40 protein-coding genes are annotated in these 41,057 nt (G+C 68.9%); 30 read left to right on the plus strand and 10 right to left on the minus strand.

Going from position 1 to position 41,057, the window contains the following annotated elements:
• Positions 1-109: Maf family protein (locus Q673_RS0118305; protein ID WP_031217959.1), on the minus strand; the 109-nt coding region annotated here is incomplete at its 3' end.
• Between the two features lie 102 nt (positions 110-211).
• On the opposite strand from Q673_RS0118305, the gene Q673_RS25570 reads away from it, so the two are divergent.
• The 16 genes from Q673_RS25570 (at position 212) to Q673_RS25645 (ending at position 14,324) form a co-directional block, all read left to right on the plus strand.
• Positions 212-739, plus strand: coding sequence for a YceD family protein (locus tag Q673_RS25570; protein WP_023005525.1), 528 nt, complete (start codon positions 212-214; stop codon positions 737-739).
• A gap of 33 nt (positions 740-772) precedes the next feature.
• Positions 773-943 carry a 50S ribosomal protein L32 gene (rpmF, locus tag Q673_RS25575; RefSeq protein WP_023005526.1) on the plus strand — a complete coding sequence of 57 codons (171 nt, stop codon included), beginning with the start codon at positions 773-775 and terminating at the stop codon, positions 941-943.
• Between the two features lie 43 nt (positions 944-986).
• Entirely contained in the window at positions 987-2,048 is a 1,062-nt protein-coding gene (gene plsX, locus Q673_RS25580; RefSeq protein WP_023005527.1) for a phosphate acyltransferase PlsX, read from the plus strand.
• A 17-nt stretch (positions 2,049-2,065) separates the two neighbouring features.
• Positions 2,066-3,025, plus strand: a complete 960-nt coding sequence (gene fabD, locus Q673_RS25585) for an ACP S-malonyltransferase (RefSeq protein WP_023005528.1) — start codon at positions 2,066-2,068, stop codon at positions 3,023-3,025.
• A 30-nt stretch (positions 3,026-3,055) separates the two neighbouring features.
• Positions 3,056-3,799, plus strand: coding sequence for a 3-oxoacyl-ACP reductase FabG (fabG, locus tag Q673_RS25590; protein WP_023005529.1), 744 nt, complete (start codon positions 3,056-3,058; stop codon positions 3,797-3,799).
• Positions 3,800-3,932: 133 nt separating this feature from the next.
• Positions 3,933-4,166 carry an acyl carrier protein gene (gene acpP / locus Q673_RS25595; RefSeq protein WP_008956801.1) on the plus strand — a complete coding sequence of 78 codons (234 nt, stop codon included), beginning with the start codon at positions 3,933-3,935 and terminating at the stop codon, positions 4,164-4,166.
• Between the two features lie 208 nt (positions 4,167-4,374).
• Positions 4,375-5,613 (plus strand): beta-ketoacyl-ACP synthase II, encoded by a 1,239-nt coding sequence (fabF, locus tag Q673_RS25600; protein ID WP_031217962.1) that lies wholly within the window; start codon positions 4,375-4,377, stop codon positions 5,611-5,613.
• 6 nt (positions 5,614-5,619) lie between these two features.
• Complete coding sequence (gene pabC / locus Q673_RS25605; protein WP_023005531.1) at positions 5,620-6,441, plus strand: aminodeoxychorismate lyase; 822 nt, start codon at positions 5,620-5,622, stop codon at positions 6,439-6,441.
• Positions 6,442-6,466: 25 nt separating this feature from the next.
• A complete protein-coding gene (gene mltG, locus Q673_RS25610) occupies positions 6,467-7,471 on the plus strand; it encodes an endolytic transglycosylase MltG (RefSeq protein ID WP_023005532.1) in 1,005 nt (334 codons plus the stop codon).
• A 308-nt stretch (positions 7,472-7,779) separates the two neighbouring features.
• Positions 7,780-8,391 carry a dTMP kinase gene (tmk, locus tag Q673_RS25615; RefSeq protein WP_023005533.1) on the plus strand — a complete coding sequence of 204 codons (612 nt, stop codon included), beginning with the start codon at positions 7,780-7,782 and terminating at the stop codon, positions 8,389-8,391.
• Positions 8,379-9,389, plus strand: coding sequence for a DNA polymerase III subunit delta' (locus Q673_RS25620; protein ID WP_023005534.1), 1,011 nt, complete (start codon positions 8,379-8,381; stop codon positions 9,387-9,389). The genes tmk and Q673_RS25620 overlap by 13 nt, the downstream gene beginning before the upstream one ends.
• A gap of 32 nt (positions 9,390-9,421) precedes the next feature.
• Positions 9,422-9,757, plus strand: coding sequence for a PilZ domain-containing protein (locus Q673_RS25625; RefSeq protein ID WP_023005535.1), 336 nt, complete (start codon positions 9,422-9,424; stop codon positions 9,755-9,757).
• A gap of 46 nt (positions 9,758-9,803) precedes the next feature.
• A complete protein-coding gene (locus Q673_RS25630; protein WP_023005536.1) occupies positions 9,804-10,652 on the plus strand; it encodes a TatD family hydrolase in 849 nt (282 codons plus the stop codon).
• 89 nt (positions 10,653-10,741) lie between these two features.
• Positions 10,742-11,302: a DUF1285 domain-containing protein gene (locus tag Q673_RS25635; protein ID WP_023005537.1), complete on the plus strand. Its 561-nt coding sequence runs from the start codon at positions 10,742-10,744 to the stop codon at positions 11,300-11,302.
• Positions 11,293-13,503: an ATP-dependent helicase gene (locus Q673_RS25640; protein ID WP_023005538.1), complete on the plus strand. Its 2,211-nt coding sequence runs from the start codon at positions 11,293-11,295 to the stop codon at positions 13,501-13,503. Before Q673_RS25635 ends, Q673_RS25640 begins: the two co-directional genes overlap by 10 nt.
• Entirely contained in the window at positions 13,500-14,324 is an 825-nt protein-coding gene (locus tag Q673_RS25645; protein ID WP_023005539.1) for a sulfurtransferase, read from the plus strand. Before Q673_RS25640 ends, Q673_RS25645 begins: the two co-directional genes overlap by 4 nt.
• A 109-nt stretch (positions 14,325-14,433) precedes the next feature.
• Here Q673_RS25645 and Q673_RS25650 read toward each other — a convergent pair whose 3' ends face one another.
• Positions 14,434-16,074, minus strand: coding sequence for an electron transfer flavoprotein-ubiquinone oxidoreductase (locus Q673_RS25650; RefSeq protein WP_023005540.1), 1,641 nt, complete (start codon positions 16,072-16,074; stop codon positions 14,434-14,436).
• A gap of 374 nt (positions 16,075-16,448) precedes the next feature.
• Between Q673_RS25650 and Q673_RS25655 the strand changes: the two genes are divergently transcribed.
• From Q673_RS25655 to nrdF, 7 genes are all read left to right on the plus strand, one after another.
• Positions 16,449-17,201: an electron transfer flavoprotein subunit beta/FixA family protein gene (locus tag Q673_RS25655; RefSeq protein ID WP_023005541.1), complete on the plus strand. Its 753-nt coding sequence runs from the start codon at positions 16,449-16,451 to the stop codon at positions 17,199-17,201.
• Positions 17,198-18,139, plus strand: coding sequence for an electron transfer flavoprotein subunit alpha/FixB family protein (locus Q673_RS25660; RefSeq protein ID WP_023005542.1), 942 nt, complete (start codon positions 17,198-17,200; stop codon positions 18,137-18,139). The genes Q673_RS25655 and Q673_RS25660 overlap by 4 nt, the downstream gene beginning before the upstream one ends.
• A 240-nt stretch (positions 18,140-18,379) precedes the next feature.
• Positions 18,380-18,991 (plus strand): superoxide dismutase, encoded by a 612-nt coding sequence (locus Q673_RS25665; RefSeq protein WP_031217966.1) that lies wholly within the window; start codon positions 18,380-18,382, stop codon positions 18,989-18,991.
• Between the two features lie 311 nt (positions 18,992-19,302).
• The gene (gene nrdH, locus Q673_RS25670; protein WP_023005544.1) at positions 19,303-19,530 is read left to right on the plus strand and encodes a glutaredoxin-like protein NrdH; all 228 of its coding nucleotides are present in this window, start codon (positions 19,303-19,305) and stop codon (positions 19,528-19,530) included.
• Complete coding sequence (gene nrdI / locus Q673_RS25675) at positions 19,527-19,958, plus strand: class Ib ribonucleoside-diphosphate reductase assembly flavoprotein NrdI (RefSeq protein WP_043524678.1); 432 nt, start codon at positions 19,527-19,529, stop codon at positions 19,956-19,958. The genes nrdH and nrdI overlap by 4 nt, the downstream gene beginning before the upstream one ends.
• Entirely contained in the window at positions 19,940-22,105 is a 2,166-nt protein-coding gene (gene nrdE, locus Q673_RS25680) for a class 1b ribonucleoside-diphosphate reductase subunit alpha (protein ID WP_081712004.1), read from the plus strand. The genes nrdI and nrdE overlap by 19 nt, the downstream gene beginning before the upstream one ends.
• A 14-nt stretch (positions 22,106-22,119) precedes the next feature.
• Positions 22,120-23,094 carry a class 1b ribonucleoside-diphosphate reductase subunit beta gene (nrdF, locus tag Q673_RS25685; RefSeq protein WP_023005547.1) on the plus strand — a complete coding sequence of 325 codons (975 nt, stop codon included), beginning with the start codon at positions 22,120-22,122 and terminating at the stop codon, positions 23,092-23,094.
• Between the two features lie 97 nt (positions 23,095-23,191).
• On the opposite strand, the gene Q673_RS25690 is transcribed toward nrdF, so the two are convergent.
• The 7 genes from Q673_RS25690 to fhuF form a co-directional block, all read right to left on the minus strand.
• On the minus strand, positions 23,192-23,584 hold the full coding sequence (locus Q673_RS25690) for a hypothetical protein (protein ID WP_023005548.1): 393 nt from the start codon (positions 23,582-23,584) through the stop codon (positions 23,192-23,194).
• A 139-nt stretch (positions 23,585-23,723) separates the two neighbouring features.
• The gene (fhuB, locus tag Q673_RS25695; RefSeq protein WP_023005549.1) at positions 23,724-25,721 is read right to left on the minus strand and encodes a Fe(3+)-hydroxamate ABC transporter permease FhuB; all 1,998 of its coding nucleotides are present in this window, start codon (positions 25,719-25,721) and stop codon (positions 23,724-23,726) included.
• Positions 25,711-26,607 (minus strand): iron-siderophore ABC transporter substrate-binding protein, encoded by an 897-nt coding sequence (locus Q673_RS25700; protein ID WP_442778052.1) that lies wholly within the window; start codon positions 26,605-26,607, stop codon positions 25,711-25,713. The genes fhuB and Q673_RS25700 overlap by 11 nt, the downstream gene beginning before the upstream one ends.
• Before the next feature lie 42 nt (positions 26,608-26,649).
• Positions 26,650-27,417, minus strand: coding sequence for an ATP-binding cassette domain-containing protein (locus Q673_RS25705; RefSeq protein ID WP_023005551.1), 768 nt, complete (start codon positions 27,415-27,417; stop codon positions 26,650-26,652).
• Between the two features lie 159 nt (positions 27,418-27,576).
• The gene (locus tag Q673_RS25710) at positions 27,577-29,673 is read right to left on the minus strand and encodes a TonB-dependent siderophore receptor (protein WP_023005552.1); all 2,097 of its coding nucleotides are present in this window, start codon (positions 29,671-29,673) and stop codon (positions 27,577-27,579) included.
• A 108-nt stretch (positions 29,674-29,781) separates the two neighbouring features.
• The gene (locus tag Q673_RS25715) at positions 29,782-30,720 is read right to left on the minus strand and encodes a helix-turn-helix transcriptional regulator (protein ID WP_031217977.1); all 939 of its coding nucleotides are present in this window, start codon (positions 30,718-30,720) and stop codon (positions 29,782-29,784) included.
• On the minus strand, positions 30,717-31,466 hold the full coding sequence (fhuF, locus tag Q673_RS0118310; protein ID WP_031217981.1) for a siderophore-iron reductase FhuF: 750 nt from the start codon (positions 31,464-31,466) through the stop codon (positions 30,717-30,719). The genes Q673_RS25715 and fhuF overlap by 4 nt, the downstream gene beginning before the upstream one ends.
• 258 nt (positions 31,467-31,724) lie before the next feature.
• Between fhuF and Q673_RS25720 the strand changes: the two genes are divergently transcribed.
• The gene (locus Q673_RS25720; RefSeq protein ID WP_023005555.1) at positions 31,725-33,668 is read left to right on the plus strand and encodes a TonB-dependent siderophore receptor; all 1,944 of its coding nucleotides are present in this window, start codon (positions 31,725-31,727) and stop codon (positions 33,666-33,668) included.
• Positions 33,669-33,734: 66 nt separating this feature from the next.
• Here the strand turns inward: Q673_RS25720 and Q673_RS25725 are convergent, their stop codons facing one another.
• Positions 33,735-35,777 (minus strand): TonB-dependent receptor, encoded by a 2,043-nt coding sequence (locus tag Q673_RS25725; protein WP_023005556.1) that lies wholly within the window; start codon positions 35,775-35,777, stop codon positions 33,735-33,737.
• 269 nt (positions 35,778-36,046) lie between these two features.
• On the opposite strand from Q673_RS25725, the gene Q673_RS25730 reads away from it, so the two are divergent.
• Genes Q673_RS25730 through Q673_RS25755 form a run of 6 tightly spaced genes read left to right on the plus strand, consistent with a single transcriptional unit; the run spans position 36,047 to position 40,977 of the window.
• Positions 36,047-36,826: a DUF3450 domain-containing protein gene (locus tag Q673_RS25730; RefSeq protein ID WP_023005557.1), complete on the plus strand. Its 780-nt coding sequence runs from the start codon at positions 36,047-36,049 to the stop codon at positions 36,824-36,826.
• 11 nt (positions 36,827-36,837) lie between these two features.
• Positions 36,838-38,211 (plus strand): MotA/TolQ/ExbB proton channel family protein, encoded by a 1,374-nt coding sequence (locus Q673_RS25735; RefSeq protein ID WP_043524689.1) that lies wholly within the window; start codon positions 36,838-36,840, stop codon positions 38,209-38,211.
• Positions 38,192-38,728 carry a MotA/TolQ/ExbB proton channel family protein gene (locus Q673_RS25740; RefSeq protein ID WP_023005559.1) on the plus strand — a complete coding sequence of 179 codons (537 nt, stop codon included), beginning with the start codon at positions 38,192-38,194 and terminating at the stop codon, positions 38,726-38,728. The genes Q673_RS25735 and Q673_RS25740 overlap by 20 nt, the downstream gene beginning before the upstream one ends.
• Positions 38,721-39,131: an ExbD/TolR family protein gene (locus Q673_RS25745; protein WP_031217986.1), complete on the plus strand. Its 411-nt coding sequence runs from the start codon at positions 38,721-38,723 to the stop codon at positions 39,129-39,131. The genes Q673_RS25740 and Q673_RS25745 overlap by 8 nt, the downstream gene beginning before the upstream one ends.
• A complete protein-coding gene (locus Q673_RS25750; protein WP_023005561.1) occupies positions 39,128-39,907 on the plus strand; it encodes an energy transducer TonB in 780 nt (259 codons plus the stop codon). The genes Q673_RS25745 and Q673_RS25750 overlap by 4 nt, the downstream gene beginning before the upstream one ends.
• A 17-nt stretch (positions 39,908-39,924) precedes the next feature.
• Positions 39,925-40,977, plus strand: coding sequence for a hypothetical protein (locus Q673_RS25755; protein ID WP_023005562.1), 1,053 nt, complete (start codon positions 39,925-39,927; stop codon positions 40,975-40,977).
• The last annotated feature ends 80 nt before the right edge of the window (positions 40,978-41,057 follow it).

Below are 41,057 nucleotides of genomic sequence, written 5' to 3' on the forward strand. Positions count from 1 at the left end.
GGTGCGGGGTCTCGTCGATGTCCGGGCTCTGCCAGGCGTAGGGCAGGCCGAGGTGGTCGAGCAGCTGGCGGCGCCAGCGCGATCCGGAGGCAAGCACGAGGTGCGGCACGGGGCGATCTCCAGGGGCGTGGGGAAGGCGTCAGCCTAGCATGTCGCTACCCCTTGCGCCGGCTTTGACAGGGGCGGGGGGAGTGCCTATCATTGCGCGCCTATGTTGATCACGCGACTCCCGGGCCATGTCGAGCCCTACAAGCTCGCCGCCCGCGACGAGCACCTGGAAGGGCTGATGGCCCTGGACGCCTTCGCGCGTCTCACCGAGGCGGTGGGGCCGCAGCAGGGCGATGCCGCGGTGTGGCTGGACTTCACCATCGATGCCCAGGGGCGCCGGGTGATCCAGGGTCGTCTGCGGGCCGAGCTGCAGCTGCCGTGTCGGCGCTGCCTCACGGCCATGGCGCAGCGCGTCGAGAGCGAGTTCCTGCTCGGCATGGTCACCAGCGACGCCCTGGCGGCGGAGCTGCCCAGCACCCACGAGCCGGTGCTGGTGGAAAACGAACAGCTGAACCTGCTGACGGTGGTGGAGGATGAACTGATCCTCAGCCTGCCGCAGGTGGTTTACCACGATGAGGCCGACTGCGCGGTCTCACGCGACCAGCTGACCAGCGGGGAGGAGGCCACGGCATCCGCGGCTCCCGCCCCCAGCCCCTTCGATGTGCTCAAGCACCTCAAGGGCAAATCCTGACTTCATCATCGATTCACTCTGGAGTGACATCCCATGGCAGTTCAACAGAACCGCAAGACCCGTTCCAAGCGCGGCATGCGTCGCAGCCACGACGCCCTGAGTGCCCCGGCCCTCTCCCAGGACAAGGAAACCGGCACCACTCACCTGCGTCACCACGTCTCTCCGGACGGCTTCTATCGCGGCCGCAAGGTCGTCGACGCCTGAGTCGACGACGCGACCTGCGGTGACCCCCGGTCCCTGACCCCTCGTGCGGATCGCCATCGATGCCATGGGAGGGGATCTCGGCCCCCGCGCCACGGTGCGGGGCGCCGCCGGGGCGGCCCTCCAGGACCCCCGTCTCGCGCTGCGGCTGTTCGGCCCCCGGGCCCGCCTCGAGCGTGAGATCGCCAGCCTGCCGCGGCGTCTCGCCGCGGCGGGTTCGCGTATGGAGGTCGTGGATGCCCCCGGCGAGATCGCTCCCGGGCTTCGACCCTCGGAGGCGCTGCGTCACGGCGGCGACAGCAGCATGGCGCGCATGCTCGATTGCCTGGCCGCCGGCGAGGCGTGCGCGGGTATCAGCGCCGGCAACACCGGGGCGCTGATGGCCCTGGGGCGTCGCGCCCTGGGCACCGTGGCGGGGATTCCCCGCCCGGCGATCAGCACCGCCATCCCCACCCGGGACCAGGGGCGCTGCTACCTGCTCGACCTGGGCGCCAACGTCGAGGCCAGCGCCGAGCGCCTGGTGGACTTCGCCCGCATGGGCGAGGTCATGGCGCGTCGGGTTGATGGCCTCGCCCGGCCCCGGGTGGCGCTGCTCAATGTCGGCGTCGAGGGCACCAAGGGCACCGCCAGCGTGCGCCAGGCGGATGCCCGGCTGCGCCAGGTGGCTGGCCTCGACTACCGCGGCTACGTCGAGGGCGACGGCATCTTCGCCGGGGCTGCGGACGTCGTGGTGTGCGACGGCTTCGTGGGCAACGCCGTGCTCAAGGCCAGCGAGGGGCTGGCGCGGATGCTGGTGGCGCGGGTCCAGCAGACCTTCGAGGCCCACTGGGGCAGTCGCCTGGTGGGACTGGCGGCGCGGCCGGCGCTGCGCCGCCTGCGTGCCGAGCTCGACCCGGTACGCTACAACGGCGCCAGCCTGCTGGGGCTCGCCGGCATCGTGGTGAAGAGCCACGGTGGCGCCGACGCCGAGGGCTTCCGCTACGCCGTGCTCAGGGCCGTGCAGGAGGTGGAGCACGACCTCCCCCGGTCGCTGGCCCGGGAGCTTGGCGGCAAGGACGCAACGATTTCCCGTCGTGCCGGCATGGCCGGCGACGATGACAGCCAATAAAAGCTAAGGTGACCAAGATGACTCAACCGCTCGCCCTCGTGTTTCCCGGACAGGGTTCCCAGCAGGTCGGCATGCTGCGGGAGCTGGCTGAGCGCTATAGCGTGGTGGGCACCACCTTCGAGGAGGCCTCCGAGGCCCTCGGCTACGACCTCTGGCAGGTGGTCCAGGAGGGACCCGCCGAGGCGCTCAACGCCACCGCCTGCACCCAGCCGGCGCTGCTCACCGCCAGCGTCGCCATCTGGCGCATCTGGCAGGAGCTCGAGGGGCCGCGCCCCGCGGCCATGGCCGGCCACAGCCTCGGCGAGTACAGCGCCATGGTGTGCGCCGGGGTGATGCCCTTCGCCGAGGGGGTCAAGCTGGTCAAGCTGCGCGGCGAAGCGATGCAGGCCGCGGTGCCGGCAGGGCAGGGCGCCATGGCGGCGATCCTCGGCCTCGACGATGCCACCGTGGAGCAGGCCTGCGCCGAGGCGGCCCAGGGGGACGTGGTCTCGGCGGTCAACTACAATGCCCCGGGCCAGGTGGTGATCGCCGGCAGCAAGGCCGCCGTGGAGCGCGCCATCGCCGGCTGCCAGGCGGCGGGGGCCAAGCGGGCCATGCCGCTGCCGGTGTCGGTGCCCTCCCACTGCGCGCTGATGGCGCCGGCCGCCGAGCGCCTGGCCGAGGCGATGGACGGGGTGGCGCTCAAGGCGCCGCGCTATACCGTCATCCAGAACGTGGATGCCCAGGCCCACGCCGATGTCGAGACGCTGCGCACGCGCCTGATCGAGCAGCTCTACCGGCCGGTGCGCTGGACCGAGTGCGTCGAGGCGATGAGCGCGCGGGGTGCCGCGGTGTTCATCGAGTGCGGGCCCGGCAAGGTGCTCACCGGGCTGGGCAAGCGCATCGCCCGCGGCAGCAAGGGGCTGGCGGTCAACGACCCCGACAGCCTGGATGCGGCCCTGGAGCTGGCCCGCGGTGTGGCCGCCCAGCAGGGCTGATCTTCTTTCACAGGATGAAGGCGTAAGCATATGACAACCGAATCCAGAGTCGCCCTGGTCACCGGGGCCAGCCGCGGCATCGGCCGCGCCATCGCCCATGAGCTGGGTCGCCAGGGCCGCATCGTGGTCGGCACCGCCACCAGCGACGCCGGTGCCGAGCGCATCGATGCCGACCTCAAGGTCCAGGGCATCCAAGGCGCCGGCCGTCGCCTCGACGTTACCGACCAGGCGAGCGTCGATGCCCTGATCAAGGCGATCGGCGAGGAGTTCGGTGCCCCGACCATCCTGGTCAACAACGCCGGGATCACCCGCGACAACCTGCTGATGCGCATGAAGGAGGAGGAGTGGGACGACGTCGTCGACACCAACCTCAAGTCCGTCTATCGCGTCAGCAAGGCCTGCCTGCGCGGCATGACCCGCGCGCGCTTCGGTCGCATCGTCAACATCAGCTCGGTGGTGGCGACCATGGGCAACCTCGGCCAGACCAATTATGCTGCCGCCAAGGCGGGCATGGAGGGCTTCACCCGCGCGCTGGCGCGTGAGGTGGCCTCCCGGGCCATCACCGTCAACGCCGTGGCGCCGGGCTTCATCGCCACCGACATGACCGAGGCGCTGCCCGAGGAGCAGCACAAGGCGCTGCTCGGTCAGATCCCGCTCTCGCGTCTGGGCCAGCCCGAGGAGATCGCCGCGGCGGTGGGCTTCCTCACCGGGGAGAGCGCCAGCTACATCACCGGCGAGACCCTGCACGTCAACGGCGGCATGAACATGCGTTGAGAGGCGCCGGGGACGGCGGTTGCGCCGGCCCCGGGGCCTCTATACACTACCCCGCAGCTTCCGGCTTGCGGATCTGGAACCCCAAACGGCTGGTCATCTGGACGGCCAATATGAACGACTGGAGTACGTCATAATGAGCACCATCGAAGAGCGCGTTAAGAAGGTTGTGGCCGAGCGCCTGAACGTCAAGGAAGAGGACATCCAGAACAGCTCCTCCTTCACCGAGGACCTGGGCGCCGACTCCCTGGATACCGTCGAGCTGGTCATGGCGCTCGAGGAGGAGTTCGACACCGAGATTCCGGACGAGGAAGCCGAGAAGATCACCACCGTTCAGGAAGCCATCGACTACGTCAACGCCCACCAGTAAGCCTGGTGGCGGTCGATACCGCTTGCTGATGCTCGGGGCCGTTTTGCCGGAACGGTCCACCGAAAAGCCGCCCGCCGGGCGGCTTTTTCGCACCCGGACGCCACGCGCCGTTAGCCGGGGCGGAATGTCGCGGGCAGAGTCGGTATAATGCGCCGAAACAGGCGGCCCGGCGGGGCCGCGATCATCCTGGACGCCTGGAGGAACGCTGATGACACGTAGACGGGTAGTGGTGACGGGCCTTGGCCTGGTCACGCCGGTGGGGAATGCCGTGGAGGAGAGCTGGCGCAACATCGTGGCCGGCAAGAGCGGCATCGCGCCCATCGAGCACTTCGATGTCAGCGGCTTCAACACGCGCTTCGGCGGGTCGGTGAAGGACTTCGATATCAGTCCCTTCCTGAACCCCAAGGAGGCCCGCAAGATGGACCTCTTCATCCAGTACGGGATGGCGGCCGGGGCCCAGGCGATCCAGGATGCCGGCATCGAGTGCACCGAGGAGAACGCCTCGCGCATCGGCGTGGCCATCGGTTCTGGCATCGGCGGCCTGCCGATGATCGAGCACAACCACAGCGCCCTGCTCAAGAGCGGGCCGCGGCGGATCTCGCCCTTCTTCGTGCCCGGTTCGATCATCAACATGATCTCCGGCAACCTGGCGATCCAGCACGGCTTCCGCGGCCCCAACATCGCCATCACCACCGCCTGCACCACCGGCACCCACAACATCGGCTACAGCGCCCGCACCATCGCCTACGGCGATGCCGATGTCATGGTGTGCGGCGGCGCCGAGATGGCCACCACGCCGTTAGGCCTCGGTGGCTTCTCGGCGGCCCGGGCGCTCTCCACCCGCAACGAGGACCCGGAGGCGGCCAGCCGTCCCTGGGATCGCGATCGCGACGGCTTCGTGCTCTCCGATGGGGCCGGCGTGCTGGTGCTGGAGGAGTACGAGCATGCCAAGGCACGCGGGGCGACTATCTACGCCGAGCTGGCCGGCTTCGGCATGAGCGACGACGCCTACCACATGACCGCCCCGCCCGAAGACGGCAGCGGCGCGGCGCTCTCCATGGCCAACGCCGTGCGCGACGCCCGCCTCGACCCGGCGGCGATCGACTACATCAACGCCCACGGCACCTCCACCCCGGCCGGCGACCTGGCCGAGAGCCGCGCGGTGCAGCAGGTCATGGGCGAGGCGGCGAAGTCGGTGGCGGTGAGCTCCACCAAGTCGATGATCGGCCACCTGCTGGGTGCCGCCGGCGCCGTCGAGGCGGTGTTCTCGGTGCTGGCCATCCGCGACCAGGTGGCGCCGCCCACCATCAACCTCGACAACCCCCAGGAGGGCTGCGAGCTGGACTATGTGCCGCACACCGCCCGCGAGATGAAGATCGACGTGGCGCTGTCGAACTCCTTCGGCTTCGGCGGCACCAACGGCACCCTGGTCTTCTCCCGGGTCTGAGGTCCCATGGCCGCCCCGTGCCCGACCGAGCCCGCGGGCTGGCCCCTCGATGACCGCGGCGTCGCCTATGGCGACGGCCTCTTCGAGACCCTGCTGGTCAGGGCGGGGCGGCCGCTGCTGTGGGACGAGCACCTGGCGAGGCTGGCCCGGGGCTGCCATGCCCTGGGCATCCCCATACCGCCCGAGCACGACCTGGCGGCGCCCCTCGCCGAGGCGGGGCCGGGGCTCGAGGTGCTCAAGCTTACCCTGACCCGCGGCAGTGGCGGGCGCGGCTATCGTCCGCCGGCGGCTCCCGAGCCCCGGCTGCGCTGGCAGCTGGCCGCCTTCGCCCCGGATAGCGGGCGCTGGCGGGACGGTGTGCGGGTGCGGCTCTGCCGATTTCGCCTCGGTATCCAGCCGGCGCTGGCGGGGATCAAGCACCTGAATCGCCTGGAGAACGTGCTGGCCCGGGGCGAGTGGCAGGACGACGCCATCGCCGAGGGGCTGCTCGAGGATGCCGAGGGGCGGCTGGTGGAGGCCACCGCCATGAACCTCTTCTGGTGCCGCGACGGCCGCCTGGAGACCCCGAGCCTCGGCCGCTGCGGGGTGGCCGGTACCCTGCGCGAGGCGCTGATGGGGCGCCTGCCGCTGCATGAGGTCGACGCCGGCGTCGAGGCGCTGGTCGAGGCCGAGGCGGTGTGGCTGGGCAACTCCGTGCAGGGGGTGTGGCCGGTGGTGCACCTCGAGGATGCCGAGGGCAGGGGGCTCGCCGCCTGGCCGGTGGGAGCGGCACACCGCGCCTTCCAGGCCGAGGCCCACGACCTGCTGGGCTACCCGCGCCTTCCATGAGTGACCAATGTTGACGAGGATGACGATGCGGCGAGTACTGATCTTCCTGCTGGTGCTGGCCCTGGTGGCTGCGGCGGCGCTGTTCGGTGGTTACCGCTACTGGCAGTCACGCCTGGCGGCCCCGATCGCGCTCGAGGAGGCGCGGCTCTACGAGGTGCCCCAGGGCGCCGGCTACCACCGGGTGGTGGGGGAGCTGGCGCGCGAGGGGGTGATCGAGGAGGCCTGGGCCTTCCGTGCCCTGGCGCGCCTGGAGCCGAGTAGCCTGCCCCGGTTGCGCCCCGGCGAGTATCGCCTGGAGCCCGGCATAAGCGGGCGGGAGCTGCTCGAGCTGCTGGGCAGCGACCGGGTGGTCACCTATCCGCTGACGGTGCCGGAGGGCTGGACCTTCGCCCAGATGCGCGAGCTGTTGGCCGATGCGCCCAAGCTCGCGCAGCAGACCGCCGAGCTTTCCGACGAGGAACTCATGGCGCGGCTGGGGCGCGAGGGCCAGCACCCCGAGGGCTGGTTCTTCCCCGATACCTACCTCTACCACAAGGGCGTCAGCGACCTGGAGATCCTCGAGCAGGCGCTCGCCCGCATGGAGGCGACCCTCGAGGCGGTATGGGCCGAGCGCGCCGACGACCTGCCCCTGGAGAGCCCCTACGAGGCGCTGATCATGGCCTCCTTGATCGAGCGCGAGACCGGCGCCCCCGAGGAGCGCCCCGAGATCGCCGGGGTGTTCAAGCGTCGCCTGGAGCGCGGCATGCGCCTGCAGACCGACCCCACGGTGATCTACGGCATGGGGGAGCGCTACGCGGGCAATATCACCCGCGCCGACCTGCGCGAGGCGACCCCCTACAACACCTACGTGATCGACGGCCTGCCGCCCACGCCGATCGCCCTGCCGGGGCGTGCCTCCCTGGAGGCGGCGGTCAACCCCGAGCCCGGCGACACCCTCTACTTCGTCGCCAAGGGCGACGGCACGCACCACTTCTCGCGCACCCTGCGCGAGCACAACAATGCGGTGAATCGGTATATCCGCAATCGCTGACGGGAGCCGGCATGAGCAATAGAGATTCGGATGTGCCAGCGAGTGACGTCGGGGACACTCCGGAGGGGAGGTCCTACGCCAGGGGTGAGGAGCATTGCTCCGAACGGGCTGGCCATGGATGGCCAGCACCGGCCCTGCAAGCGGAGCGGGACACGAGAGCGCAGCAGGGCGTCGGTAGCGTACAGGGAGGTATTCACAGCGCCTCCTCGACGGTCCGGCGCTCCGGGGAGGGTCGCCGAGAGAGTCGCGAGCGGAATATTGTTCCTGATCAACGAGGCCGTTTCATTACCCTGGAAGGGGGCGAGGGGGTGGGCAAGTCCACCAACCTGGCCCGGGTCGTCGGCTGGCTCGAGGCGCGTGGTCTCGAGGTGGTGCAGACCCGCGAACCCGGCGGCACGCCCCGCGCCGAGGCGATCCGGCGCCTGCTGCTCGACCCCGAGGAGCGCGAGCCCCTCGACGACGACGCCGAGCTGCTGCTGGTGTTCGCCGCCCGCGCCCAGCACCTGGCGCGGGTGATCCGCCCGGCGCTGGCGCGGGGGGCCTGGGTGGTGTGCGACCGCTTCACCGATGCCACCTTCGCCTACCAGGGCGGCGGGCGCGGCCTCGACCCGGCGCGTATCGCCGAACTCGAGGCCTTCGTCCAGCGCGGCCTGACCCCGGACCTGACCCTGCTACTCGACATGCCCATGGCCGAGGCCCAGCGTCGCCTGGAGGGGCGCCTGGCGGGCCGCGGTGAGCGGCGTGACCGCTTCGAGCAGGAGCGCGGCGACTTCTTCGAGGCGGTGCGCCAGGCCTACCTGGCGCGTGCCGCCGAGGCACCGGAGCGCATCGCCCTGATCGATGCGGCCCGCTCACCGGAGGCCGTCGGCCGTCAGATCGAGGCGGTGCTGGCGACGAGGATGGCGGCATGGCAGCGCTGAGCACGACGCCGATCGCCGAGCGCGAGCCGCTGCCCTGGCTGCGCCCGCGCTTCGCCGAGCTGGTCCGCCTGGCCGATGCCGGGCGGCTGCCCCATGCGCTGCTGATCTCAGGGCCGCGCGGGGTGGGCAAGCACTCCCTGGTGGATGCCCTGGCCGCCCGCACCCTGTGTGCCGCGCCCGGCACCGCCGCCTGTGGGGAGTGCCACGCCTGCCGCATGCTGGCCGCCGGCTATCACCCCGACCTGATGCGCGTCGAGCTCGAGGAGGGCAAGCGGCAGATCCGTATCGATGCCATCCGCGAGGTCAACCAGGTGGTCGCCCAGACCGCCCAGCAGGGGGGCTACCGGGTGATCGTGATCGCCCTGGCCGAGGCGCTCAACGTGGCCGCCGCCAATGCCCTGCTCAAGAGCCTGGAGGAGCCCGGCGCGCGCACCCTCTTCGTGCTGCTCTCCGATATCCCCTCGCGACTGCTGCCGACCATCCGCTCGCGCTGCCAGCACTGGAGCCTGGGGCCGCCGGCGGCAGACGACTGCCTGCCCTGGCTCGCCGAACGCTTCGGCGACGAGGCAGAGGCGCGTTTCTGGCTGCAGGTCGCCGGGGGACTGCCGCTTGCGGCGCTGCGCCTGGCCGACCCCGAGTCGCGCGCCCTGCGCCAGCAGCTGGTGGAGACCTTCGAGGCGCTGGTGCGCGGTGGCGAGCCGGTGGCAGAGGCGGCCCGTCTCGACCGCCAGTCCATCGACGCCATCCTGTGGTACGGTATCGCCTGGCTCGAGGACCTGATCCGCCTGGGCCTCTCCGGCGAGAGCGACGGGCTGCGCAACCCCGACCTGCTGCCGCTCTACCGGCAGGCGGTCAAGAACGCCCGGGTGCGCGACTGGTTCCGCCTGCTGGACTATGCCCGCGAGGAGCGCCGGCTGCTGGCCGCCGGCGGCAACCCCAACCCGCAGCTGGTGCTGGAAGCCTGGCTGGTACGCTGGTCGGCCCTGCTGCGTTCCTGAGGCGCCGCGCAAGAGACCCCGAGGAGAGACCCATGGCAGCCCAGAAGGCCCTGTCGCTGAATATCCAGGATGTCCAGACCCTGCTCTCGGCCTACATGCCGATGCTGGAGCGTGGCGGCATCTTCGTGCCCACCCGGGAGCGCTACGAGCTCGGCCAGGAGATCTACCTGCTGCTGACCCTGCCCGGCGAGAACGAGCGGGTGCCGGTCACCGGCCAGGTGGTGTGGGTCTCCCCCGAGGGCGTCACCGGGCGGCGCATGCCCGGCGTCGGCATCCACTTCAGCGCCGCCGACCAGGGTGTCCGTGACCGCATCGAGAACCTGCTGGCCGGCCACCTCGACAAGGGCGCCCAGACCTACACACTGTGAGGCGCCTCGCGCCTGGAGCCATTCACCTGTCATCCGGATATACCGCATGTTTGTCGATTCCCACTGCCACCTCGACCGCCTCGACCCCAAGACCCACGATGGCGACCTGGCCGCCACCCTGGCGGCCGCCCGTGCCCGCGGGGTGAAGCAGTTCCTGGCCATCGGCGTCACCCTGGAGGACGTGCCCGGCGTCGCCGCCATCGCCCGCGAGCATGACGACGTGGTGATCTCCGCCGGCGTCCACCCGCTGCACCGGGTGGAGGAGGAGCCCGACGTGGAGGCGATCATGGCGGTCGCCGACCGCCATGGCGCGGTGGCCATCGGCGAGTGCGGGCTGGACTACCATTACCTCAGGAAGGCGCCGGACACGGTGCCGTCCCGGGAGGTCCAGCGCGAGCGCTTCCGTCGCCAGCTGATCGCCGCCACCGAGCTCGAGCTGCCGGTGATCATCCATACCCGGGAGGCGCGCGACGAGACCCTCGAGATGATCCGCGAGCACACCGACCCGGCCATCGGCGGCGTGCTCCACTGCTTTACCGAGGACCTCGAGATGGCCCGCGAGGCGGTGCGCCACGGCTTCTATATCTCGCTCTCCGGGATCGTCACCTTCCACAGCGCCAGGGCGCTGCGCGAGGTGGCCCGGCAGGTCCCGCTGGACCGCCTGCTGATCGAGACCGACAGCCCCTACCTCGCGCCGGTGCCCCATCGCGGCCAGCCCAACGAGCCGGCCTTCGTGGTGGAGGTGGCCGAGTGCCTCGCCGCCGAGCGCGGCATCAGCGTCGAGGAGGTGGCGATGCAGACCAGCGCCAACTTCTATCGGCTGTTCCGCGCCGCCGTGCCGGAGGTCTCCGAGGAGATGCGCGGCATCCTGCGCGGCGCCGGCCTGGTGACCTGACGCCGCTGTCGCTGCGTGGGGAGCCGACATGCGTCGGCGCCTGCCGAACGCGCCTGTCGAGACCGCCTGTGGAGAGAGAGGAGGAGGCGATGGACCTGGAACCGCTGGTCGCCCGTATCGATCCGGAGGGGGAGATCCCGCCCGTGGCCGAGTGGCACCCCCAGCACTCTGCGGAGATGGACCTGGTGATCGCCGCCGATGGCCGCTGGCTCCACGAGGGCACCCCCATCGCGCGCCCGCGCCTGGTGCGCCTGCTCTCCACCATCCTGCGCCGCGAGGCCGACGGGCGCTACGCTCTGGTGACCCCCGCCGAGCGCCAGTTCATCCGCGTCGAGGACCGCCCCTTCCTGGTGGTCGACGCCGAGCCCGACGGCGAGGGTCGCTGGTGGCTGACCACCAACGTTGGCGATCGCCTGCCCCTGGACGCCGACCACCCCTTTACCCTGAGTGCCACCCCCGGCGGCGAGACGGTGCCCGAGGTGCCGGTGCGCTTCGGCCTTGCCGCGCGCCTCGGGCGCAACGTCTTCTACCGCCTCGCCGAGCATGCTGAGCCCATGACCCTGGCGGACGGTCGACCGGCGCTGGGGCTCGCGAGTGGCGGCCTCCGGCATCCGCTGGGCGTGCTGGAGGACGACGCGGCGTGCGACTGACCGCCGAACAGCGCGCCGTGGTGGGGCATGCCGGCGGGCATGCCCGGGTCGCCGCCGTGGCCGGCTCCGGCAAGACCACCACCATGGTCGCCCGAGTGCTGACCCTGCTGGAACGCGGGGTCCCCCCGCAGCGCATCCTGGTATTGATGTTCAACCGCTCGGCCCGCGAGGACTTCCAGGCGCGCCTGGCGGCCATGGCCCCGCCCGGGCAGGCGCTGCCCGACGTGCGTACCTTCCACTCGCTGGGCCACCGCCTCTCGGCCAGTCTGACCCGCTGGGGAGCGCTGGCGCCGCGCCGCCTGCTCACCGCCGACTGGCAGCTGGAGCGGCTGATGCGCCAGGCCACCCAGCTGGCCCTGGGCGACCAGGACGGCGAGGCCCGGGAATCGGCGCTGGAGGGTGAGCGCCTCGAGGCGCTCGCCCACTTCTGCGCCCTGGTGAAGGCCGAGATGGAGCCCGCCGCCGCGCTGCATGAGCGGCTCGACTACGGCGAGGAGACCCGCCACTTCCCCGCCGCCTTCGACCACGCCGAGGCGCTGCTCGAGGCGCACGGCCTGATGGGTTACGCCGACCTGCTTTACCGTCCGCTGCGGGCGCTGGAAGCGGATGACGCCCTGCGCGCCCGGGTCCAGGGCTTCCTCGATCATGTGATCATCGACGAGTATCAGGACATCAACGTCGCCCAGCAGCGGCTGCTGGCGCTGCTGGCCGGCGAGCGCGCCGAGGTGATGGCGGTGGGTGACGCCAACCAGTGCATCTACGAATGGCGCGGTGCCCACCCCGACACCATGCTGCAGCGCTTCACCGCCACCTTCGGCGCCGCCGTGGATTATCCGCTCTCCACCACCTTCCGCCACGGCCACGCCCTGGCCCTGGCCGCCAACCATGCCATCGAGGCCAATCGTCGCCGTCCCGACCAGCTCTGCCTGGCCGCCGATGGCAATCCGGCGACGCGCCTGGCGGCGGGGCAGGGCGGTCGTGGCCTGCTGGAGGCCCTGGCCGGCTGGCAGGAGGCGGGGCGCACCCTGCAGGAGGCCTGCGTGCTGGTGCGCAGCTGGGCGCTCTCGGTGCCGTTGCAGCTGGCGCTGCTGCGCGAGGGGATTCCCTTCCGCCTGGCCCGGGAAGACCGCTTCGTGTTCCGCCTGCCGCTGGTCCAGGCGCTGGCCGGCTACCTGCGCCTGGCCCGGGAGCCGGGGCTGCTGCGCGACCCGGGCCATCTCGCCCTGCTGCTGGCCCAGCCGACCCCCTTCGTCGCCCGCGAGCGGCTGAACGCCCTGGCCGAGCGGCTGGCCGACGGCCAGCGCTGGCCCGAGCCCCACGACCCGCTGCTGGCGGGGCTCAAGCCCCACCAGCGGCGCACGCTCAAGAAGCGCTGGGCGCTGCTCTGCCAGCTGCCGCGGCTCGCCGACTGGCCGCCGGCGGCGCTGCTCGACCACGTGGTCGAGGAGGTCGACGCCGAGAAGGTGCTCAAGCGTGCCGCTTCGCGGCGGGACAAGGGCGAGGAGGACGTGCGCCTGCTCGACGTGCTGCGCGAGCAGGCGAGCGAGCTGGGCAACGATCCCGAGGCCTTCATCGAGCTGCTCAGCCGTCCGGTGGAGAACCACGACGACGGCGTGCTGATCACCACCGTGCACGGCGCCAAGGGGCTGGAGTGGCCGCTGGTGGCGTTGGCCGGGGTCAACGAGCAGGACTTTCCCCACTACACCCGCGATAACCCGCTCTCCCCGCCACGCCTGGAGGAGGAGCGTCGGCTCTTCTACGTGGCCATCACCCGTGCCCGGGAGCGCCTGGTGCTGCTCCACGACGGCGGTGAGCATCGCCCCAGCCGGTTCCTCGCCGAATGTGCCTGGGAGCAGTGCGACCGCCTGGCGCGCCGCCTGGAGCCGCAGGGCGAACCGCTCGGCGCGGGCGACGCCGCGCCCCTGGCGGTATCGCGCCCGGCCCTGGTGCGGCGCTACCTGGCTGCCCTGGGGCGCGAGCTTCCCCTGGCCGAGGCCGGCGTGGCCGAGGCGGTGGCGGCCTATCGCACTTTCGACGTCGGCCAGCGGCTGCGCCATGCTGTCTTCGGCGAGGGCGAGATCGACCTGGTGGAAGGGGACCCCGACAACCCGGTGATCGAGGTGCGCTTTCGTCACGCCGGCCGACGGCGTCTGATCGCGCGCCGGGCGCCCATCGAACTGCTGCAAGGAGATCCTGCATGACCCCACCGTTGATCGCCGCCTGGGAGCTGGAGGAGGCGTTGCAGGGCCCTCGGCCGCCGCGGCTGCTGGACTGCAGGGCCCGGCTGGGCGACCCCGATGCCGGCCATGGGCTGTGGTGGAAGGCGCACCTGCCGGCCAGCCATCACCTCGATCTGGATCGTGACCTGGCGGGGCCGCCGGGGGAGGGGGGGCGCCACCCGCTGCCGGCACCGGAAGCGTTCACCGCCACGCTCCAGCGCCTCGGGCTGTCGCCGGCGGTGCCCATCGTGGTCTATGACGACATGGGGGGCCAGCTCGCCGCGGCGCGCGCCTGGTGGATGCTGGCCTGCTGGGCGGGGCATCCCGACGTGCGGCTGCTCGACGGCGGCGTCCAGGCGTGGCTGGCCCGGGGCGGCGAGCTGCGCGAGGGGGATGCCGTGGCGCCACGCGCCTCCGACTGGACTCCCGACTACCGTGACACCGCCTGGATATCCGCCCAGGAGGTCGCCTCGGGGCGCGCCCTCAAGGTGGATGCCCGCGCCCGCGAGCGCTTCCGTGGCGAGGCCGAGCCCATCGACCCGGTGGCGGGGCATATCCCCGGTGCCGTCTGCCGCCCCAGCGCCGACAACCTCGCCGCCGATGGCCACTTCAAGCCTGCCGCCCGGCTGGCCGGGGAGCTGCCTGAGGCCGCTGAGGCGGTGGCCTATTGCGGCTCGGGCGTCACCGCCTGCCACACCATCCTCGCCTATGCGGTGGCCGGGCGGCCGCTGCCGAGGCTCTACCCCGGCTCCTGGAGCGAGTGGATCCGCGACCCGGCCCGCCCGGTGGCGACCGGCGAGTAGGCCGGGCTTCGCCAGGAGCAGTCAACCTCAAGCGATAAGCTGCAAGAAAAACCGCCTCCGGTTCGTGTGCCGGAGGCGGTCTTGTTCAGGCTGTTACCCAGCTTCCCGCTTACATGTTCGGGTAGTTGGGCCCGCCGCCGCCCTCCGGCGCCACCCAGGTGATGTTCTGGGCCGGGTCCTTGATGTCGCAGGTCTTGCAGTGCACGCAGTTCTGGAAGTTGATCTGGAAGCGCGGCTTACCGTCGTCATCCTCGACCACTTCGTAGACCCCCGCCGGGCAGTAGCGTTGGGCCGGCTCGGCGTACTCGGGCAGGTTGTCGCGGATCGGCAGCTCAGGATCGGCCAGCTTGAGGTGGCAGGGCTGGTCCTCCTCGTGGTTGGTGTTGGAGAGAAACACCGAGGAGGGCTTGTCGAAGGAGAGCTTGCCGTCGGGCTTGGGGTAGTCGATCTTCTCGAATTCGCTGGCCGGCTTCAGGGCCGCGTGGTCCGGGGTGGTGTCATGGAGGGTGGGCAGCTTGCCTCCCAGCAGCTGGTCGACGAAGTTGTAGGCGCCGCCGACCAGGGTGCCGTACTTGTGGATCGCCGGACCGAAGCTGGCGCTCTTCTTGAGTTCGGCGAAGGCCCAGCTCGCCTCCCACTTCTCGGTGAAGGCGGTCAGTTCCTGGCCGCCCTCGTCACCCTTGGCCACCGCCTCGAATACCGCCTCGGCGGCCACCAGGCCGGACTTCATGGCGGTGTGCAGCCCCTTGATCTTGGCGAAGTTGAGGGTGCCGGCGTCGCAGCCGATCAAGAGGCCGCCGGGGAAGGTCATCTTCGGCAGGCAGTTGAGCCCGCCCTTGGCGATGGCCCGGGCGCCGTAGGCGACGCGCTTGCCGCCTTCCAGGTGCTTCGCCAGCACCGGGTGGTGCTTCATGCGCTGGAACTCGTCGAAGGGGGAGAGCCAGGGATTCTGGTAGGAGAGGTCTATGATCAGGCCCACCACCACCTGCTGGTTGTCGCCGTGGTAGAGGAACCAGCCGCCGTGGGTGTGCTTGTCCAGCGGCCAGCCGGAGCCGTGCAGGATCAGGCCCGGCTCATGCTGCTCGGCGGGGACGTCCCACAGCTCCTTGAGGCCGATGCCGTAGTGCTGCGGGTCCTTGCCGGCCGCCAGGTCGTATTCCTCGATCAGGCGTTTGCCGATATGCCCCCGGGCGCCCTCGGCGAACAGGGTGTACCTGGCGCGCAGCTCCATGCCCGGCATGTGGCCATCCTTGGGCTGGCCGTCGGCGCCCACGCCCATGTCGCCGATCAGGATGCCCTTGACCACGCCCTCCTCGACGATCGCCTCCTGGGCGGCGAAGCCGGGGAAGATCTCCACCCCCAGCCCCTCGGCCTGCTCGGCCAGCCAGCGGCACAGGTTGCCGGCGCTGATCACGTAGCGGGTCAGGTCGCCGCCGGTGTTGTGCATGCTCTTGGGCACCAGGGCGTTGGGTAGCTTCTGGCCCTTCTCGGCGTCCTTGAGCAGGTAGACCTCGTCGCGGCTGGCCGGGGTGGTCAGCGGGGCACCACGCTCCTCCCAGTCGGGGAACAGCTCGGCCAGGGCACGGGGCTCGAAGATGGCGCCGGAGAGGATATGGGCGCCCACCTCGGAGCCCTTCTCCACCACGCACACCGAGAGCTCCTGCTCGGCCTCGCCCGCCTGCTGCATCAGGCGGCACGCGGCGGCCAGGCCCGAGGGCCCGGCGCCGACGATGACCACATCGAATTCCATGGACTCGCGCTCGACTTGTTCTGTCACCTGCTCTCTCCTCGCTGATCGGGGCGACGCGGGCGGTTACCACCAACGTCGAACCAATTTAAAACGGTCGTTTGCTTCTAGCCGGGTCCCATGATAGGCATAATACGCTAAACGGGTCACCTCCTCGATGGTGCAATGGGTTCGTGCATCGGCGAGATTGTTGCGATGCATCGAGCTGTGGCACATTGAGACTGTTTTGTCATGTGGCGCCTATCAAACGCTTGCATGAAACTGATAAGAGAATGCCGCGTGGATCTAAGCGGCCCGTCTCAGGACGGCGGACGGATCATCGTCACGCCAACGGGAAAAGTGATGGTTCAACTCCCGAGGAACCAAGCGAGGACACCATGAAAGTACTCGTCGCGGTCAAACGCGTCATCGACTACAACGTCAAGATCCGGGTCAAGCCGGATCATTCCGACGTCGACCTCACCAACGTCAAGATGGCCATGAACCCCTTCTGCGAGATCGCCGTGGAAGAGGCGGTGCGCCTGAAGGAGCGCGGGGTCGCCACCGAGATCGTCGCCGTCACCGTGGGCCCCAAGGCCGCCCAGGAGCAGCTGCGCACCGCGCTGGCGCTGGGTGCCGACCGCGCCATCCACGTCGAGACCGACGAGCGCGTCGAGTCGCTGGGCGCCGCCAAGGCGCTGGCCAAGCTGGTGGAGGAGGAGCAGCCGGGCCTGGTGATCCTCGGCAAGCAGGCTATCGACACCGACAACAACCAGACCGGCCAGATGCTTGCCGCCCTGACCGGCCTGCCCCAGGGCACCTTCGCCTCCGAGGTGACGGTCGAGGGGGAGAAGGTGCAGGTGACCCGCGAGGTCGATGGCGGCCTGCAGACCGTCGAGCTCACGCTGCCGGCCATCGTCACCACCGACCTGCGCCTTAACGAGCCGCGCTACGCCAAGCTGCCCGACATCATGAAGGCCAAGAAGAAGCCGCTGGACGTCAAGAGCCCGGCGGATCTCGGCGTCGAGGTAGCGAGCAGGATCAAGCTGCTCAAGGTCGAGCCGCCGGCCGAGCGCCAGGGCGGCGTCAAGGTGGGCTCCGTGGACGAGCTGGTCGACAAACTCAAGAACGAGGCGAAGGTGATTTCATGAGCATCCTGGTTCTGGCCGAACATCACGACGGCGCCCTGGCCGGCGCCACCGCCCATGTGGTCGCGGCAGCGAAGGCCATCGGCGGCGACATCGACGTGCTGGTGGCAGGCGAGAATGTGGCCGCCATCGCCGAGGCCGCGGCCAAGCTCGACGGCGTCAGCAAGGTGCGCGTGGCCGACAACGCCGCCTATGCCCACCTGCTGGCCGAGCCCACCGCGGCGTTGATCAGTGAGCTCGCCGCCGACTACAGCCACGTGCTGGCCTGTGCCTCCACCACCGGCAAGAACGTGCTGCCGCGCGTGGCCGCGCTCAAGGACGTGGCACAGCTCTCCGAGATCATCGCCGTGGAGAGCGCCGACACCTTCAAGCGCCCGATCTATGCCGGCAACGCCATCGCCACCGTGCAGAGCGAGGATGCGCTGAAGGTGATCACCGTGCGCGCCACCGCCTTCGATGCGGTGGCTGAAGTTGAAACAGGAAGTGGCGGTTCCGCCGCCATCGAGGCCGTCGACATCGTCGCCGACAACGACCAGTCCACCTTCGTCAAGGAGGAGCTGGCCGAGTCCGACCGTCCCGAGCTGGGTGCGGCCAAGGTGGTGGTCTCCGGCGGCCGTGGCATGGGCAGCGGCGACAACTTCAAACTCCTCGAGGGCATCGCCGACAAGCTCGGCGCCGCCATCGGCGCCTCACGCGCCGCGGTGGATGCAGGCTTCGTGCCCAACGACATGCAGGTGGGTCAGACCGGCAAGATCGTCGCCCCCGAGCTCTATATTGCCGTGGGTATCTCGGGTGCCATCCAGCACCTGGCGGGCATGAAGGACTCCAAGGTGATCGTGGCCATCAACAAGGACGAGGAGGCGCCGATCTTCCAGGTGGCCGACTATGGCCTGGTCGCCGATCTCTTCGAGGCCCTGCCGGAGCTCGAGCAGAAGCTGTAAGGACGACCTTTTCCAGGCGTCGCAACGCAGGCCGGCCCTCCCGGGGCCGGCCTTCTGCTGTCTGGCCCGCGCTGGACGGCGTCCGATCGCCTGGAGTAGGGTGGCCTTACCCCCGCGAGAGCGCCCGGCAGGAAAAATCTTCGCCGAGGCGGTTGAAAACCTCGGGCCTTGGCCGCATCTCGCGTCAGTGCAGGACACGAATTGCATTTCATGCAAAGCCACCACAAGGAGATGATCAACATGGCACACACCCTCCCTGACCTCCCGTATGCCTACGACGCGCTCGAGCCGCATATCGATGCGCTGACCATGGAGATCCACCACTCGCGTCACCACCAGACCTACGTCAACAACCTGAACGCCGCCCTCGAGGGCACCGGCCTGGAAGACGTGCCGGTCGACGAGCTGCTGGCCGATCTGGACAAGGTGCCGGCGGAGAAGCGTCAGGCGGTGATCAACAACGGTGGCGGCCACTCGAACCACTCCATGTTCTGGCAGATGATGTCACCCAACGGTGGCGGTCAGCCCAAAGGCAAGGTGGCCGAGGCCATCGACAGCGAGCTGGGTGGCTTCGAGGCCTTCAAGGACGCCTTCACCAAGGCCGCCCTGGGGCGCTTCGGGAGCGGCTGGGCCTGGCTCTGCGTCACCCCGCAGAAGACCCTGGTGGTGGAGAACAGCCTGAACCAGGACAGCCCGATCTCCAACGGCAACACCCCGGTGCTGGGTCTGGACGTGTGGGAGCACGCCTACTACCTCAAGTTCCAGAATAAGCGCCCGGACTACATCGCCGAGTTCTTCAACGTGATCAACTGGGACGAGGTCGAGCGTCGCTACCAGGCGGCCACCGCCTGATCGACCGACCGACGTCCCGGTCTGACAAACAGCGCCGCGGCCCCTGGGGCCGCGGCGCTGTTCTATGGGCACCCTGCCAGGCAGCAGCATATCCTTGCCTCCTTGCCTCCTTGCCTCCTTGCCTCCTTGCCTCCTTGCCTCCTTGCCCCTTGCCCCTTGCCCCTTTCTCCTGCCGCTTGGCCGCAGTAACTTGTGCCTGGTCCCTTCCTATACCACAGCATATGGTATTTCAAGGGTGAGAGTTTCTATATATAGTGTATCCTTGCCTCCGTAATCACCATATATAGTTCCTTTCCTCAGGGAGTGTCACCATGGAGATCAAGGTCTATACCCGTCCAGCCTGCCCGCAGTGCACGGCTACCTGCCGCACCCTAGAGCGCCAGGGGATCGATTACCGCCTGATCGACCTGGAGCAGAATCCGGAGGCTCGCGATCGCGTCATGGCGCTGGGGCACCGCCAGCTGCCAGTCGTGGTAGCCGGCGATGAGCACTGGTCCGGTTTTCGTCCGGACCGCCTCGGCGCCCTGACGCCGGCATGAGCGAGGCGCCGTTGGAGAGTGTGCCGCCGGAGCTGATCTATTTTTCGACACGCTCCGGCAACACCCACCGCTTCGTGGATCGTCTCGGCCTGCCGGCTCGACGTATCCCTATCGAGCGTGAGGCACCGATGACCCAGGCCACACGGCCCTTCGTACTGGTGACGCCCACCTACGGCGGTGGCGAGGTGAAGGGGGCGGTGCCCGCGCCGGTGATCCGCTTCCTCAACGACGCCGACAACCGGGCGCTGCTGGTGGGGGTGATCGCCGCCGGCAACACCAACTTCGGTGCCGCCTACGGACTGGCAGGGCGCATCATCGCCAAGAAGTGCGGTGTTCCCCTGCTCTATCGATTCGAGTTGCTGGGCACGGACGATGACGTGACCCGGGTTCGCAAGGGAGTGAGAGAGTTTTGGACACGACAATCCTGACCCAGCCGCCTCGTCAGGCGGAGAGTGACGCGGGGCGCAAGCTGGATTACCACGCCTTGAACGCCATGCTCAACCTGTATGACGACGAGGGACGGCTGCAGCTGGCGCGCGACCGCGAAGCGGTACGCGAGTACTTTCTTCAACACGTCAATCAGAACACGGTCTTCTTCCACTCGCTGAAGGAGAAGCTCGACTACCTGGTGGAGAACCAGTACTACGAGCCTCAGGTGTTGGCGCAGTACGATGCCGGCTTTATCAAGGCGCTTTTCGAGCAGGCCTACGCCTGGAAGTTTCGCTTCCCGAGTTTCCTCGGCGCCTTCAAGTACTACACAAGTTATACGCTGAAGACCTTCGATGGCCGCCGCTACCTTGAGCGCTTCGAGGATCGGGTCTGCATGGTGGCCCTGGCCCTGGCTCGCGGTGACGAGACGCTGGCCCGGTCGCTGGTGGACGAAATCATTGCCGGTCGCTTCCAGCCGGCTACCCCGACCTTCCTCAATGCCGGCAAGCGTCAACGTGGCGAGTTGGTATCCTGCTTCCTGCTGCGCATCGAGGACAACATGGAGTCCATCGGCCGGGCCATCAATTCGGCCCTTCAGCTCTCCAAGCGTGGGGGAGGGGTGGCGCTGCTGTTGAGCAATATCCGTGAGGAAGGCGCACCGATCAAGCAGATCGAGAACCAGTCGTCGGGCGTCATCCCGATCATGAAGCTGCTCGAGGATGCCTTCTCCTACGCCAACCAGCTCGGTGCACGCCAGGGGGCCGGGGCGGTCTATCTCAATGCCCACCATCCCGATATCCTGCGTTTTCTCGACACCAAGCGCGAGAATGCCGACGAGAAGATCCGCATCAAGACGCTGTCGTTGGGGGTGACGATCCCCGATATCACCTTCGAGCTGGCCAAGCGCAATGAGCCCATGTACCTCTTCTCGCCCTATGATGTGGAGCGGGTCTACGGCATGCCCTTCGGTGACATTGCCGTGACCGAGAAGTACCGCGAGATGGTCGACGATTCCCGTATTCGCAAGACCAAGATCAATGCCCGGGCCTTCTTCCAGACCCTGGCCGAGGTGCAGTTCGAATCCGGCTACCCCTATGTGATGTTCGAGGATAACGTCAACCGCGCCAACCCCATCGCCGGGCGCATCAATATGAGCAACCTCTGCTCGGAGATCCTGCAGGTCAATACGCCCAGCGAGTTCAACGATGACCTGGGCTACCGTCGGGTGGGGGAGGATATCTCCTGCAATCTGGGGTCGTTGAATATTGCCCGGGTGATGGATTCAGGCGATATCGGCAGCAGTGTCGAGGTTGCGGTGCGCGGTCTCACCGCGGTGGCCGAGATGACCGAGATCGCCTCGGTGCCCTCGATCGCCAACGGCAACGCCCTTTCCCGGGCGATTGGCCTGGGGCAGATGAACCTGCACGGCTTCCTGGCCCGGGAGCACATCCACTACGGCTCCGAGGAGGCGCTGGACTTCACCTCCGCCTACTTCGCCGCTGTGGCCTACCACGCCATCGCCGCCTCCAACCGCCTGGCCCGTGAGCGTGGCGAGGCCTTCGCCGGCTTCGAGAGCTCCGCCTATGCCAGCGGCGCCTTCTTCGACAAATACACCGAGCGTGACTGGTGGCCGCGCACCGAACGCGCCCGGGCGCTGTTCGAGCGTCGCGGCATCGTGCTGCCCACCCGCGATGACTGGGCGGCCCTCAAGGCGGCGGTGATGGCGCACGGGCTCTACAACCGCTACCTGCAGGCGGTGCCCCCCACCGGGTCGATCTCCTACATCAACCATGCCACCTCCAGCATCCATCCGGTGGCCTCGCCCATCGAGATCCGCAAGGAGGGCAAGCTGGGGCGGGTCTACTACCCGGCCCCCTACCTGGACGACGACAACCTGGCGTTCTACCGCGACGCCTACGAGATCGGGCCCGAGGCGATCATCGACACCTACGCCGCGGCCTCGGAGCACGTCGACCAGGGGCTGTCGCTGACGCTCTTCTTCCCCGACACCGCCACCACCCGGGACATCAACCGCGCCCAGATCACCGCCTGGCGCAAGGGCATCAAGACCCTCTACTACGTACGCCTGCGCCAGAGTGCCCTGGCGGGCACCGAGGTCGAGGGCTGCGTCTCATGCACTCTCTAAGGAAGGAGGCCGACATGACCACGGCGACATCGCGACTGACCCGCGTCCACGCCATCAACTGGAACCGGCTCGAGGACGACAAGGACCTTGAGGTGTGGAACCGTCTGACCAGCAACTTCTGGCTGCCCGAGAAGGTGCCGCTCTCCAACGACATCCCGTCGTGGAACACCCTGAGCGAGCCGGAGCGGCGGCTCACCATCCGGGTGTTCACTGGACTGACCCTGCTCGACACCATCCAGAGCAGCGTCGGCGCCCCGACGCTGATGCCCGATGCGCTCACCCCCCACGAGGAGGCGGTCTACGCCAACATCGCTTTCATGGAGGCGGTGCATGCGCGCTCCTACAGCTCGATCTTCTCGACGCTGTGCACCACCCGGGAGGTGGACGACGCCTTCCGCTGGAGCGAGGAGAACCCCGCGCTGCAGCGCAAGGCCGAACTGGTGCTTGAGCGCTACTGGGCCGAGGACCCGCTGATGCGCAAGGTGGCCAGTGTCTTCCTGGAGTCGTTCCTGTTCTACTCGGGCTTCTACCTGCCGATGTACTGGTCGAGCCACGCCAAGCTGACCAATACCGCGGACCTGATTCGCCTCATCATTCGCGACGAGGCGGTGCACGGCTATTACATCGGTTACAAGTTCCAGCAGGCCATGGCCGAGGCGACGCCTGAGCGACAGGAGGCGGTCAAGGCCTATGCCTACGACCTGCTGCTGGCGCTCTACGACAACGAGGTGGCCTATACCGAGCTGCTTTACGACGAGGTCGGGCTCACCGAGGACGTCAAGAAGTTCCTCCACTACAACGCCAACAAGGCGCTGATGAACCTGGGCTTCGATGGGCTCTTTCCCCAGGAGGTGTGCGACGTCGACCCGACCATTCTCGCCGCGCTCTCGCCGGGGGCCGACGAGAACCACGACTTCTTCTCCGGCTCCGGCTCCTCCTACGTGATCGGGCGTACCGTGGCCACCGAGGACGAGGACTGGGCCTTCTGACGCGCCAGGCCCACCACCCCCGAGCGGGGGAGGCGGGCCTGGCTGTCGATTAACGTGGCGGTGAAAGGGCTGCAGCCTGCCCACGAAGAAGGTGGCCTCAGTCGGCCCCCAGCCAGCGACGCATCCGCCGCGCCGGGCCCTGAGAAGGCGGGGTCTGGCGTCCCTCCAGCCGGGTGATGGCATCCCGCAGCGGCACCAGGATCGCCTGCAGGTGGTGCCGACACAGGTGCTTGCCGAGGGCCCCCGGGCACTGTGCCATCAGCAGCCCGGCGTGATAGACCGCCGTGCCCAGCCCCTCGGCAACGCCAGACACTCGCTGGGCCTCCCGTCGGCAGCGCTCCAGCTCGCTGGTCAGCAGCGCGAGGGTGCGCGCATCCAGCCAGCATGGGGTGTGTTCCCCCTGTGTCTGCGCCGTCACCCTCTCCAGAAGCTCCCGGAAGGAGACCTCGAGGAAGATGCAGTGGTAACGAAGCTGGGGGGAGGGCGTCATGGGGCATCCTTTAATTGAAATCGATTCCTATTCTTGTGTCTCGGCGTCGGCGTGTCAACGCCAGTGGCGAGGCCCGGGGACGCCAAGGTGCCGCTGGATGAGGCATCACCGGACGCGCTGCCGCATCGCCGTGGCGGGGCTAGAACCGTCGCAGTCCCCACAGGAAGTAGGCGCCGCCCAATAGCGAGGCCACCAGGCCGGCGGGAATCTCCTCGGGGAACAGCCACTGGCGGCCCAGCCAGTCGGCCACCACCATCAGCAGGGCGCCGCATAGCGCCGCGCCGAGGAGGTGGAAGCGGGCCCGGGAGAAGCCCAGCAGCCGCGCCAGGTGCGGGGCCAGCAGGCCGACGAAGGAGAGCGGCCCGACCACCAGGGTGGCGCCGGCGGTGAGCAGGGCCACCAGCAGCAGCATGAGCAGGCGTGCCCGGGCCAGCGGCAGCCCCAGGGCACTGGCGCTGGCAGCGCCCAGCGGCAGGATATCCAGCCAGCGAGAGAGGGGCGCCGCGGCCAGGGCCAGCAGCAGGGTGGCCCCGCCGACGGTCAGGGCGCTGGTCAGGTCGACGTAGTAGGTCGAGCCGGAGAGCCAGGCGATCACCTGCTGCCCCCGGGGATCGCCGCCGGCCAGCACCACGGCCCTGACCGCGTCGAACAGGGCGGTGATGGCCACCCCGGTCAGCAGCAGGCGCTCGGGCGGGAAGCCGCTGCGGCGGTTGAGCCCCACCAGCACCGCGAGGCTGGCCAGCGCCCCCAGGGTGCCGGCGCCCACCAGGGTCAGGTTGTCGGGGGCGGGCAGCAGGAAGATGGCGGCCATCAGGGCGATGGCGCTGCCGCCGCTGATGCCCAGCAGCTCGGGGCTGGCCATGGGGTTGCCGGTGAGCCGCTGGATCAGGGTGCCGGCGATGGCCAGCATCACCCCACAGCCGGCCGCGGCCAGCAGCCGGGGGAGTCGCCATTGCAGCAGCGCCACGTCATGCAGGGAGGCCCAGTGCCAGCCGCTTGCCGTCTGGCCGGTCAGCAGCGCGACCAGGCCAAGCCCGACCAGGCCCAGTGCCAGCCAGGCGGCCAGGTGCCCGGGCGCCGGATGACGGCAGGCGGTGGCGCGGGCCTCCCGTGGCGGGGCCTCGCCGGAGAGACGTAGCCGTGGGAGCAGCCACAGCAGCAGGGGGGCGCCCAGGGCCGCGGTGGTCGCCCCGGTGGGGATCAGGGTGGGCAGGGTGCCGGAGAAGCGCTGCAGCAGCAGGTCGGTGGCGGCCAGCAGCAGGGCGCCCAGCAGCGTCGACCACAGCAGCCGTGACCCCAGGCGGCGGGCGCCGGCCAGGCGCACGATGTTGGGGGCCGCCAGGCCGATGAAGCCGATGATGCCGACCACGCTGACCACGCAGCCGGTGAGGAACACCGCCAGGCCCAGGCCGGCCAGGCGCAGGTGCCTGAGCGAGACGCCGAGGCTCCTGGCGCCGGCCTCGTCCAGCTCCAGCACCGCCAGGGGGCGCAGCAGCCAGAGGGCGGCCAGCGCCCCCAGGGCCAGGCGCGGGGCCAGGAAGGTGGCGTCCTGCCAGCCGTTCTGGGCAAGCGAGCCGGCGCCCCAGATCAGCAACCCCTTGAGTGCCTCCTGGTGGAACAGCAGCAACACCATGGAGAGAGCGCCGAAGTAGAGGTTGATCACCAGGCCGCCGAGCACCACCACCACCGGTGCCAGGCCGCGCCGCCAGGCCAGGGCGAAGACCAGGGCCATGGCGCCACCCCCGCCGGCCAGTGCCACCCATTCCCGGCCCAGGCCGAGCAGGCCGGGGGCGAGCAGCGTGGCGGCCATCAAGGCCAGGTTGGCGCCGCTGGCCACGCCCAGTGTGGTGGGAGCGGCCAGGGGGTTGCGCAGCACCTGTTGCATCAGCACCCCCGCGAGCGCCAGGCCGCCGCCGGCGAGCAGGGCCATGGCCAGGCGCGGCCACCAGGCGAAGTGCACCACCAGGGTTTCTGGCGCGTGACCGGGGGCCAGCAGCGCGGCGAGGCCCTCGCCGATGCCCGTTCGGGTGGCCAGCTCGATCACCGCCAGGACCAGCACGGCCAGCCCCAGGGCAAGGCAGGCGCGTCCCGGCGTCAGGCGTGGCCGCAGGCGGCAGGCGAGGGTCTTAGACGGCATCGTCCGCCTCCAGGGCACCGACCAGCAGCTCGGCGAAGCGTGCCGCCGAGGGCAGGGCGCCGAAGCTCCACACCGGCGGCAGGATGATCGGTGCCCCCTCGCTCGCCTCTACCAGGTGTTCCCACAGGCCGCCCTCGGCCAGGGCGTCACGTACCCCGGCGGGGTAGGGCTCCACCACCACCAGGCGGGCCTCGAGGCCGGCCAGCGCCTCGAGGCCCACCAGCGAGAAGCCCCAAGCGTTGGTGGGGCCGCCCCAGGCGTTCTCGAGGCCCAGGCGGCGGAGCACCGCCTGGAAGAGGCCATGGTCACCAAACACCCGTACATGGCGGGCGTCCATGAACTGCACCATCACCAGAGGAGGCTCATCGCCGTCCAGGCGCCCGCGCAGCGACGCGAGGCGGGCCTCGGTGTTGTCGATCAGCCGCTCCGCCGCCTCGGGGCGGCCCACCAGGTCACCCAGCGATCGCGTCAGCTCGCGCATCTCCGTCCAGGTGTCCCGCTCGGGGCGGTAGAGCGCCAGGCTCTCCACCGGGGCGATGCGTTCGAGGCGCGGAACCAGGTTGGCGAACATCGGCGAGACCAGGATGCGCTCGGGGGCCAGGCTCGCCAGCAGCTCGAGGTTGGGCTGGCTGCGCAGGCCCAGGTCGATCGTCGTGGCGGGCAGGGCGGGCTCGTCCACCCAGGCGTGGTAGGCCTCGACCTGGGCCACGGCGAGGGGCGGCGCGTCCAGCGCCACCAGGGTCTCGGCCAGGGTCCAGTCGAGGGTGGCCAGGCGGGGCGTGGCGGCCATGGGCGCGGCGGTGGTCACCAGCATGGCGAGCAGGCCGGCCAACCAGGGCAGGGCGCATCGAGGGCGAAGCAGGGGCGACTCCAAGGGCGGTTCCACGGGTGATTCCACGGGTGATTCCACGGGCAAGGGGTGGCGGGACTAGTGGGCGATGGCGACAGGGTGCTCGCCGGCGGGGTGGGGCATGACGTGCATGGGGATGCCGTAGATGGCCTCGAGGGTCTCCCCGGTCATCATCGCCTCCGGCGTGCCCTGGGCCAGCAGGCGGCCGCCGTGCAGCGCCACCAGGCGGTCGCAGTAGCGGGCGGCCATGTTGATGTCGTGGAGCACGATGATCACGCCGAGGCCAAGCTCCCGGCTCAGCCGGCGGATCAGAGCCAGGACCTCGACCTGGTGGGCGATGTCCAGGGCCGCCAGGGGCTCGTCGAGCAGCAGGAAGCGGCTCTGCTGGGCCAGCAGCATGGCCAGCCAGACGCGCTGGCGCTCGCCGCCCGAGAGGGTGTCGACCTGGCGCTCGGCGAAGGCCTCGGTATGGGTCAGCGCCAAGGCGCGGTCGATGGCCGCCTCGTCCTCGCGGCCGTGGCGGCCCAGCAGGCCATGCCAGGGGTAGCGGCCGAAGCCCACCAGCTCGCGACCGGTGAGAGCCTCGGCGGCCGGCAGGTGCTGGGGCAGGTAGGCCACCTGCCGCGCGAAGGCGCGGTGCCCCCAGGCCGAGAGCGGCGTGCCGTCTAGGTGCAGCGCTCCCTGGCTGGCCGACTGCTGGCGAGCCAGCAGCTTGAGCAGGGTCGACTTGCCCGAGCCGTTGTGGCCGATCAGCCCATGGACCCGGCCCTCCTCGAAGCCGAGATCGAGGGGGTGCAGCAGGCATCGGCCGTTGACCGCGAAGGAGGCGGCGCGCGTTTCCAACATCGATAGCTCCTGACGAGACACCGCCGTGGGGCGGTTATGGCGTTGCAAAGGCTAATGCAAACGATAACATCTATCAATGAGTGGTGGGGCATCGTCCAGCAACGTCGCCCCCCGGCGGCCCTGGTCCGCCGGGGCATCGTTAGGGCGCATTGACCAGAATCAGAAGTCGTAGCTGAGGGTAGCGGTGACGCTGCGTTCGGCGCCGAAGTAGCACACCGATTCGCTGTAACAAGCACCGACATACTCCTTGTCCAGCACGTTATTGGCGTTGAGCTGCGCCGTCAGCCCGCTCACGCCGAGTCGGGAGAGATCGTAGCGAAGGGAGGCATCTACCAGGGTGTAGCCCGGCACTTCCAGGGTGTTGGCGGCGTTCGCCCAGCTGTCTCCAATGTAGCGCACGCCGAGGCCCGTGGTCAGGTCGGCAAGTGGGCCGTCCTGGAACCCGTAGGAGCCCCAGAGTGACACCATGTGTTCCGGTGTGGCGACAGGGGTCAGGCCCTGGGTGCCGTCCTCGGCCTTCTGAATGTCGACATCGGTATAGGTGTAGCTTGCCCTGACGTGGGCATTATCGGTGAAGTGTTTCGTTGCCTCGAGCTCGATACCCCGGGACCGCGTGCTGCCGACGGCACGATAGGCCATGAGGCCCTGGATGTAGTTGGCCGTATTGTCCTGGTCGATCTGGAAGGCCGCGATGCTGTACTGGTCGCGGGTATCGTTGGGTTGATACTTCACCCCAAGCTCGACCTGTTCCGCCTCGGAGGACGCGATCAGGTCGCCGTTTTCATCGACGTTGCTGTTGGGGCTGAACGATTCCGAGTAGCTGATATAAGGCGACAGGCCGTTGTCGAACGCATACAGGAGCGCGGCGCGGCCGCTGAAGTTCTCCTCTTCCCGCTGCTGTCGACGGTTGGTTCCTGAATAGACATCCTCGACCTTATTGTCGACTTCCACCCAGTCATAGCGGCCGCTCAGGGTAAAGCGCCACCGATCAAGGGCGATCTGGTCCTGCAGGTAGAGGCCTGTCTGCTTAAGCTCGCGGTCATTGTCCTGGAAGGGTGTGAGGGAGCCGTCGCTGCCATAGGTGGGCTCGAAGGGGTTGATGGGCGAGAAACCTCTGCCGAGCTCCCAGTAGGCATCGGTCTCGCGTTGCTGGTAATCGAGTCCGGCCAGTATCGTATGTTCGGCACTGCCCAGGCCAAAGCCGGCAATCAGCTGGTTGTCGACGGCCAATGCATCAAGCTCCTCATCGGCGCCAAAATAGGTCCGGCCAAGCTCATTGCCGTTCCAGGCGGCAGTGTTATAGACCTGCCCATAGTCGACGCTGCTGTCGACATAGCGGAAGTTCTGCCGCGCCGTCAGGGTATCGTTAAAGCGGTGTTCGAGCTGGTAGCCGAGCATGGCCTGCTCGCGGTCGAAGGTTTCGTACTCCTTCTCGCCGTCATAAAAGTTGTTGGAAATCCGCTTGCCATTGCGGTCGTAGAGCGTTCCCTCGGCGGGCAGCCCCCCATAGTAGCCGCCCTTGGGGTCCTTCTGGAGATAGGCCATCAGGGTCAGCGAGGTGTCGTCGCCGAGGTCGAAGGCCAGTGACGGGGCGATGGCATAACGCTGATTCTCGATATGCTCCCACTGGCTCTCCGCATCCCTGACCAGGCCGACCACTCGATAGGCGGCACGGCCGCTATCACCCAGCTGGTCGCCCACATCGAAACCGACCCCCAGATGACCCTGTGTCCCGGCGCTGGCCTGAACCTGCCGGTGTGAGGTGAACAGGGGCTGCTTGCTGGTCAGCGCCACCAGCCCTCCCGGCGCGGCGCGACCATAGAGGACCGAAGAGGGCCCCTTGACCACCTCGATGCTCTCTAGGAAATACGGGTCGATCTGCAGAATGCTGTAGGTGCCCTTGTCGTTCAGTAGCTTAAGGCCGTCCAGGTACTGGTTGTCGATGCTGTCGCTGCCGAACCCGCGCAGCTTGATAGCATCGTATCGGCCGGCGGTGGCACCGTACTGGCCGGTGAAGACACCGGCCGAGTAACGGGTAGCCACCTGAACCGATTGTGAGCCCTGTGCGCGAATCTCCTCTTGGGTAATGCGTGATACCGCCTGCGGCGTCTCGTTGAACGGCGTCTCTGTCTTGGTGGCGGCCTGGGCGGTCACGGTCAGGGTGTCGAGTGACTCGGCCTGCTGGGCCATGGCGTCGAGAGAGGCGCCGGCGGCGATAAGGGCGATGGCCAGCGTCAGAGGGCGTGGGCTCGGCATAAGAAACATCCTGTGGTGCTGCGGTGGTATTTTTTAATGTAATGAGAATTGTTGCTGTTTGACGGGCGTGGCAGGGATGCGCAACGCTCACACCTCTATGCGCGATGCTCAGTTCGCTCTGGGCAGGGAACTCGGGGCGACACCGAAACGGCGGCGAAAGGCGGTGGCGAAGTTGCTGGCGTGGCGGTAGCCCGAGAAGTGGGCGGCCTGCTGCACGCTGTAGCCCCGGCGAAGGTAGTCATGGGCCAGTGTCAGGCGACAATCGCGCAGGTAGTCGAAGACGCTGTGGCCGAAGGCGGCCTTGAACTTGCGGCGCAGGCTGGCGGGGCTCATGGCGGCGAGGCTGGCGAGCTCCTCGAGGCGGTATTCTCGCGCCGGGTCATTGCACATGGTCAGGCGAACCCGTTCCAGTCGCTGGTGCTCACGGGGGAGCAGGGTGGGTGTCGTGGTCCGGGGCATGTTATCGACCGGCAAGCCATGGGCCAGAAGCTGGAGGCTGAGTCCTTCCAGAAGAAGCCGGTGTCGCTCTGCCTCCTGGGGCGGGGTGGCGAGCGCCTGCTGGAGCCCCTGGCGCAACGGCTCGGGTAGCCGCCATGCGTGTAGACGGGAAGCCTGCTCGGTGGTCGGAATCAGGGAGGCGAGTCGGTTGCGATCCAGGCTCAGGGTCAGGGCGCGCAGGCGTTGTCCGGCAGGCTGTGTTGCCTCGAGGCCGTGTTCGTCATCCAGTTGCACGCTCAGTGCCATGCCGGCCGACAGATGCAGGGAATGCTTTTCCAGGCGTACCTCGGCCGCCCCCTCGAGCAGGACGATGATCGAAAGCGGTGTGGGGCGTCGCGAGCAGGAGTCATAGCGGTGCAGCACTTCCACGTCGGAAGCGACCAGCTGCATGCCGGAATGGAGGGGGAATTCCAGAACACTGCCGCGTATCACCGGTGTGTCGGCGTGTGGCGAGAGACCGGGGACCCGGTAGTCGAGGCCATAGTGTCGGCCGTAGGCCAGCAGGTCGCGTGGCGTATGTGCCTGCCCGGGAGCTGCTGGCCGGCTCATCTCGCCTCCGGGGCAGACCGTGAAGCGCGGTGACACCCCAGTGGGCAGTTCCCGCACACGCTGAGTTCATCGATTAGGTAGCGGATGCAGCAGAGCCGCCGTATTCGGCGTGGCGAGCCGGGTTTGTCCGCCTCGACATAGCGGACCGGCCGGTAGAGGGGATTGCGACGGCCGTCGGCGAGGGTCCGGCGCTCTAGGAGTTGCCGGGCCGGGTCGGTCGCCTCCGGCTTGGCAAGGGGATGCTCGGCCAGGGCGCCGGCGAAGTGCTCGAAATAGTTACCCGCGTTGCTCCAGAACACCCGGGGGGAGGCACCGGTGGCCGTGGCAAGGGCCTCGATCAGCGGCGCCAGGTGGCCATCGAGCAGGGTGGCGAAGCGGCAGCCGGGGGCGAGCTCGGTCAGGGGCCGGCCGGCATGGCGCAGCACTAGCCCGGTGGTCTGTCCCTCCGGCGATAGCTCGAGATGCAGGTCATCCAGCCGCAGCGGCAGGTCGCGCCCCATCAGCAGGTTGGCCGCCAGGCCATGGGCCACCACGGCGCTGAGGTGCCACTTGGACCACAGCGAGGCCACCGCGCGGCGATCCCCATTCCCATAGCGTGTGCCGAAGCGTGCCAACAGGTCGTTCAGGCATGCCGGGTCGAGCAGTTCCCTGGCGGCAAATACATCACCTCGTGATACCGCCGACACTTGTGGCGGCGCCAGGCCTTCCAAAGGACCGATATACAGCGATGACATGGAAAGGGGCATGGGATTTCAGCCTTGGATGGTCGACAAAATTGTGCGGCAGATATGGATTGAATTGCAAGAGCAAATGAGAATCTTTATAAATGGAGCGCGGCGACTGGCTGCAGCCAGCAAGCTTCCACCACCCCCCCCGAGACTCTTTTCATGTTTGCTATCCCTTCCCTTTCGACGCCATACACGTTGACGAAGGCAATTTGCCCGGCCCTCGGTGTCACCGCTACCGGTCTGCTGTCCGCCGGGCCAGTGCTGGCTCTGGAGACGATGTTCGATACCGAACCTATGGTAGTAGTGGGCACTGCCCTCAAGGTGGCCTCGCCGCTGGTCGAGACGCCGCGTCCCGTCGCGCTGGTGGATCGCGAGGAGTTGGACACGCGTAATGTGCAGGACCTGGACGAGAGCTTTCGTTACCGCGCCGGTGTTCTCTCCGGGCACTACGGCGCCGACAACAACAGCGACTGGTTCAAGGTGCGCGGCTTCGATCAGGCGACCTATCAGGACGGCCTGCGCCTCTACCGCCAGGGGTACTTCCAGTGGCTGCCCGAGCCCTATGGCCTGGAGCGGGTGGAGGTGTTCAAGGGCCCCGCCTCGATCCTCTATGGGGAGGCGCCGTCGGGCGGCCTGATCAACGCCGTCAGCAAGCGCCCCACCGCCGAGCGCCAGGGCGAGATCGAGATCCAGGTCGGCAACCGCGAGCATCGCCAGTTCGCCGTCGATACCTCTGGGCCGGCCACCGAGAGCGGCGATGTGCGTTATCGCCTGGTGGGGCTCTACAAGGAGCGTGACGGTGACCTGAACGATACCGAGAACGAACGCTACTATTTGGCGCCGAGCCTCGAGTGGGACCTCTCCGATGCCACTCGGCTGACGCTGCTGGCCAGTGTCCAGAAAGACGACGGCATCCCAGTCAACCCGTTCAAGCTGGCCTACGGCACGCTGCAGGACACGCCCTTCGGCAAGGTCGACCCTCACACCAACTATGGGGCGCCCGACTACGACAAGGACGAGCGCACCCAGACGGCCATTGGCTATGAGTTCCGCCATTTGCTCGATGACACCTGGACGTTCGAGCAGGACTTCCGCTATAGCCACCTGGACCTTGACCTGCGCAGCTCCTACATCCTCAGCGGCACCGGGGATGGGCAAACGGCCTTCCGCGGCCACCTTCAGCGCGACGGCGAGATCGATAGCTTCACACTCGACAACCGGATGGTGGGCAAGTGGTACACCGAGCACACCGAGAACACCCTGCTGGTCGGGGTCGACTATCAGGATCTCAGCCTCGACGGCCGTGAGTTCGACAACTTCACCTACGACGTCGTCGACATCTTCGACCCCCAGGGCGGCATCGCCCCGGTCCCGGGCGACCAGCTGAGTCGCCGGCGAATCGACAAGGAGCAGCTGGGCCTTTACCTGCAGGACCAGCTGCGCATCGACGACCGCTGGGTCCTGCTGGGCGCCGTACGCTACGACAGCGCCGACGTACGTAACGAATCCCAGAGCCTGAACGTCCAGGTGGACGAGACCCAGACCGCGACCTCCTGGTCTGGCGGCGCGATGTATCTCGGCGACCATGGCATCAATCCGTACCTCAGCTACACGGAGTCCTTCCAGCCGGAGGCGCAGACCAACTCAGCCGGTGCCATCTTCGAGGAGATCGAAGGCCAGCAGTGGGAAGCCGGGATCAAGGTCGCACCGTTGCACTGGGACGGCTATCTGACGGCGGCGGTATTTGACCTCGAGGAGTCAAACTCCTTCGCGACGACGCCTGGCGGCTACCAGGCCCAGGAGGGTGAGAAGATGGCCACGGGCTTCGAATTGGAAGGTGTGGGCTATCTCACCGAGTCACTCCAACTGAGCGCTGCCTACACCTACACCGATGCGCGTGATGCCAACGACAACCGCGCGGCGCTGATTCCTCGCCACATGGCCTCCGCCTGGCTGGACTACGACTTCGCGGGCACGGCGCTGCAGGGCCTGACGGTCGGCGCGGGCCTCCGCTACGTGGGCGAGTCGGTCGATGGCGACGTCACCGTGCCCGACTACACCGTCGGCGATGCCATGGCCCGCTACGACTTCGACCGTCACTGGACGGTACAGCTCAATGTCAACAACATCACCGATGAAGAGTACGTCGCCAGCTGCGATTTCTGGTGTTACTACGGTGAATCACGCAGCGTTATCGGTAGCCTCAGCTACCGCTGGTAAGACGCTGTGCCCGTGACGACGACGCCCGGCCTGGTGGCCGGGCGTCGTCGTCCATCGGGAAGGCCGTCAGTAGTCGACTGACCAGGTCAGCGTGTAGGTGCGGCCACGGCCCTGATAGTCGTAGAGGTATGCAGGCCCATAATAGGGCGAGTAGAAGATCTCGGCACGCTGGCCCCACACCGTGGAGTACTGCTCATCGAGCAGGTTCTGTACGCCCAGGGTGAGGTGACCGATATCGGTTTGTTTGGCCAGGGTAAGGTCCAGAGTCGTAAAGCCGTCGATCTGCCGGTCGGTATCGTCCTTTAGATCCAGGGTGTGATTGGCCTGCAGCCGGGCGGAGTGCTCGAGGTCCGACCAGCCGACGAAGGCGGTGGCCGTCGAGAGCGAGGCGGAGGTAGCATCGCGTTTCTGCCACTCGCCCTCGTCATCCTGCTGCTCGGAGCGTACCAGGTGGAGGGTGCCGCCAGCTTCAATGTTCTCCCCCACGTAGCGGGTCAGCGTGGCCTCAAGGCCATAGTCACGTTTCTTGTCGTCGATGACGTCTACGCTGAGGTCGCCGCTGTTGATCTGCAGGGCCTTGTCGGACCAGGCGTAGTAGAGGGCTGCCTGGGCGATCCAGTTACCGCCCTGTCGGCGCCAGCCAAGCTCCACCTGGTCGGTTTCGATGGCCGACAGGGGGTTATCATCGACGCTGATTCCGGGGCGACCATAGTATTTGGCAGGGTCGGGCAGTTCGAAGCCCTGGCTATAGCGCAGCCAGGCCTGCTGCCCGCCGTCGAAGTCATACAGCGCACTGGCGTTGAACAGGGTGGTGTCGTAGTCGTTATCACCCCCGGGAATACCCCGGAAATCATCGATGCTTACGTCGGTGTGCTGTCGACGCGCCCCGGCGGAGAGCTTGAGTGACTCGCTGGCCCACCAGTCGCCCTGGGCGAAGGCGGACAGGGTATCGAGCCGATATCCCGGGTAGCGTGGGGACACATCCGCCTCCTCCTGGACCAGGCCTCCGGTGGCGTCTGACACTGCGCGATCGAAGGTCATCTGGTCGGCATCAAAAGACTCTCGGTCAAGGTCGAGGCCGTAGGTCAGCGAGAGATCATCACGTAATTCCGCGGCGAACAGGGCCTTGAGTCCAGACAGCCTCGTATCCTGCTTGGAAGCGCTGAAGGTGTAGGCATCTGGCGCCTGCCAATCGGGTGAGGGGTAGGGGAAAGCCTGGAAGCTGGCCTCCTCTTCACGATGGAACGCCTGTAGGTAGAAGTCTTGGCCCAGAAGGTTGCCGTGGTGATACTGCAGGTTGAGCATGCGGCGATCGGTAGTGGGGTCGCGATCCGCATGATAGCCGTCGCGGATTTCAGCACCCTCCAAGCTTGGAGAGGTGTCCGACAGGTTGGGAAAATAGACGCCTCGGTTGCCCTCGTAGCCGGAACGATAGAGCTGGGTGCCAAGCCGCAGCGATTGCTCGTCGGAAAGCTCGACCTCCAGGCTGCCCAGCAAATCGATGCTGCGGTTGTCCTGCAGGTCGGTCTGGGCAATATCGGGGAAAATCTCGTTACCGCCGGCATCGAAGTGGCGGCCGTTGTCCCGGTACGCCACCGCCAGCCGCCCCCGGGCCACCTCATTGCCACCGCTGATGGCCTGGGCTACGCGGTAATCGACATCATCCCCGTCATGGAAGCCACTCGTGATGCCAAGTTCGCTCTCGAGTCCTAGTGCCGGTCTTGTCGCCTGCTTGGTGATGATGTTGATGATGCCACCGGTGGCGCCGCCACCATAAAGGCTGGTGGCGCCGGAAAGCACTTCAACTCGCTCGATATTGAATGGGTCAATCGAGTCGAACTGTCGAGACAAGCCACGCGAGCTGTTCAGTGAGACGCCGTCGATCAGTACCTGAACGCTGCGCCCACGCAGGTTCTGGCCATAGTTGGTGCGGCCCTGAGGGGCGAAGTCCAGGCCTGGTACCAACTTGCCAAGGGCTGCCTTGAGGTCGTCACCGCCGCGGGTCTGACGTTGGAGCTCGTGGCCCTCAATGACATGCACGGCTCCCGGTATCTGGCTGATCTCGGTTGGCGTGCGAGAGCCTACCACTACCAGGGTATCCTGCGTCATGGGCTCCGAAGCTTCCTGTGCATGGCTTGCGAGCGTCATCGAGCTGGCGGCGATTGCCAGGGTAAGGCGTGAGAGTGGGGGCATGGTGAGATCCGTTTGATGATGATGGACGTGTTAGCCGGCACCTGGGTGCCGGATATCAACCTTTTAGGTTAATGCGACGCATTTTCATCATTTTTGCCATCTATGCAACGATTGATAATTGTTATCAATCGTGAGACGATCCCGCCGCCTTTCGATACGGACCCAGGGAGCCCGATGTGAAGAGGATGCTACCCGCGCTGCGCTGGGGGTGTGCCGGCCTGCTGCTGGCGACGACCCCGCTGATGGGCCAAGAGCTCTTGCAGGAGGCCGGCGAGGCCCAGCGTGCCCAGGCCGAGCTGCAGGCGCGCATCGATGCCGCCGACGAGGCGAGTCGCGAGATACTCGCCGAGCTGCGCCGCCTGGAGGCACAGACCCGTCGCCTCCAGGCACAGGGCGAGGCCCAGGCGCCGCGCCTGGAGCGTTTGGCCGAGCGGCTCGATAAGCGCGAGGCCGCCCTGGCGACCCTGGCCGAGACCCGCGAGCGGTTGCCGGCGCTGGAAGGTGCGCTGGTCTCGCGCCTCGAGGCCTGGGTCGAGCGCGACCTGCCGTTCCTGGTGGAGGAGCGCCTGGCGCGGGTCGCGACCCTCGAGCAGGGGCTGGCCGACCCCGATGCCTCGGCCGCCGAGCGGCTGGACCGGATCCTGGCCGCCTGGCGGGCCGAGCTCGACTACGGCCGCGAGCTGGATGCCTGGCGCGGCACCCTGCACACGGGGCAGGGCGAGGATGACGACCGCCGCGAGGTGGACTTCCTGCGCCTGGGGCGCGTGGGGCTCTACTACCTGACCCCGGATGGCCGGGAGGGCGCCGTCTGGCGTGCCGACGAGGCGCGCTGGCAGCCCCTCGACGAGGCCGGGCGCGTCGAGCTGCGCCATGGCCTGCGCATCGCCCGGGACCAGCGGGCGCCGGAGCTGCTGACCTTGCCGGTCTCCCATCCCATCACCGCCGCCGCGCAGGAGGCCCGATGATCTCCCAGGTCATGCCGAGACCCAGATGGCTGGTGACAGCCGCTCTGGCCACGTTGCTGCTGGCCGGTGCACTGCCTGCCGCGGCCCAGGAGGACCCCCTGGCCACCCTGCGTGCCGAGCGCGAGGCCGCCGAGGCCCGCGATGCCGAGCGTCTGGCCGAGCTCATCGAGGATCGTGACGCCCTGGCCACGGCCCTCGAGGAGGCCCGTGCCGCCCACGCACAGGCCGAGGCGCGTGCCGCGACCCTGGCGGAGCGCCAGGCGGCACTGCAGGCGCGCGACGCGGCGCTGACGGCCCGCCAGGCCGAGCAGGGCGATGACCTCTCGGCGGTGCTGGACACCCTGGCGCGCCACAGCGGTGAGCTGCGCGATGCCCTGGCCGAGAGCTGGGTCACGGTGGGCGGTGCCGCGCTGCCACCCCGCCTGGACGATGCCGAGGTGCTGCGTCCCGAGCACCTGGAGACCCTGGGCGACGCGCTGATGACATTGACCGCCGAGACCGGTCGCATCCGGGCCTTCGAGGCCCCGGTGGCCGCCAGCGACGGCGAGATCGCCCCGCGCGAGGTGGTGCGCCTGGGCGACCTGGCGGCCTTCAGCCAGGGCGAGCTGCTCGAGCGCGGCGCCGAGGAGGACGTGCTGGCCACGCTGGCGCGCACCCCGGACGCGGTGAGCGAGCGGCTGGCCGCCTTCCAGGCCGGGGAGGGCGAGCGCGTCGCCCTGGACCCCACCCGGGGAGAGGTGATCGCCGCGCTCGCCCAGCGCCCCAGCCTGGTGGAGCGCTTCCAGCAGGGCGGCGCCGTGGGCTATGTGGTGGTGGGCCTGGGCGTCTTCGGCCTGCTGGTGGCGCTTGCCCAGTACGGCTACCTGCTCAAGGTCAGCGTCGCGGTGCGCCGGCAGCTCAGGGGGCTGGATCGCCTGCGCGAGGATAACCCGCTGGGCCGTGTGCTGCTGCGCTTCCGGGCGCTTGCGGACGACCCCTCCCCGGAGGCGCTGGAGGCGCGCCTGGACGAGGCGGTGCTGGCGGAGCTGCCGCGCCTCGAGCGGGGACAGCCGCTGGTCAAGCTGCTGGCCGCGGTGGCGCCGCTGCTGGGGCTGCTGGGTACCGTCACCGGCATGATCGTCACCTTCCAGGCGATCACCGTCTTCGGCACCGGCGACCCGCAGCTGATGGCCGGCGGCATCAGCCAGGCGCTGGTGACCACGGTGCTCGGGCTGATCACCGCGGTGCCGCTGCTGTTCGCCCATACGGCCCTGGCCGGGCGCAGCCGTCGACTCACCGGCGTCCTCGAGGGGCAGGCCAGCGCGGCCCTGGCCGAGCGCCTGGAGAGCCGTCACCCGGTGCCCGGTCCCCGCGGGAAGGCGACCCATGCTGCCGCTCTGGCTTGAGCCCCTGGCACGGCTGGTCGATGCCGGCGGGATCGTGCTGCTGGGGATCGTCGCGGTGGCCACGCTGCTCTTCAGCCTGGCCCTGGAGCGGGTGCTGTTCTTCCGCATCACCTACCGGCGAGCGCGGCGCGCACTGATCCGGCGTTGGGCCGCGCGGCCGGACCACCACAGCTGGAGCGCCCTGACCCTGCGCGAGGTCTGGACCCGCGAGCTGATCGGGCGGCTGCGCCGGCCGCTGCCCTGGCTCAAGCTGCTGGTGGCGCTCTGCCCGCTGCTCGGCCTGCTGGGTACCGTGACCGGCATGATCGCGGTGTTCGACAGCCTGGCGCTCAGCGACACCAGCCAGGCGCGGGCCATGGCCGACGGGGTGGCGCGCGCCACCCTGCCCACCCTGGCGGGGATGGCGGTGGCGGTGGTGGGGCTCTTGTTCACTACCCGCCTGGAACAGATCATCCGGCGCGAGGACCAGCGGCTGCATGACCGCCTGGCCCGCGCCGTGGAGGAGAACGATGCGTAGACGCCGCATGACCGCCGGCGAGGCGGGTGACGCCGGCGAGGTCAACCTGACCCCGATGCTCGACGTGGTCTTCATCATGCTGATCTTCTTCATCGTCACCACCAGCTTCATCAAGGAGAGCGGTGTCGAGGTCCAGCGGCCCGAATCCAGCGCCGCCGCACCCCGGCCGGATGCCCAGCTGATGGTGGCGATCACCCCCGAGGGGGCCGTCTGGGTGGATGGCGAGCCGGTGGATGCCCACCGCGTCGGTGACGAGGTCGCGGCGCTGGTCAGCGGCGAGGGCGGCGTGGTGATCCAGGCCGATCGCGAGGCCACCACGGGGCTCTTGATCGAGGTGATGGATCGCATCCGCCAGGCCGGCGTGGAGAAGGTCGCGGTGGCGGCGACCCGAGGCGCGCCATGACCCGGGTCCCGGTCGCCATCCTGGCCGGTGCCCTCCTGGCGCTGGGGCTCTTCTGGCTGCTGGCGCTGCTGGTGTCACCGCCGGAACAGGAGATCGAGGTGCTGGAGATGCCGCTGACGATGATGCAGCCGGTGGCGGCACCGGAGCCCGAGGCGGCCGAGCCTGCCACCCCGCCGCCCCCTGCGGTGCCACCGGCCGCCACCCCGCCGCCGCTGCCGGAGCCTGCCCCCTTGCCGGATGCCGCCCTGGCCCTGCCGGAGCCCGAGCTACCGGCCGAGCGGGCGGAGCCGGTGGCGCTGGACAGCTCGCTGCCCGAGCTGGCCGAGGTACGCCCCGACCCCCCGCCGCAGGAGCCACCACCCCCCGAGCCACGTCGTGAGCCGCCGCGGGAACCGCGGGCGGCGCCCGCCCCGGATTCGGTACCTTCCCCGGCCCCCGCGTCGGCATCCTCCCCGGCGGCCGAGAGCCCCGAGGAGGCGGTGGCCCGGGCGCCCGTCAGCCGCGAGCCGGTGGACGTGGGGCAGATTGCGCCCACCCGCCGGGTGCCGCCGGAGTATCCGTCGCGGGCCCAGCGTCGTGGCCTCGAGGGGTACGTCGAGCTGGCGTTCGTGATTCGCGCCGACGGCAGCGTCGACCGCTCCAGCATTCGCGTGACCTCGGCGCGCCCCGCCAACGTCTTCGACAAGGCTGCGCGCCAGGCGGTATCGCGCTGGCGCTTCGAGCCCGCCCAGGGGCTGCGTCGGGCGCGCCAGCGCCTGGAGTTCCAGCTGAGATGAATCGCCGGGAGTCAGGGATGCACCATCGCGGATACCTTCCTGTCGGCCTGCTGCTCTGCTGGCTGGTGGCCGTGACGCCGGCCCAGGCCGCCCCCCCGCTCGAGGCCGCCTTCATCGAGGACCTGCAGCGGCTGGAGGCACGCCTTCAGGGCGGCGAGCCCGCCGCGGTGAAGGAGCGTGCCCTGGCGCAGGCGCGGCGTCTGGCCGGCGGCAATGCGGCCGACCGCTGGGCCCGCGCCCTCTATCTGCAGTTGGCCGCCGGCGCCGCCTCGCGTCAGGGGGCGCCGGCACGGGCGGCCGACCTGCTCGCCGAGGCGCGTCGCCTCGACGGCCTCGAGACGGCGCAGCACGACCGCTGGTTGCACGACGAGGCACGCCTGCGCCTCGCCGCGGGGGAGCGCGAGCGGGGAAGCGAGCTGCTGGCGCAGTGGCTGTCCCGTCACCCGGGCGAGCCCGGCGACCATTGGCGCCTGACCCGGGCGCTGGCCGAGCTCGAGCGCTGGGAGGCCGCGGCGACCCGGCTGGACCAGGCACTGGCGGCGACGCCCCGGCCCGATGCCCGGCAGCAGGCGCTGGCCGGCGCCGTGCTGCGCCGTGCCGGACGCGAGGGGGAGGCGCTTGCCTTGCTCGCGGCCGGGCTTGCCGAGAGCCGCGACCCGGCACGCTGGCGCGAGGCGGCCGCCCTGGCCCAGCGTGCCGGCGAGCCAGGCCGGGCGGCGGCGATCTGGGAGGCGGGGTGGCGTGCCGGCGTGCTCAGCGGGCCAGAGGCGCTGCGCCGGCGGATCGAGCTTCACCTGGCCGGCGGCACCCCGGCCCGCGCCGCGGAGCAGCTGGCGGCGGCCCTGGCGTCCGGCGCACTGGACGACGACGAGGCCAACCGGCGCCTGCTGGCCCAGGCCTGGGAGCGGGCCAGAGATCGCGAGCGCGCCCTGGCCGCCTGGCAGGCGGTGGCGGAGCTCAGCGGGAAGGGGGAGGACTGGTCGAGGCTCGCTCGCCTGGCCCACGCCTGGGGGCGCGACGCGCTGGCCGAGCGGGCCCTGGCTCAGTCCGGCCAGCGCCCAGCGCCATAAACGCTGTACGTTGAGCCGCAAGGCCCCTCGCCGGGAGCCTCGGGGGCGATACCCTGCAGGCTTGCTCCTTGCTCCTTGCT

Origin of the sequence: Halomonas sp. PBN3 (assembly GCF_000475415.1) — a bacterium.
GTDB lineage: Bacteria > Pseudomonadota > Gammaproteobacteria > Pseudomonadales > Halomonadaceae > Halomonas > Halomonas shengliensis.

Coding starts and splice junctions, on each gene's coding strand:
- Q673_RS25570 (WP_023005525.1), top strand. CDS start 212: ATGTTGATCACGCGACTCCCGGGCCATGTCGAGCCCTACAAGCTCGCC.
- rpmF (WP_023005526.1), top strand. CDS start 773: ATGGCAGTTCAACAGAACCGCAAGACCCGTTCCAAGCGCGGCATGCGT.
- fabD (WP_023005528.1), top strand. CDS start 2,066: ATGACTCAACCGCTCGCCCTCGTGTTTCCCGGACAGGGTTCCCAGCAG.
- fabG (WP_023005529.1), top strand. CDS start 3,056: ATGACAACCGAATCCAGAGTCGCCCTGGTCACCGGGGCCAGCCGCGGC.
- acpP (WP_008956801.1), top strand. CDS start 3,933: ATGAGCACCATCGAAGAGCGCGTTAAGAAGGTTGTGGCCGAGCGCCTG.
- fabF (WP_031217962.1), top strand. CDS start 4,375: ATGACACGTAGACGGGTAGTGGTGACGGGCCTTGGCCTGGTCACGCCG.
- pabC (WP_023005531.1), top strand. CDS start 5,620: ATGGCCGCCCCGTGCCCGACCGAGCCCGCGGGCTGGCCCCTCGATGAC.
- mltG (WP_023005532.1), top strand. CDS start 6,467: ATGCGGCGAGTACTGATCTTCCTGCTGGTGCTGGCCCTGGTGGCTGCG.
- Q673_RS25620 (WP_023005534.1), top strand. CDS start 8,379: ATGGCAGCGCTGAGCACGACGCCGATCGCCGAGCGCGAGCCGCTGCCC.
- Q673_RS25625 (WP_023005535.1), top strand. CDS start 9,422: ATGGCAGCCCAGAAGGCCCTGTCGCTGAATATCCAGGATGTCCAGACC.
- Q673_RS25630 (WP_023005536.1), top strand. CDS start 9,804: ATGTTTGTCGATTCCCACTGCCACCTCGACCGCCTCGACCCCAAGACC.
- Q673_RS25635 (WP_023005537.1), top strand. CDS start 10,742: ATGGACCTGGAACCGCTGGTCGCCCGTATCGATCCGGAGGGGGAGATC.
- Q673_RS25645 (WP_023005539.1), top strand. CDS start 13,500: ATGACCCCACCGTTGATCGCCGCCTGGGAGCTGGAGGAGGCGTTGCAG.
- Q673_RS25650 (WP_023005540.1), bottom strand. CDS start 16,074: ATGGAATTCGATGTGGTCATCGTCGGCGCCGGGCCCTCGGGCCTGGCC.
- Q673_RS25655 (WP_023005541.1), top strand. CDS start 16,449: ATGAAAGTACTCGTCGCGGTCAAACGCGTCATCGACTACAACGTCAAG.
- Q673_RS25660 (WP_023005542.1), top strand. CDS start 17,198: ATGAGCATCCTGGTTCTGGCCGAACATCACGACGGCGCCCTGGCCGGC.
- Q673_RS25665 (WP_031217966.1), top strand. CDS start 18,380: ATGGCACACACCCTCCCTGACCTCCCGTATGCCTACGACGCGCTCGAG.
- nrdH (WP_023005544.1), top strand. CDS start 19,303: ATGGAGATCAAGGTCTATACCCGTCCAGCCTGCCCGCAGTGCACGGCT.
- nrdI (WP_043524678.1), top strand. CDS start 19,527: ATGAGCGAGGCGCCGTTGGAGAGTGTGCCGCCGGAGCTGATCTATTTT.
- nrdF (WP_023005547.1), top strand. CDS start 22,120: ATGACCACGGCGACATCGCGACTGACCCGCGTCCACGCCATCAACTGG.
- Q673_RS25690 (WP_023005548.1), bottom strand. CDS start 23,584: ATGACGCCCTCCCCCCAGCTTCGTTACCACTGCATCTTCCTCGAGGTC.
- fhuB (WP_023005549.1), bottom strand. CDS start 25,721: ATGCCGTCTAAGACCCTCGCCTGCCGCCTGCGGCCACGCCTGACGCCG.
- Q673_RS25705 (WP_023005551.1), bottom strand. CDS start 27,417: ATGTTGGAAACGCGCGCCGCCTCCTTCGCGGTCAACGGCCGATGCCTG.
- Q673_RS25710 (WP_023005552.1), bottom strand. CDS start 29,673: ATGCCGAGCCCACGCCCTCTGACGCTGGCCATCGCCCTTATCGCCGCC.
- Q673_RS25715 (WP_031217977.1), bottom strand. CDS start 30,720: ATGAGCCGGCCAGCAGCTCCCGGGCAGGCACATACGCCACGCGACCTG.
- fhuF (WP_031217981.1), bottom strand. CDS start 31,466: ATGCCCCTTTCCATGTCATCGCTGTATATCGGTCCTTTGGAAGGCCTG.
- Q673_RS25720 (WP_023005555.1), top strand. CDS start 31,725: ATGTTCGATACCGAACCTATGGTAGTAGTGGGCACTGCCCTCAAGGTG.
- Q673_RS25725 (WP_023005556.1), bottom strand. CDS start 35,777: ATGACGCAGGATACCCTGGTAGTGGTAGGCTCTCGCACGCCAACCGAG.
- Q673_RS25730 (WP_023005557.1), top strand. CDS start 36,047: ATGCTACCCGCGCTGCGCTGGGGGTGTGCCGGCCTGCTGCTGGCGACG.
- Q673_RS25735 (WP_043524689.1), top strand. CDS start 36,838: ATGCCGAGACCCAGATGGCTGGTGACAGCCGCTCTGGCCACGTTGCTG.
- Q673_RS25740 (WP_023005559.1), top strand. CDS start 38,192: ATGCTGCCGCTCTGGCTTGAGCCCCTGGCACGGCTGGTCGATGCCGGC.
- Q673_RS25745 (WP_031217986.1), top strand. CDS start 38,721: ATGCGTAGACGCCGCATGACCGCCGGCGAGGCGGGTGACGCCGGCGAG.
- Q673_RS25750 (WP_023005561.1), top strand. CDS start 39,128: ATGACCCGGGTCCCGGTCGCCATCCTGGCCGGTGCCCTCCTGGCGCTG.
- Q673_RS25755 (WP_023005562.1), top strand. CDS start 39,925: ATGCACCATCGCGGATACCTTCCTGTCGGCCTGCTGCTCTGCTGGCTG.